The sequence below is a fragment of the Deinococcus radiotolerans genome (assembly GCF_014647435.1).
GTDB lineage: Bacteria > Deinococcota > Deinococci > Deinococcales > Deinococcaceae > Deinococcus > Deinococcus radiotolerans.
Map to the genome: position 1 here is coordinate 1 of NZ_BMPE01000016.1, position 55,774 is coordinate 55,774.

A 55,774-nucleotide genomic window follows, 5' to 3' on the forward strand; every position below is an offset into this window, starting at 1 on the left:
GGTCTACACTCACCTCATCGGCGAACGCTCGTAACGCCGCTTGAAGTCAAAACTGGAGCACTACCGGACCGCCGCTTCCACGAGTACAGCCCGGTCGAGAACACCGACTACCCGCAGGGCGGCGGGGGCGGCGCGGACGCCTACGTGGCGTTCCTGGCTGGCACGGTGAAACCTGCTGTGGACGCCGCGTTCCTCACGCGGCCCAGCGCGGACGACACGGTCTTGATCGGCTCCAGCATGGGCGGTGTGATCAGCCTGCACGCCTGGCTGACCCGGCCCGACGTGTTCGGGCACGCCGGCATCATGAGCCCCGCCTTCTGGACGAACGGTGGGTTCTCGCTGCGGCAGGCGCAGGAGGCACACCTTCCAGCCGGGCGCGTGTGGGTGGACATCGGCGGGCGGGAAAGCCCGGAATTCCCCGACCGGATGCGTGCCTACTGGGACGAGGCCCACGCCTTCGCGGACACCCTGAGTGCCCGGGGCCTGGGCGAGAGGCTGCGCTTCCAGGCCGACCCGGCCGCCCCGCACCACGAGAGCGCCTGGGCGGCCCGGCTGCCCGCCGCGCTGCGCTTCCTGCTGACCGGCCTGTAGGTCCGCATGACTTGCCCCGACTGCCCCTGATCTGGTACCCTTGCCTTTAGTGTCTCGCGCTTGGTAGGGCCGAGATGACCGGGAGGCACCCGGACACGCCAGCAGCCCTCTCCCCCGTCGGCCTGGACCGTGTCGCAGCCAAATCCCCTAACTTCGGAGTTTCACGGTGAAAACCTACATCCCCAAAAATGACGAGCAGAACTGGGTCGTCGTGGACGCCACGAACGTGCCCCTCGGCCGCCTCGCGACGCTGATCGCCAGCCGCATCCGTGGCAAGCACCGCCCCGACTTCACCCCCAACATGATCCAGGGTGACTTCGTGGTCGTCCTGAACGCCGCCCAGGTCGCCCTGACCGGCAACAAGCTGGACGGCAAGGTCTACACCCGCTACACCGGCTACCAGGGCGGCCTGAAGACGGAAACCGCCCGCGAGGCGCTCAAGAAGCACCCCGAGCGCGTCATTGAGCACGCCGTGTTCGGCATGCTGCCCAAGGGCCGCCAGGGCCGCGCCATGCACAGCCGCCTGAAGGTGTACGCCGGTGAGGCGCACCCCCACGCCGCTCAGAAACCCCAGACGCTCGAGGTCAAATAATGGCGATTCAGCAACCCGAACAGTTCTACGGCACCGGCCGCCGCAAGAGCGCCGTCGCCCGCGTGTTCCTCCGCCCTGGCGAAGGCAAGATCATCGTGAACGGCAAGGAATTCCAGACCTACTTCCGTGGTCTCCTGCGCGCCGTGCACGCCCTGCAGGCCTTCCGTGAAACCGGCACCGCCGGCCGTTACGACGCCGTGATCACGGTCGTCGGCGGCGGCCCCACCGGCCAGGCCGACGCGATCAAGCTGGGCATCTCCCGCGCCCTGCTGAAAGTGAACCCCGACTTCCGCGCGCAGCTCAAGCCCAAGGGCCTGCTGACCCGCGACCCCCGCGAAGTCGAGCGCAAGAAGTACGGCCTCAAGAAGGCCCGCCGCGCTCCCCAGTTCAGCAAGCGCTGATCCACGCGAAAAAAGCTCCCCGCACCTTCGGATGCGGGGGCTTTTTTGTTGATGGTTGATAGAGGATGGATTGCTCTCCTCTATCAACCATCAACTGTCTTCCATCAACGCCGCGTGTGCGCGGCGTAGCGTTGCAGGATGTCCCAGCCCTGCCCGCCGTGCATGACGCTGCGGGCCTGTTCGACGCCCTCGCGGATGCTCGCGGCGCGGCCCGCAGTGCGCAGGGCCGCCCCGGCGTTCAGGGCCACGATGTCCCGCTGGGCCGGGGTGCCACCGCCGGTGAGGAGCGCGCGGGTGATCTCGGCGTTCTCGGCGGGGCTGCCGCCCACGATCGCCTCGCGCGGGTGGACGCTCACGCCGGCTTCCTCGGGGTGAATGGTGCGGTCGATGATCTCACCGTCGCGCAGGCCGGAGACGGTGTTCACGCCGCTGACGGTGAACTCGTCCAGGCCGCTGCCGTTCACGACGGTCGCGCCGCGCGCGCCCAGCAGGCGCAGCACCTCCGCCAGGGTGCGGGTCAGTTCCGGTTTGAACACGCCCACGACGAGGTGCGTGGCGCCCGCCGGGTTGCTGAGCGGCCCCAGGATGTTGAACACGGTGCGGGCCGCCAGTTCCGAGCGGACGGGCGCGGCGTGCCGCAGCGCCGGGTGGTAGTTGCGGGCGAACATGAACCCGATGCCCAGGGTGTTCACGGCGTCCGCGACGACGTCCGGCGTGGCGTCCAGATTCACGCCCAGGGCTTCGAGCACGTCGGCGCTCCCGGCGCGGCTGCTCGCGGCGCGGTTGCCGTGCTTCGCGACCGGCACGCCCGCACCGGCCACCACGAACGCCGTCGTGGTGCTGATATTGAAGGTGTGCGCGCCGTCCCCACCGGTGCCCACCACGTCCAGCAGGACCTCGCGCGGCTGCACGTTCACGCGCACCGCGTGCTCGCGCATGGCCTGCGCGAAGCCCGCGATCTCCTCGGGCGTCTCGCCGCGCACCCGCAGGGCCGCCAGCGCCGCCGCGAGCCGCACGCCGCTCAGTTCGCCCTCCATGACCTCGCGCATGAAGGTCGCCGCCTCCGCCTGCGACAGCCGCTCCCCGTTCATCAACCTCGCGTGCATCACTTCGTTGCCTCCTGCCGCGCGCGGAATGCCTGCACCTCGGCCAGGAAGTTCCGCAGCATCTCCAGTCCGTCCTCCGTGGCAATGCTCTCCGGGTGGAACTGCACCCCGAACACCGGGAACTCCCGGTGGCGCAGCGCCATCACGACCTCCTCGCCCGGATCGGTCGTCCACGCGGTCGCCACCAACTCCGGCGGCAGGTCCCGCACCACCAGCGAGTGGTACCGCGTGACCGTCACGCCGTCCCGCAGGCCCGCGAACAGGCCCGAGCCGTCGTGCCGCACCGGGCTGGTCTTGCCGTGCACCGGCAGGAGCGCGCGGCCCACCTGCGCTCCGAACGCCTCCCCGATGCTCTGGTGACCCAGGCACACGCCCAGCACCGGCACGCTGGACCCCAGCGCGCGGATCACAGCGACACTCTGCCCCGCCTCGGTGGGCGTACACGGCCCCGGCGACACCACGATCGCGTCTGGATTCAGGGCCCGCACGTCATCCAGCGTGAACGCGTCGTTGCGCCACACCGTCAGTTCCGCGCCCAGTGCCCCGAAGTACTGCACCAGATTGAACGTGAACGAATCGTAGTTGTCGATCAGCAGGAGGCGGAGGGGGGCGGTGGCCTGGGTCATCGGTGAATCTCCTGGGGGGGTGACGGTCGGTCCGGGCGGCGTGACGGCCATCACAGCCCCCCTGCGGCGAGTTCGACGGCGCGCATGAGGGCGGCGGCCTTGTTGCGGGTTTCCTGTTCCTCGCTGGCGGGGTCGCTGTCGGCGACGACGCCCGCACCCGCCTGGATGTGCACGCGGCCATTCGTGATGACCATGGTGCGCAGGGTCAGGGCCATGTCCATGCTGCCGTTCAGGGCGATGTACCCGAAACTGCCACCGTACGGGCCGCGCCGGACGGGTTCGATTTTGTCGATGATCTGCATGGCCCGGATCTTGGGCGCGCCGCTGACGGTGCCCATAGGTTGCACGCTGGCCAGCGCGTGCAGGGGCGTCTGGTCCTCCCGCAGGGTGGCGGTGACGCTGGAGACGATGTGCATGACGTGGCTGTAGCGTTCGATGGTGAAGGCGTCGTGCACGCGGACGCTCCCGTACTCACTGACCCGGCCCACGTCGTTGCGGCCCAGGTCCACGAGCATGAGGTGCTCGGCGCGTTCCTTCTCGTCCGCGAGGAGTTCGTCCGCGAGGGCCTGATCGTGCTCGGGCGTGGCGCCGCGCGGGCGGGTGCCCGCGATGGGGCGAGTAGTGACCAGGTGACCGTCGCTGGCGAGGAGGCTCTCGGGACTGCTGGCGACCAGCGTGACCGGCCCGAGTTGCAGGTACCCGAGGTACGGGCTGGGGTTCACGCGGCGAAGCGCGCGGTACAGCGCGAAGGGGTGCAGGTCGCCCAGGTCAGCGCTGAAGCGCTGGCTGGGCACCACCTGGAAGATGTCCCCGGCGCGGATGTACTCCAGCGCGTCCCTGACGGCGGCCTGGAAGGTGTCCGGGGTGAAGTTGCTGGTGAACTCGGGCGGCGTGGTGGGCGTGCGGCCCGGCACGGCCGGCAGTGGCCCGCGCAGCCGCTGGGTGAGGCGCTGCACCTCTTCCTGCGCGGCTGCCTGGGTGTCGGCGGTGGCGACGGTGATCAGGCGGTGCTTGAGGTGGTCGAAGATGACCATGCCGCGCGGCGCGATGAAACACGCGTCCGGGACGTTCAGTTCGTCGGGGTTCGCGTCGGGCAGCCGCTCGTAGTTGCGGATCAGGTCGTATGCGGCGTACCCGATCGCGCCGCCGATCAGCGCGGGCAACCCGTCCGGGACGGACGTGGGGCGGACGGTCGCGTGGTACAGCCGCGCCAGGGGGTCGGCCTCCTGCCCGTCGAAGTCGCCGAAGGTGCCACTGCTCGTCACGTGCGCGCCACGCGCCTCGAAGCGGCCCTGCTCACCCACGCCAATGAACGAGTAGCGGCCCAGTTTCTCCCCGGCCTCCACGCTCTCGAGCAGGAAGGTGACGGTCTCGCCCTGCGCGACTTTCAGGTACGCGGTGACGGGCGTGTCGAGGTCGGCGTTGAGTTCCTGCACGGCGACGGCCAGAGGGGAGCGCGGATTCGGATGCGTCATGGGTCTCCTGAGGGTGAAGGGGGAACAAAAAAACGCCCGGGTGGGAATTCCACCTGGGCGCGTCTGTGCAGTGTCGGGGCGACAAGCGTGATCAGACCCAGGCGAGACTGGGCCACCACCACGCACTGTACACGGTCATGCGTGGCAGCATAGCGCGCGTCCCGCAGGGACAGGGGGCGTGTGTAGACAGGTCACCGCTCAGCTGGACGGGTCACCCGGGCGTGACGGTCACCGGCACCGTCTGCCCCTCCTCCAGCGCTTCGGCGCGGCGCACCGCGACCTTCACCGGCAGCAGGTACCCGCCATCCTTCGGGAAGATCGAGGTGCGAAACCGGGTCTCCCCCACCACCGCCTCGCAGGGAATCATGCCCCACCCGTACGTCACGAAGCGCGCCGCGTCCTTCAGGTCAGGGACCAGTTCCTCCGGTACCCGCAGGAAGTAATGCGGGGCGGGGCCACGCCAGTGGAACAGCTCAGCCGTGAAAGTCAGGGGCATACGGGCAGCGTAGCGGCTGGCGGGTCAGGGCGTATCGTTCAGGATGAACAGACTCCGGCCGATGATCTGGCCGTCCTTTCGGATGGTCAGATTCAGAGGCTGCCAGTCGGGGGACAGGGTCGCGTCGGCGTGGAAGGTCAGGGTGGTCTGCAGGGCCTGTGCCCCGAGGTTCTGTGTGGTCAGGCTGGGCAGGGTCAGCGTGGACGGACTGACCGTCACGCCCGGCACGTCCACTCCCAGCGTGATCGGGCCGCTGATCCCCCCGCCCTGGCGCAGGTCGAATGGGACGGTGGCGGATTGCCCCGGGGGGAGGTGGATGCTGCTGCCCTCCTGCGGCGCGGCCACGCTCACCCGGGGGCTGCCGAGCTGGAAGGTCAGGCGTGACCAGATGCCAGTCGGGATGGACGTGCGCTGGATGATGTAGCCCGTATCCGTGCTGCGGCCCTGCTGCTGGATGAGATTCCAGCCGCGTTTTAGGTCCAGCTGGTCCTGGTACGTGATCGTGCCGCCAGCTGCTAGGTCGTCACAGCGGCCCTGCACGCGGATGTCCCGGTCAACGTACAGGCGAGTCAGGCCGGCCGGGGTCAGGCTGGTAGTGAGGGCCCGGCCCAGCGGGTCGCCCTGCGTGCCGATCACCTGCAGGTTCGCCTGGACGGCCAGCGCGTCCGGCTGCGAACGGTCCCCGACGAAGTCCGAGCATTCGAACAGGCTGCTGAGCGCCCCGGCGGGCGGGGTGCTCAGCGTGAAAGCCACCTGCCCATCTGCCGCGAGGGGAACGTTCTGCGCGGTGACCCATTCGATGCGGTCGTAATCCAGGTACTGCTCCTCGACCCGTGCGCCCTGACCCAGCAGGGGGTGATGCAGGGTTCCGACCACCCGCGCCGGGTCGGTGGGGCCGCCCACCTCGCTGCCCGTTCGGTCCTGCGCGGACGTGAACAGCAGGCTGAAGCTGAACACCTGCGTCTCGGGGTGCTGGCGGTCCACCGGGAAGTCCACGGCGAAGGTCACGGGCACGCTGGCGCCTGGGGCTAGGGTGCCGGGCACCAGCCAGCCGCCACTCTGCGGGGTGACGCTCAGGCCGGCGGGTGGGGTGACCTGCAAGCCGCGCAGGTCGAGGTCCGTCAGGAAGGGCGTGCCCTGCGGGTGCGGGCGAGTCACGCCGGTCTGGAGGTCGAGGTCCTGCGCGCGGGTGACGCGCAGGTTCGGGGCCTGCGTGGCGGCGTCCTGCCCGCCGTACAGCCGGACGCTGCGAAACGGCGTGCCAGCCAGGGTGGGCGCGGTGGCGTTGTTGCTCGGGTCGCCGTCCGTGTCGGTCAGGGCGACGGGCAGCAGGACCAGGTTCGTGATGGGTTCACCCGTGGGGTTCGTGACCATGAAGGTGGTGTTCACGTGCCGGATGTCCTGCGCGCCGCGCCGGCTGACGAACGTGACACTGCTGACCGATTGTGCGCCCAGTTGCACGTCACCGGGCGTGGTTTCCAGCGCCTGTGAGGAGAGACCGGGGGTCCCTGCGGGGAGGGTATGCAGGCTCGCCTGAGCCACCTGGGCGCCGCTGACCTGAAGATCCAGGGCGTACACGGGGCCCCTGGAGGCCTCGGGGGTGGGCGGCGCATGTGGCGCCGGGGAGCAGGCGAGCAGCAGGGTGAGCGGCAGCGCGGTACTCAGGCGGCGCAGGGTGATCCTGGCGGGGACGGACATAGAGGCAGCGTATCCTCCAGCGCTGCCCAGCCCTGCCGCAGATGCCTCAAACCCCCCGTCGGGCGCCCCTGAACCTGCCCGCCTGATGGGGGCGGCGCGCCCTGATGGTGCGCGGTCAGCCTGTCTCCTCGACGCGTTCGCGGACGTTCTGGATGAGCGCCTCGTCGTACAGGCCCGCGTAGTGGTCGCCGAGGTTCACCAGGAACTGCATCTCCTCCTTGGTGGTGCGGGCGCTCAGGCGTGTCTCGAAACTCAGGAGGAGCGCCCCGTACGCGAGTGAGGCGGCGCCCGCGATGGCCAGCAGGACCGGGAGGGGCCCCGCCTGCTGGGCGAGCAGGGCGCTGCCGCCAATCAGGATGCTGGTCAGGACGAGCAGGGCCACCGCGAGGTACAGGGCGGTCATGGCCTGCACGATGATGCGGCTGCGCCGCGCCAGACGCGGGAGTTGCTTGACGATCATGCGTTTCTCGTCGCGGGCGAGCGGTTCGGCGCGGCCGTCCTCGGTCACGAGCACCTTGAAGCGGGCCGTGAGCTGCCGCACGCGGTCCGTGACGCGGCCCAGGCGGCTGCTGGTGCTCATGAGCAGGGTGCCGGCGCCGCTGATCAGTACGGCCGGGGTGATCATGGCGGTCAGGACCTGCAAGTTCGCGTCGGCCATGCCATGAAGCTACGCTAAAAGCTCACCAGGACGCCTTCGATAAATCTGCACATTCCCTGCGCAGGGCCTGCACGGGGCACCGTCATGCTGCGTGTCAGGAGAAGGGAAGGGGCCGAGCGGGCCGCACCCGGATCACAAGGAGAATCATCATGAAGAAACTGCTGCTGACTGTCGCTGCTGCCCTGAGCCTCGCCACCACCGCCACCGCCTTCGCTGCCAGCCCCATGAGCGTGTACGCCACGGACGGGAACGGCGGGCAGTTCGAGGGCCTGTACACCGAGTCCAACTGGATGGCCATCGAGGTGCCCCTGAACGCCCTGGGCGGCAGCGTGCCCAGCGACCTGAGCCTCGCCGTGAGCGGCCTGCCGGATGGAACGTACGTGACACTGGAGGGCGTCTCGACCCGCGGGGACAACGCGCTGCTGTACGTGTCGGTCAGCCGTGACAGCACCGATTCGTTCGTGAACAGCGTCGCGCAGATCAACGTGAATTCCGGCAGCACCACGCTGGCCACCGTGGAAATTCCCGTGTACGGCGCCGCCACCAGCGAGTAAGCGCTGCTGGTCTGGGGCGTGCCCACCTCTGCGGAGGTGGGCACGCCTCTGCCCGTGTGGGTGGGGCACGCGGATGCTCTAGGCTGCTTGGCATGTGGGGATCTCAGCGGGCGGCGGCGGTGCCGGGAAGCGTGTTCGCGCTGATGGACGCCGCCAAGGGGCGGGCGCGGGCGGCGGGGCTGGACATCATTGACCTGAGTATCGGGAGCAGTGACCTGCCGCCCCCGGAGCCGGTGCTGGAGGTGCTGCGCGCAGCGACCCGCGATGCGGAGACGTACCGGTACCCGCTGTTCAGTGATACCGCGCCCCTGCGGGAGGCGGCGGCCGGGTACCTGGCGCGGCGCTTCGGGGTGCAGCTGGACCCGCAGCGGGAGGTTCTGCCGCTGATTGGCGCTCAGGAGGGGCTGGCGCATCTGCTGCTGGCGGTGACGGACCCGGGGGATACGCTGCTGCTGCCGGATCCATGTTACCCGCCGTACCTGGGCGCGGCAGCGGTAGCGGGCCTGAAGGTGGTGACCGTGCCCCTGCGCCCGGAGGCGGGGTTCCTGCCGGATCTGGACGCCGTGCCGGAGGGGGTGCGGCCGCGTGTGCTGCTGCTGAACTACCCGAATAATCCGACGTCGGCGGTGGCGGACGCGGCGTTCTTCTGGCGGGCGGCGGCGTGGTGCGGCGCGCGGGGCACGCTCCTGGTTCATGATCATCCGTACGCGGAACTGACGTTCGGGGCGTACCGCGCGCCGAGTGCGCTGGAGGCGGGGGTGGACGGCGTGGTGGAACTGCACTCGCTGAGCAAGACGCACCACATGGGCGGCTTCCGCGTGGGGTTCGCGGCTGGGGACGCCGGGGCGCTGGCGGCGCTCTCGCGGGTGAAGGGTGCCATCGACTTTCACGCCTACCTGGGCATTCAGCGGGCGGCGGCGCACGCCCTGTCGCTGCCGGATGAGGTGGGCCGGGTGGGCGCGGCCGTGTTCGAGCAGCGGCGGGACGCGCTGGTCCCGGCGCTGCGGGCGCTGGGCTGGGAGGTGGCGCTCCCGCAGGCGAGCATGTACGCCTGGGCGCGCGTGCCTGGCGTGACGGACAGCGTGGCGTTCGCGGTGCGCGCCGCGGAGACGACGGGCGTGGCGGTCAGTCCCGGCGCGGCGTTCGGGGCGGGCGGGGAGGGGTTCGTGCGCTTTGCGCTGGTGCAGCCGCCTGAGGTGCTCCGGGGAGCCGCGCGGCAGCTGGGCACCGTCCCGACCGCCTGAAGGCAGGAGGCGGGGCGCGAGGTCACCGCTCGCGCCCCGCCTCCTGCGGCGCCTTTACTTGTCGAACTTGTCGTAACCGGCGGCGCTGCGGCGCTGGGCGCCACGGGCGTAGTCCATCTGCATCTCGACGGTCTCGTGCTTCCCTTCGGTGAAGGTGCTGTCGTGAATCCAGTAGTTCAGCCGGTCATCCCCGAGCTGCACCCAGAGTTTGTGCTGATCTTCGGGATCACGCCAGAAGACCACGTGCTCGAAGGCGTTGTGCTGCGCCCAGGTCTGGATGTCCGACAGGACGCGCGCGGCCTTGGGGTGGGTCATCTGGAATTCCTGACCGTCGGTTTCATTGCGGAACTTGATCTCGACCATGGTGGGTTCAGCGTAACAGACCGCCCGTGAACTGCGTGCAGACTTCGCCGAACGGTTCTTCATGTGTGCAGCAGGGCGTGGAAGCGGTACCGCCGCTGCTGCCTGCACCGGCCGGGCGCGCTAGGGTGGGCGGTGATGACGGACGTGCCTCTGAAGGTCACCACGCTGAATGTGAACGGGCTGCGCAGCGCGCTGCGCAAGGGCCTGCGCGACTGGGCGGCGCGCGAGCAGCCGGACGTGCTGCTCCTTCAGGAAGTCCGCGCTGATCCGATGCCGGACGCCCTGGCGGACCTGGGGTACGCGGGGGCGTGGTTCCCGGCGCAGAAGGCCGGGTACAGCGGCGTGGCCGTCCTGTCCCGTCAGCCCGTGACGGACGTGCGTGTGGGCATGCCGCACGCAGAGATGGACGCCGAGGGCCGCGTGCTGAGCGCCGTCGTGGGTGGCGTGCGGTTCGTGAGCGTGTACCTGCCGAGTGGCAGCAGCGGCCCTGAACGGCAGGGCTTCAAGGACCGCGTGCTGGGCGACTTTCAGGACTGGACGGCCACGCTGCTGGCCGAGGGCCTCCCGGTGGTGATCGGCGGGGATTACAACATCGCGCACCAGCAGGTGGACCTGAAGAACTGGCGCTCGAATCAGAAGAACAGCGGCTTTCTCCCGCACGAGCGCGAGTGGATGACGGCGCACCTCGCCTGCGGCCTGACCGACACGCACCGCGCCTGCCTGGGGGAGGCAGCGGAATACACATGGTGGAGTAACCGTGGGGGCGCCTACGCGAACAACGTCGGCTGGCGCATTGACTACCTGCTCGCGTCGGGCGTGGCCGTGCAGGGCGTGAGCGTGGACCGGGACGCGCGGCTGAGTGATCACGCGCCCCTGAGCGGCCTGATCCACAGGGAAGCGTAAAGTTCGCGTCAGATGAGCCTGGAAGGTGCGTGATATGCTGAGCGGGCTGCCGGGTTCAGGACAGCGCCCCCGTCCTCTCACCGTTCAGCGGCTGCTGACTGACGCTGGACGGAGGGCGCAACCCGAGGATAGCGAACACCTGCTGCCCGTGGGCGGGTCGCGCGCACGCCAGCGCCACAAGCCTGAGAAGCGCGTCTCACACGAGTTAACCCCCACGGGCGCGTCCTGAGTGACCAGGAACGTACATGCCGAAAACGAAGAAGACGGAAGCGGTGCCCGGCACCGAGAGGACCGGCACCGACATCACCAAGACGACCCCATCCAAGCGCGGCGCGAACAAGGCCGCCCAGACTGAACCTAAGGCCGCCCGCGCGGCCAAGGCGGCCGCCACGGCACCCGCCAGGAAAACCGCGCCCCGCGCGAAGAAAGCCCCGACCACCGACACTGAGCCAGCAGCGGACCTTCCGAGCCTGACCGAGGTGACGGCCGCCCCCGAACAGACGACGGAGCAGCTGGTCGCGGCGCCCGTGCAACCGGCCCTGAAACGCGGCGCGCGCAAGGCGGCCCCCCAGGCCGACGCCACGCCCGCTGAGGCCGCGCCTGTCGAACCGGCGGCACCGGCCTCCACCGAGCCGGCCCCCAGAACGCCCGCCCGCCGGGGCCGCCCGCCCAAGGCGAAACCCGACGTGACTCCAGAGCCTGAGGCTCAGGCTACGCCCGCAGTGGATGGGGTACGCCCGGTCCGTGGCCAGAAGGGTCGGCCGCGGCCCGCTGAACTGGCTGCACCTCAGCCTGAGGTCATCCCGACCACCGCCGCGCAGACCACTGAGGTTCCGGCAAGTGACCAGCCCGCGCCCAGGCGTGGGAGGCCCGGCCGCGGGGCGGCTCAGCAGGCCGCAGAGGCGCCTGCCACGGCCACGCCGTCATCCGAGGATGTCAGCACACCCGTGACTGAACCTGAAGTGGCCCAGCCCGCGACCATGCCCAAACGGAAGGCCGGACGCGGTCGCGCGCAGACCGACGCACCCCTCCCTGAAGCGGAGGTGCAGTCAGCGGTCCAGGCCGAACCGGACGCGCAGACCCCTGAGGTGGAGCCTCAGATGAACGCCCCCGAACCTGCCGTGAAGCCCGCGCGCCGGGGCCGTCCGCCCAAGGCGGCGCGCATCCAGGACAGCCCGGCCAGCGAGGCGGCGCCCGAGGCCCAGCCTCAGCCTGACGTGACGGCCGCCGTGGACGCTGAGCCGGTGATTCTGGAGGTGCCGCGCAAGCGGGGCCGCCGGAAGAACGCCCTGCCCGCTGAGCCGCTGGAGACGGTGCTCAGTGGAGTGGAGGCCATCGAGACCGACCCGGTGACGCACCCTGAGCCGGCCGCTCAGCCTGACGTCCATGCGGCCGCGCCTCAGCCCGTCGTGGCCGAGCCCAAGGTTCGCCGGGGCGGCCGCCGGAAGACCAAGGACACGACCCCAGCACCGGTAGACCAGCCGACGCCGGTCGTGGATGAACTCGCGGGCCAGCCCGACCCGGCAGCCGAGGTGAACGCCGCTGAACCGGAGGCCGACGAGGCGCTCCCGGATACCAATCCGCTGCGGGACATCGTGGTGGCGCAGCTGCGCAGGCTGGGCCGCCCGGTGCACGTGCGCGACCTAGAGCGGACGTTCACGCGGCAGACCATGAACCGCCTGGGCGGCTGGCGTGAACTGACCGACCTGCTGGACACGCTGGTCGAGGCCGGTGAGGTCATCCGCACCCGCAAGAAGACGTACGGTCTGCCCGAGGCGATGAGCCTCATTCGCGGGCGTTTCCAGGCGTCAGCGGCCGGCTTCGGCTTCGTGATTCCCGACAGTGGCGGCGAGGACTACTACATTCCGGCGGAGCAGACGCTGGAAGCCTGGAACGGCGACATCGTGCTGGTGCGCCAGGAGGGCCGCGGGGACAGCCGCGACGACCGGGGCCGCGGCGGGTCACGCCGTGGACAGCGGGGCGACGGCAACCCGCGCGCGAGCGTGGTGCGGATCGTTCAGCGCGCCTACCGGCAGCTGGTGGGCACCCTGGAATTCCATCATGGGCACCCGATCCTGAAACCGGACGATCACCGCGCCCGGCACCGCATTCTGGTGCTTCCGGACGGCCTGGAGGGCCTGAAGGCCGGAGCGCGCGTGGTGACCGAACTGTTCTGGCCCGAGCACACCGGCGAAGACGAGGTGTTCGGTCAGGTGTCGCGCGTGCTGGGCGAGCAGGACGACCCCGTGACCGAGACGGAGGCCGTGATCGTGAAGTTCGGCCTGCGCGGCGATTTCCCGGATGACGTGCTGGAGCAGGCGAACGCGATTCCCACTCAGATTCCCGCCGAGGCGCTGGTGGGCCGCCTGGACCTGCGCGGCTTCAACATCTTCACGGTGGACGGCCGGGACGCGAAGGACTTCGACGACGCGATTCACATCCAGCCGACGCCTGAGGGCACCTTCGTGGTGGGCGTGCACATCGCGGACGTGAGCCACTACGTGCAGGAGGGCTCGCCGCTGGACGAGGAGGCGTACGCGCGGGCGACCAGCGTGTACCTGCCGGGCCGGGTGCTGCCCATGCTGCCCGAGCACCTCAGCAACGGCGTGTGCAGCCTGGTGCCGTACGAGGACCGCCTGACCATGACGGCGCTGGTGGAACTGAGTGCCGAGGGCGAGATCCTGAAGGTGCAGCTGGCGCCCAGCGTGATCAACAGCAAGGCCCGCCTGACGTACGACGAGGTGCAGGCGTACAGCGAGGCGACCGCCACGCTGCCTGAACACGCCCGCCAGCTGGAAGGCGACCTGCACCTGCTGCTGAAGATCACCACGAAGCTGCGTCAGAAGCGGCTGCGTGAGGGTTCGCTGGATTTCAAGCTGCGCGAGGTGAAGGTGGACGTGGGCCCCGACGGGCGCATGGAACTCATCCCGATCCGCGAGGAGACGGCGCGCGGCATGATCGAGGACCTGATGCTGCTGGCGAACAAGGTCGTCGCGCACGAGCTGATCCAGCGCGAGATCCCCGCCCTGTTCCGCATTCACGAGGAACCCACCCTCCAGCGCTTCCAGGACGTCACAAACGCCATCGGTCGCCTGGGCCTGGCCTTCCCCGGCGGGGAACCCACCCCGCAGGCGTACCAGGCAGTGCTGAAGCAGGTGCGCGGCACGCCGCGCGAGAGTGTCGTGAACACGCTGCTGCTGCGCTCCATGCAGCAGGCGAAGTACGCCGGGGAGAACCTGGGGCACTTCGGGCTGGCGTTCGACGAGTACCTGCACTTCACCTCGCCGATCCGCCGCTACCCGGACCTGCTGGTGCACCGCGTGCTCAAGGGCATGCTGGGCGGCGAACTGAAGGCCGGGGGCCGCGCGGTGGCGCAGCTTCAGGCTCGCCTGCCCGGCATGGGCGAGCACACCAGTGAGCGCGAGCGCGCCGCGACGGAAGCGGAGCGGGACCTCACGAAGTACTACCAGGCGAAGTGGGCGCAGGAGCACCTCGGGGAGTCGTTCCCCGGCACGGTGTCCGGCGTGGTGGCCAGCGGGCTGTTCGTGGCGCTGGACAACGGCGTGGAAGGCAAGCTGCACATCTCCAACCTGGACGACGATTACTACGTGTTCATCGAGGACGCGCAGATCCTGCGTGGCCGCAGCCGCGGGCGGTCGTACCGCCTGGGTGACCCGGTGGACGTGACCATTCAGGCCGTGAACCCGCTGGCGCGCCAGACGGATTTCACGCTGGCCGACCCGACCGACCCGGAGTACCGTCCGGGCAACCTTCATCAGGAGACCGATATGGATTCACCCGTCAAACCCCGTGCCCGCCGCCGCGAGGACCGCGAGCAGGAGAAACGCGAGAAGTTGCAGAGCCTGCCCGTGAGCGAACCGAAGAAGTTCACGCTGGAGGACGCCAGTCGCCCCACGCTGTCCCCCTCGGCGGGTGGGCGTGGCGGGCGCGGGCGCGGCCAGGGGCAGGCGCCGCGCGAGGGCCGCAGTGAGGGCCGTGGCGAGACGCGCGGTGAGGGCCGCAGTGGTCAGGGCCGCACCTTCGGCGGGGTCAGCATGGGCCGCTCCCGGCGCGTGATCACGCTGGAACGCCCCCGCAACGAGCACCTGCGCCCGGTGAACATCACGGTGCAGCGCATGTACTTCGGCGACTGGACGCTGGAGAACATGCCGCCCGAGGACGGTCAGGGTGGCGGGCGCGGCGGGCGTCCCCCCATGCGCGAGCGCAGCGGCGGGGAGCGCGGGCGGGGCTTCACGCGCGGCGGGAATGACCGGGGCGCGGTGCAGCGCGTGAACGGCCGTCAGCAGGGGCAGACCCGCCCGCGTGAGACGGCGCCCGCGCAGCCTCAGGTGCAGCCCGCGGCGGCGCCCGCTGCGGACGTGGCCGGGGACGACGCCAAGCGCCGTCGCCGCCGCCGGGGCCGCCGTGGTGGCGGAAACGCCCCTCAGAGCTGAGTGAGTGGCGTGGGCGGGCTGGTCTTCCTGTGAAGATCAGCCCGCCTCCTTTATGGCTTTCTCATGCCCACGCGCCCGCGCTGCGTGGGGCTCTGCGGCTGTGCCGTTGCGGGGTCGCCTTAACGGATGGCCAGGAGAACTGCCCGCGACGGTGTGGGTAAGGAGGGGAACCCTTAGGGTTCCTTTCATCGGACGCAGCGCCCGGGGCGACTACGCTGGTCAGGACTGCCGTGCCTGTGGGCGCGGCCTGGAAAGGGAGGATGCATGACCAGTTCGGAACAGCCCGGGAATTCCCGTCAGCGCTCCCGCCTGGGGGCGCAGTTGCTGCCGGGTGGGCAGGAAACGCGTTTCCGGGCCTGGAGTACCCGCGCGCAGCAGATGTGCGTGTGTGTCAATGGAGAAGTGTTCAAGATGGAACCCCAGCCGGGCGGATATTTCGAGGCGGTGCTGCCGTTCGGAGCGGGCGCCCGCTACCGCTTCGAACTGGACGGCCAGACGCTGCCCGACCCGTACGCGCGCTTCATGCCGCACGGGGTGCACGGGGACGCGGAGGTCGTGAATTTCACGGACTTCACGTGGCAGCACCCGGACTGGACGGGCCGTCCGCTGGCGGAGTGCGTGTTCTACGAGCTGCACGTGGGGACGTTCACGCCCGAGGGCACGTACCGCGCGGCGATGGAGCGCCTGCCCCAGCTGGTGGAGCTGGGCGTCACGGCGATCCAGATGATGCCGGTCGCGGCGTTCCCGGGTGAGCGCGGCTGGGGGTACGACGGGGTGGCGATGTTCGCGCCGTTCGCGCCGTACGGCCGCCCGGAGGACCTGATGGCGTTCGTGGACGCCGCGCACAGCCTGGGCCTGTCCGTGTTCCTGGACGTCGTGTACAACCACTTCGGGCCGGACGGGAATTACCTAACGAGCTACAGTCCGTCGTACTTCACGGACCGCTTCCACACGGCGTGGGGACAGGGCCTCGATTACGCCGAGCCGCACATGCGCCGCTATATCACGGGCAACGCGCGCATGTGGCTCCAGGACTACCGCTTTGACGGCCTGCGCCTGGACGCGACCGCCAGCATGCAGGACGACAGCGAGGAGCACATCCTGCGTGAACTGGCGCGCGAGACGCACGCGCTGGGCAGCGGGCACATCCTGCTGGCCGAGGATCACCGCAACCTCCCGGAACTGGTCACGGAGACCGGCCTGGACGGCATCTGGGTGGATGACTTCCACCACGAGGTGCGCGTGACCCTGACCGAGGAGCAGGAGGGGTACTACGGCGGCTTCCGGGGCGGCGCGCGGGAACTGGCGCAGGTGATCAACCGGGGCTGGAAGTACGAGGGGCAGTTCTGGAACGTGACCGGCGAGGAACACAACCGCGGCAAGCCCGCCACGGATCTCGAAGCGCCAAGTTTCGTGTACTGCATCCAGAATCATGATCAGGTGGGGAACCGCGCGCTGGGCGACCGCCTGCATCATTTCGAGTCGGTGACGCTGGCCGAGTACCGGGGCGCCAGCACCCTGCTGCTGTCGCTGCCCATGACGCCGCTGCTGTTCCAGGGGCAGGAGTGGGCGGCCAGCACGCCCTTCCCGTTCTTCAGTGACCATGCGGGCGAGCTGGGGCAGATGGTCACGGAGGGCCGGCAGCGGGAATTCGCCTACTTCTCGGGTTTCAGCACGCTGAACGTACCCGACCCGCAGGCGGCGGGCACCTTCGAGAGCGCCAGGCTGAACTGGGCCGAGCGCGAGCAGGGTGAGCACGGCCGGACGCTGGCGCTGTACCGCCACCTGCTGCGCCTGCGCCGGGAGGATCCGGTGCTGCGCGAGCGGTCGCGCCGCTTCCTCCGCGCGGGCGCCGTGGACTCGGGGGCCGGGGAGGCGCTGTGGGTCCGCTGGGAGACGCCGCAGGGCGTACGTACCCTGCTGTGGAACCTGACGCACACGCCGCTGACGCCGGCCCTGCTGGCGCTGCCGTTCCCGCTGCCGCCGCAGGTGCTGATGCACTCGGAAGGTGAGCTGAACGCGCCCAGCCCGCTGGACGACCTGACCCTGCGCCCCGGTGAGGCGGCGCTGCTGGCCGGGCCGGTGGAGGCGTGAGCGGCGCCCCTCCGGCTGGCCCTCAGACGCACCTGCCGGGCGCCACGTACCGCCTCCAGCTGCACCGGGACTTCGATTTCGCCGCGGCGCGGCGGGCGCTGCCGTACCTGGCGCGGCTGGGCGTGACCGACGTCTACCTCTCCCCCATCTGGACGAGCACGCCAGGCAGCACGCACGGGTACGACGTGACGGATCACGCGCAGGTGAATCCGGAACTGGGCGGCCTGAGCGGCCTGAAACGGCTATCCACTCGGGCGCGGGAACTGGGGCTGGGACTCATCGTGGATTTCGTGCCGAACCACATGGGCATCCAGGGCGGGCACAACCCGTACTGGGAGGACGTCCTCCAGCACGGGCAGGCCAGCCGCTACGCGCATTTCTTTGACATCTCGTGGCATCCGCTCAAGCGGGCGCTGGACGGCAAGGTGCTGCTGCCCGTGCTGGGCGACCAGTACGGCCGGGTGCTGGAGCGCGGCGAGCTGCGCCTGGAGCGCGTGGGCGGCGCCTTCACGCTGCGCTACTGGGAGCGGCAGCTGCCGCTGTCCCCGCGCAGCGTGGCGCAGCTGCTGGTCTGGACGGCGGCCTCGCTGCCCGCCGGGACCGACACGGTCACGCAGGGCGAACTGGCCAGCATCCGCCGGTCGGTGGACACGCTGCCGCGCAGCACCTCCGCCGACCTGACCGACACGGACCGCGTGATCCGCGCGCAGGAGGTGCAGGTCATGACCCGCCGCCTGAGCGCGCTGCTGGAGGACTCGGGGCCCGTTCGCGCGGCGCTGGACGCCACGCTGGACGCCGTGAACGCCGACCCCGTCCGCCTGGACGCCGTGATCGGCGAGCAGAACTACCGCCTGGCGTTCTGGAAGGTCGCGGCCGAGGAGATCAACTACCGGCGATTTTTCGACATCAACGACCTCGCGGCGCTGCGCATGGAAGACCCCCGGGTGTTCCAGTGGGCGCACGCGACGCTGTTCGACCTGCTGCGCCAGGGGCTGGTGCAGGGCGTGCGGCTGGATCACACGGACGGGCTGTTCGACCCGGCCGGGTACTTCCAGGCCCTTCAGGAGGGCGCGGCGCAGGCGCTGGGCCGCGACCTGGGCGGCGGGCTGCCCCTGTACGTGGTGGCCGAGAAGATTCTGGAGCCCGGTGAGACGCTGCCCGAGGCGTGGGCGATTCACGGCACGACCGGCTACGACTTCCTGGCGCAGCTGAACGGCGTGTTCGTGGACCGCACGAACGAGGAGGAACTAAGCGCCGTGTACCGCCGCTTCACCGGGGACCGCCGCTCGTACGGGGAGCACCTGTACCGCGGCAAGCAACTGATCCAGCGGGTCAGCCTGCCCGGCGAGGTGAACGTCCTGGCCGAGCATCTGGAGCGCCTGGCGGAATCGGACCTGAACGCGCGGGACTTCACGCTGAGCACCATGCGCGCCGCGATCCGCGAGGTGATCGCGACCTTCCCCGTGTACCGCACGTACGTCCGGGAGGACGGCGCGCGCGAGCCGGGTGACGACGCGAAGATCGCGCGCGCCGTGCGGGACGCCAAGGCCCATAACCGCGAGGACGGCCTGCCGGTGGACCCCAGCGCCTTTGACTACCTGCACGCGGTGCTGACCCTGAACGCGCCGGACGCGGCGACAAGAGCGGCGTACGCGGAGTTCGCCCTGAAGTTCCAGCAGCTGACCGGGCCGGTCACGGCGAAGGGCGCGGAGGACACGGCCTTCTACCGGTACGCGCGGCTGCTGACCCTGAACGAGGTGGGTGGTGATCCGGCGCTGTTCGGCACGCCGCTGGCGACCTTCCACGCGGCCACACAGGCGCGCGCCTCGCGCTGGCCGCGCGCGATGCTGGCGGGCAGCACGCACGACACCAAGCGCGGCGAGGATACCCGCGCGCGCATCAGCGTGCTGTCCGAACTGCCGCAGGCGTGGTCAGCGTACCTGAGCCGCTGGTCCCCCATGATCCGCAGCCTGGAAACAGAGACGGATCTGGGCCGCGCGCCCACCCCCCTGGACGCGTACGTGCTGCTGCAGAACGCGCTGGGCGCGTACCCGCTGAGCGGGAAGCTGGACGGTTTCGCGGACCGCCTGAGCGCGTACATGCTCAAGGCGGCCCGGGAGGCGAAACTGCGGACCAGCTGGGCGGCCCCGGACGAGGAGTACGAGGCGGCGCTGGAGACCTTGGTGCGTGGCCTGCTGTCCAACGGGGACTTCCTGACGTCCCTGGGGGAACTGCACGCGCGGATCAGTCCGCACGGCGCGCAGAGTGGCCTGAGTGCCGCGCTGGTCCGCCTGACCGCGCCCGGCGTGCCGGACACGTACCAGGGCAGCGAGAGCTGGAATCAGAGCCTCGTGGACCCCGACAACCGCCGGCCCGTGGAGTACGCGGCGCTGAACCGGACGCTGGGCCGCCTGGAACGTGGCGAGGGCAGCCTGGCCCTGGCCCGGCGGCTGCTGGACTCCTTCGAGGACGGCAGCGTGAAGGTCCTGGTGACCCGCGCGGCCCTGGCGGCCCGCGCCGCGCACCCGGAGCTGCTCAGGGAAGGAACGTACCAGCCGCTGGACGGGGGGCGCCACGTGCTGGCCTTCGCGCGGCAGCGCGGCCACGAGCGGCTGGTGACGGTCGCGCCGCGCCTCACGTTCACCCTCACCCGGGAGCGCACGCCCTGGGCGACGGGTGAGGTGTGGGGCACGCGGCAGGTGACGCTGCCCGCCGGGACGTACACGAACCTCCTGACCGGGGAGCGGCTGCGCGCGCGGGGTAGCAGGACGCCGCTGGCGAAGGTGCTGGAGGACTTCCCGCTGGCGCTCCTGCGCCGCGACTAGGCGGCGGGGCCTGCCCCAGCCGCCCCCGCCGCGCCGGGGTGAACGCGCCTTCACCACCTGCGGGAACTTCCGCGCGCCGCACCCCGTACTCTGGGGTGTATGCAGACCTACCCCACCACTGCCCGTTCGGCTGATGTCGTGCGGACGTTCATGGCCCGCACCTATTCCTGGATGGCGGCGGGCCTCGCGCTGACCGCCGGGGTCGCCTACCTGACCTCCACCAATGACGCCCTGATGCTGCAGGTGATGCAGCTGCGCCTCCCGCTGATCCTGGCGCAGCTGGCGCTGGTGTTCGTCCTGAGCCTGTTCGCGCAGCGCCTGAACAGCGCCGTGGCGGGCGCGCTGTTCATCGCGTACGCCGCGCTGACCGGCCTGACCTTCTCCGCGCTGCTGCTGGTGTACTCGCAGAGTGCGGTGACGGCCGCGTTTGTCTCCACGGCAGGCACCTTCGCGCTGATGAGCGTGGCGGGCTTCGTGATCAAGCGGGACCTGAGCGCCATGGGCCGCTTCTTCATGTTCGCCCTGATCGGCCTGTTCGTCGCGATGATCGTGAACCTGTTCATCGCCAGCGGCCCGCTCACGCTCATCATCAGCGTGGTGGGCGTGCTGCTTTTCGCGGGCCTGACTGCCTACGACACGCAGATGCTGCGCAACCTCGCGCTGAGTGGCGTGCAGGGGGAGATGGCCGAGCGGGCCGCCATCAACGGCGCGCTGGCGCTGTACCTGGACTTCGTGAACATGTTCCTGTTCATCCTGCGCCTGTTCGGTGGCAGCCGCGACTGAACGCCCTTTGAGGACAGCGCCCCGACCGGAGCTCCGGTCGGGGCGTTTCCTGCCCTGCAGGTCTACTTCACGTACAGCGTCCTGACGTACGCGCTGGACAGGTTGGCGTCCCCGCGCAGCGCGGCGTACGGCAGGGTGACAGTTTCGGCGCAGGCCGCCACGACGTGCGGCAGGCCGGACGGGGTGAGGTTCAGGCCCTGCGCACTCAGGTGCGCCGTGAAGTCCAGCGTCGTCTCGCGCAGCACGGTCAGGCATTCGGCGTCCACGGCGCCCCTGGCGGCGTTCAGGTACAGCGTATTCTGCCGCGCGGCGCTGAGTTTTGGGAACAGCGTGGTCAGCGGCACCGCGCGGCCCGTGGCGCGGTCCAGGATGACACCCTGCGTCCAGTTGTCGGGGTGCGCGCCGCCGCAGTAGTAGTCCACGTCCTCGCGCAGGCTGAGGAGGCGCGCGTTCAGCAGCGTGACCTGCACGTTCGCGTTGTACCCCTCCTGCGGGTCGCGCTGGGCGTCCTCGGGCAGCGTGGCGCGGCAGTCCAGGGCGTCCGCGGCGTGCCGCAGCTGCCGGTCCTGCAAGGCGGCGTTCAGGGCGGCGCTGGCGCCGGGCACGCGCGGGTAGCGCACGCCGGACAACGGCTCGCGGACGCTGCGGCCGTCTGCGGCCGTCACCCAGGGCCGGTTCAGTTTCAGGAACGTCAGGGGGTGGTCGCGCCGCAGGACGCTCAGGCCCGGCGACAGCGGCAGCCGAAGGGGCAGGCGCGTGGCGTCCAGTGGGGTCAGGACCACCTCCTGCGGGCCCTGCGCGCCGGGCGCCTGCCAGGTGCCCTTCAGGCTGGTCCCGGAGGGCATCAGGGTAAAGCAGCCGGTCACGACCGGGTCGCTGCCCAGCGTGCGGCGCACGCTCTCCTGCAACACCAGCTGGTTCCCCGCGTGCCCCGCTTCGAGCAGCAGGTCCAGGCTGCGGCCCTCGTAGAAGTACAGGGACTCCCCTTTCGGGTCGAGGCTCAGGGCGACGGGCAAAGAACCCAGCGTGCCGCGGTACGTGCCGCCGCGCGCCCAGTCCGGCAGGCCCGGCGCGGCGCCGCAGCTGGCCGCCTGTGCGCCCGCGGAGAGAAGCATGCACGCCGCCGTGAGAAACCACTTCATGCGCGCAGCGTACACCGTCAGCCCTGCGGACCCTCCCACACGCCGTCTCCACGGGCGTCCATGGTGCCGGTGCGCAGCAGCTTCGCCTCGCCGTTCCCGAAGGGCGTGTGCGTGCAGGCCCAGGTGACGGCCGCCTCGACGTCGTACGCGGCGGCCTGGAAACTCACGTGCCAGTCGCGGCCCGCGCGGGTCAGCAGCGTCCAGCGGGCACGGGGATCGCCGTCCACCTGATCACTGACCGAGCCGGTATTCACGAGGAGGGTGTCGCCCACGCGGGTCATGCCGGCGCGGTGCGTGTGCCCGCACAGCACCACCTCCACCCCCAGCGGTTCAAGCGCGCTGCGCAGACTGCGGGGATCGCGGGCGCGGTAGTAGCCTGCGGGGTCCCACACCCACAGCAGGCTGTGCCAGGCGCTGTCCGGGGTGCCGTGGCACGCGAGGACCGCGCCGCCCAGCGCGCGCGCCGTCAGGGGCAGCGCCGCCACCCGCGCGAGCCGGGCGGGGTCGGTGTGGGCCGCCAGCCACGCGCCGTACTGCTGCGACAGCGGCGAGCGCCGCCCGCCGGGCCAGAGTTTCTCCTCGTTGTTGCCCCGGACTTCCACGGCGCCTTGCTCGGCCAGCTGCGCCTGGAGGTCCAGCGCGCGGGCGGGGTCGGCGCTGCCCTCGGCCTGATCGCCGAGGTTCACAATCAGGTCCGGCGCGGCGGCGCGGACTTCCCTGAGCACGGCGCTGAGCGCGAAGGCATTTCCGTGGACGTCACTGATCACCGCGACCCTCATCACTGCGCAGCGTACCGTCCCGCCGGGGTGAGGCGTGTCCGCGACGTTGCGCGGCCCTTCTGACATGATGATCCCATGCGACGACTCGTTCCGCTGGCCTGCGCCCTGCTCCTCGGTTCCGCGCTGGCGGACACGGCCGAAGGGACTTACGATGTGCGGCGCTACCTGCGGGACGGCCAGGTGGAAACCTCGACGCTGCGCGTGACCGTCAGCGGCAAGGGCCTGACCTTCGACTGGGACGGCGGCAAAGTCACCGGGCTGGGCCTGCGGGTGGGTGACGCCGTGGCCGTCGCGTACGGGAACCCCGACTGCGGGATCGCCCTGTACGAGCAACAAGGCAATGTGTTCAGCGGCGTCTGGACGTACAGTGGCCAGGCCACGGGAACCGAGACGTTCACCTGGGACGGCCTGAAGTCCGCGCGGGTGGCGGTCAGGGGTCAGAATCCGGACGGCAGCACGTACACCGGGGAACTCCTGCTGCCGCTGGATCAGGGCGCCAGTCTGCCCCGGTGGAAGATCGGGACGGAGGTGACGGACGGCGCGGGCCTGCTGGAGGACGGTCTGTTCGCCGTGGCGTTCGGCAGTGAGCGGTGCAACGTGGCCCTGTACAGCGTGATCGAACTCACCGGGCAGCTGCTCGGAACGTTCTTCCAGGTCACCGTCACGGACACGCTGCCCGAGCGGGTGGCGGAAATTGCCGTCCGCCGCTGACCTGGCCCGCGGCGCGCCGGTCGTGGTGCGCGCCCGCAGGCCCGCCGACCTGAGCACATTGGTGCAAGTGCTGCGGGACGTGCACGGCGCGGTGGGCTACCCGTCGGTGTGGCCGGACGATCCCGCCGCGTTCGTCGCCGGTCCAGGCGGGGAAACCGCCGAGGCGTGGGTGGCCGAGCGGGCAGGGCAGGTGGTGGGTCAGGTGCTGCTGGCCCCGCTGCCGGACCCCCACCCGGACTGGGCGGTGAGGGCGGATCTGCCGGCCGGGACGCTGGAGGTCAAGCGGCTGTTCGTCTACCCCGGTGCGCAGCGGAGTGGCGCGGCGCGCGCCCTGCTGACGCACGTGCTGCGCGAGGTGCAGGCGCGGGATGTGGGGGCGGCACTTCAGGTGAACGAGCACAGCGCTCCCGCCGTGCGCCTGTACGAACGCGGAGGCTGGCGGTTCCGGACGCGCACGCGGGCCGCCTGGACCGACCCGGACGGCACCCACCCCTGGGTGCGGGTGTACACCTCGCCGGGCACTTGAGGCCCTCTTCACAGATCAAGTTCCGTTCACGGCACCCGGCGGTTTCTCGTGCGGGCAGCTGGCACGCTGAAGCCATGCCGGACAAAGACGACAAGAACAGTGGGCACACCAGCCAGCCGCAGCAGTACGACCGCACCGAGAAGGAAGTGCAGGACATCGCGGACGGGCACGACGCGTCACTGAAGAGCGCCAATGACCGCGAGGCCAAGGCGCCGCGCAACACCCACGACGGGCTGAGCGACAAGGAACTTCAGGACCGCGAGGATGCCCGCAACGTTCCTGCCAGTCACGGCTGATCCTCAGCAGCACAACTGAACCCCAGGGGAGCCCCGCAGCGGCTCCCTTTTTTCCCGCCTGGCCCCGCAGGTCCGGCGTACCCTCTGCTGGTGGCTTCCTCTCCTGTTTCCTACCGGCCCGGCGTGGGCGCGCTGCTGCTCTCGGCACTGTTTGTCACGGCGGGAACGCTTCACTTCGTGACCCCCACTTTTTTTGACCGGATCGTGCCCCCGTGGGTGCCCATGACGCCCCGGCAGGCCACGGTGATCAGCGGCGCGGCCGAACTCCTCGGCGGCCTGGGGCTGCTGCACCCGGGGACCCGCCCGGCCGCGCATTGGGGCCTGATCGTCCTGCTGGTCGCGGTATTCCCGGCGAACCTCTGGATGGCGCAGGATCCGCCGCGCTTCCACGTGAGTCCGCTGGTGGCGTGGGGACGGCTGCCGCTGCAACCGCTGCTGATCTGGGCGGTGTGGCGCGCAGGCCGCCGCTCCCCCGGGTCCCGCTGAGCACGCACCCGCGGGGCCTGGGGGGGCAGGCTCCTGGGCTATGAGGCCCGGCCGCGCGGGACGCCGACGCGCGGCAGCACCCAGCGGTCCAGGCCCAGCCAGCCCGCCACCCGCCAGCCCAGCACCAGCCACGTGGCCAGGATGAACAGCAGCGGGTTGCTGCTGACCGCGCCCGCCAGCAGGAAGTTGGCGTTCAGGAACCCTCCCAGGAACGCCGCGGCGCCCGTGAACAGGCCCAGGATCAGGGCAGCCCCCACGGTCAGCTCCCCGAACGTCACGAGGTGCGAGAACAGCGCCGCGTTCGGCAGGGCCACCTGCTCAATGAACCACGCGTACCCGCGCGTCACGTCCGGGTGATCCCCGCCCGTCCTGGCCAGCGCGCCGTTCAGGAATCCGCTGACCGCGCCGCCCGCGTCCGCGCCGATCCAGCCGCCGCCCGTGACCTTGTGCCAGCCGGCCAGCCACCACTGGACGCCCACGTAGATGCGCAGCAGCGCCCACAGGGGGGTCAGGCGGGTGTCGGCGAACAGCAGGTGGGACAGGCGGCCTTCCGGGACGGTGTGTGCCGCGCTGGGCGTGGTGGGGGTGCTCAGGATGGTGCTCATCTCTGCCTCCCGGCGGTCCGGGAACGAGGGGACCGCGCGGCCCTCAGGGTGCGCGGCGGCCATTACCGGCGCATTACGTCAGGGGCGCGCGAACACCTGCGTCCAGTACCGCGTGAATTTCGTGCCTGGGCGGTTGACGTAGCTGAGCCCGACCAGCGTGAAGTCCCCCATGATGTTGCGGCAGTGGCCGGGGCTACGCAGCCAGGCGTCCACGACCTCCTTCGGGGTCTGCTGTCCGGCGGCGATGTTCTCGGCGACACTGCCGGGGTTCAGGCCGGCGGCCTGCACGCGGCGCATGGGGCTGCTGCCGTCCAGGGCGCTGGTGTGATCGAAGTAACCGTACAGGGCCATGCCGCTCGACTGGGCCTGCGCCGCCAGGTCGAGGGTCGGGTTGCCCTTCAGGGGGGGCAGGGCGGGCCCACCGGGGCGTTTGGCGTCGCAGTTCCAGCCCTGGGCGCGGGCCTGGTTGGTCAGGCGCAGCACCTCGCTGTCAAAGGCGGGGCTGGCGGTCAGGGCGGCGGCCGTCAGGGTCAGTTGGCGCTGCACCGTCTGCCCGGCGCTGGTGGTGCCCTGAGCGGTGACGGTGTTGCTGCCGCTGTTCAGGCGCTGCGGGCCGGTGACCTCGCGCCCGTTCAGCAGCAGGCGCACCGGGCCCGGGCGGTACAGGACGCTGCCCAGGCCACTCAGGCGGACGGTGCCGTCTGCGGCGTGCAGGACTGTGAGGTCGGCGTGTTCGGCGCCGCTGCTGCGGACACTCATGGAAATCTCGGTGCGGCTGACGGTCCGGCCCTGGCTGTCCAGCAGGGACACCTGAATCTGGTAGGTGCCGGGCCGGTAGTAGGTGTACGCGACCTGCTCGCCGGTGCTGGTGCCGCCGTCGCCGAAGGTCCAGGTGACGCTGTGCCCGGCGGGCGCGGCGGCGTTCAGCGTGATGGTCAGCGGGGCGAGGTGATCGCCGCTGACGCTGTACCCGACGCGGAAGAGGGTGCCGCTCTGGGCGGCCGCGGCCGACAGCGCCGCGGCGAGCAGGAGGGTCAGGGTGCGGCGAAGCGGCGCGGCAGACACACCCTGAGATTAAGGGATGCTTAACCCCTGGCGCTGTGAAGTCACCCCGAAGATCAGGTGCCCGTCAGGTTGCCCCGTGGGTCCGGGGCGGACACGTGCGGCGACGCCTGCCCGAAGGTCAGGGTGATCAGCAGGCCACCGCCGGGCGCGTGCGTGAGCATCACGTCTCCCCCGTGCGCGCGGGCGTAGCGGCGCACCAGCGGCAGCCCCAGGCCGCTGCCGGGGCCCAGGCTGCGCGGACCGCGCTCATAGGGCAGGAAGACCCGGCCCCGCACCTCGTCACTCATCCCGGGCCCGTGATCACGGACCTGCACGCGCGGCGGGCCGCCGGGGGCGTCCAGCGTGAGTTCCACCGTACCTTCGGTGTACTTCACGGCATTCTCCACGAGGTTCTCCAGCATCTGCCGCACGCGGTTGGGATCCACCGGCCACACCAGGGGCTGCGGGGGGGCCGTGACGTGCACCCGGCTGGAGGAAAAGCGGCGGACCAGGTCGCCCAGGTCCGTGGGTTGCACGCGCAGCGTCACGTCCAGGTACAGGTCGTTCAGGCGGGTCAGGTCGGCGCGGCTGGCGAGCTGCGCGGCACTGTCCTCGATCTGCGTGAGCAGGCGCTGCTGCGCCGCCGGGTTCTGCGCGGACCGCAGGGCGTCCGCGGCCAGCAGCAGCGCCTGGAGGGGCCGGCGCATCTCGTGGCTGGCGAGCTTCAGGGCGTCCCGCTGGCGTTCCTCGCGGGTGTGGGCGCGCAGCACGTCGGCGCGCCAGAGCAGCAGGGCGCGCAGCGTCAGGAGGAGGCTCAGCAGGCCGGCGAAGATCGCGCTGGCAATCAGCGCGCGCCGCAACTCCAGAAAGGCGAGCTGGTAGGCCTCGCCCTGCGCGGCTCCGTAGTCCCGGGCGATGTTGTTCAGGCCGAAGGCGTCCTGAATGGCGCGGCGCAGGCCCGCGCTGCTGCGCGCTTCCAGGCCGCGCTGCACGTTCAGCAGCCGGAAGTCATCCTGCGCCTCGATGTCATTCAGGTACGCGAACTGCGCGCGGTTGCGGGCACTGCCCAGCGCGCGCTCAAAGCTGGCTTCGCGCGCGGCGGCGTTCACGGCTGGGTCCAGCAGGTCCGCGCGGTACTGCAGGAGGTCCTGCACGAGGCCCTGGTAGGCGTAGGGTCGCACGCCTAGGCCGTTGCGCAGCAGGGCGCGGTAGGCGGGCTGCGTGGCCAGGGCCAGGAGGGTCACGGTGGCCAGCAGGGGCAGCAGCGCCAGCAGGAGTTCGCGCATCAGGGTGCGCCGCTGGACGCGGGTGGGAACCGTCATTTCACCGGGGTGATGCGCTCGGCGAACCACACCCAGGCGGCGCTGTACGCGGCGCTGTGGTAGCGGGCAGGCTGCGGGGGCAGCACGACGGTCAGCGGCCCTTTCGCCTCGGGCGAGATGGGCCGGTTGTCGGCGCTGTAGGCCAGCATGATGGGGTCATTCATGTAATCCCGCGCCAGGACGGTCGTGAAGTACCCGTTCGAGGCGTACACGCGCAGGTCACGTCCGGCGAACCCCCCACGGACAGCCAGGTCGCGCAGCGTGACCCCCTGGTACGTGAAGGTCCGCTGCAGCTGGCGGTGCAGGGTGGCGTAGCGCACGGCGGGCAGCGCCTGAAGCTGTTTCAGGGTCAGCCGGATGGGCCCGGCCGGACCGGCAAGCTCCAGCAGGGTCGCCTCGCCTGGCGCGCGGGGCGGCGCAGGACGCGGGCCGTGCGCGTACGTGAAGGCCGGCCAGCTGGCCGGGGCGCCCTGACCGGGCTGCGCCAGGCCCAGGAGCAGCAGGACGCTCAGGGTGGCCTTGAGGGCAGGGGCGCGCCGGGTCACGCCGTGATTGTAGGCGGGGATGCGCCCGCGCTCAAGGAAGGCAGCGCCGGCATGTGAAGGGTCTGAGAGGAGCCGCGTGAACCCGTGGGCCGGGCGTCAGGCTCAGGTCACGCTCGGGGGGCACAGTGGTCTTCATGAAGACAAAACTGTTCCTGACTGTGCTGAGCGCCACGCTGGGTCTGGGTGGTCCGGCCCTGGCCGCCCCGACCCTGAGTGCGCAGAGCATCATCGTCAATCCGGTCGCCACTGACCTGAGCGTGAAGGTCTGGACGGACCGTGACAGCAGTGGTGCGGGCACGCCGTCCTACCGCCCGGGCGACAAGATCAGGCTGTTCACCAGCGTGAATCAGGACGCGTACGTGTATCTGTTCAACGTGGACCCGCAGGGACAGGTGGACCTAATCCTGCCCAACCGGTTCCAGGGGGGCGCGAACTTCCTGAAGGCGAACACGGTCAAGGCGTTCCCCAGTGCCGGTGATCCGTTCACGTTCGACATTGCCGCGCCGTACGGGGTGAACAAGGTGCTGGCCCTGGCCAGCCGCACGCCGCTGAATCTGGATCAGATCGCGTCGTTCAAGTCGCAGAACAGTTTCGCGAGTGTGACCGTGAGTGGTCAGGCGGGGCTGGCGCAGGCGCTGAGCATCGTGGTGACGCCGGTGCCGCAGAACAGCTGGGTGACGGACACGGCGTTCTACGCGGTGGCCGCGCCCACGGCCACGGCGGCCCCGCTGCGCACGGCCCCGGCTGCCGCACCCACGGCGGCGCAGCCTGCCCCGCGGACCGCGCAGGCCCTGTCGGTCACGGTGCAGCCTGCAAGCCCCTGGGGCAACGCGCGGGAGTGGAGCACGACCGTGGCGAACCAGGCGGATCTGCGCGCCCTGCATGACCGGTATGCTGCGTTCCTGCGTGCCGAGGGGTACACCCTGACCGAGCTGAAGAGCAAGCCCAGTGAGGTGCACAGTGAGTACCGCCGGGCCAACGGTGGTAAGGCGGAACTGACCGTGAAGCGCAAGGGCAACCGGGTGGAGATCAAGGTGGAGCGCCGCTGAGGCTGACAGCGGGCGGCACGTAAGAGCGCGGCACCGCTGGCAGGCTACAAGCAGCGGGAACAGCGGAGTGAGAGAAAGTCTCACTCCGCTGCTTTCTGTCATCGGCAGCGTCGGAGGAGCTGGAGTGTCGGGTGAGGCGGTCGTCCGGGCAGAGCAAGCCAATGTGGACAGGTTGTCTAGGTTTTTGTCCGGTCAGGTGGCCGGTACCCCTTGCGGGGGCTGGTGTACGGTCGTTTATGATTGGCAGGCACCAAAAATCTTGAAACCGGTTCCACGCCGTTGTGGAACCAGTCCCGGGGGTTTCGTATGAAACGTTCTGTCCTGGCCCGCGCTGGCGCGGGTGCGCTTTCGGCTGCTCTTCTTCTTTCCGCCTGCTCCTCCGCTCCGACGCCTGCCCAGGCTGGAACCGTTTCCAATGCGGGAACCGTCACGTCCCAGGCCATCAGTGGCACGAACATCGACGCCTGGCGGCAGCAGGTGATCTACCTCGTCATGCCCGACCGTTTCTCGAATGGAACTACTTCCAACGACGGGCTCGGCCAGCCCAACTGCCTCGACACCGCCAACGCCACCAAATTCCACGGCGGCGACCTCCAGGGCCTGCGCAACAAGCTGAGCTACATCCGCGACCTGGGCGCCACCACCCTCTGGACCACCCCCGTGTACAAGCAGGTGCCCATCGTCAACGGTAGCCAGTGCGGCTACCACGGCTACTGGCCCGACTACACCAACCCCAACGACACCGCCATCGAACCCAAACTGGGCACCAGCACCGACCTCAGCGGCCTGATCAGCGACCTGCACGCGGGCGGCCAGAAGTACATGATGGACATGGTCGTCAACCACGCCGGGTACGGCGCGCGCATCGTCAGCCAGAACCCCTCCTGGTTCCACAGCAACTGCACTGGCGACGAGGTGAACTGCCCACTGGCGGGCCTCCCCGACTTCCGGCAGGAAGACAGCACCGTCGCCACGTACCTGACCAACCTGTCCAAGACCTGGACCAGCACGTACGCCATCGACGGCATCCGCATGGACACCGTCAAGCACGCCCCCACCAGCTACTGGCAGAGCTCCTGGGTGCCCGGCGTGCTCGCCGCGCGGCCCAACACCTTCCTGCTGGGCGAGGTCTTCGATTCCGGCGACCTGAACAAGCTCAAGACCTACCTCGACGCGGGCTTCGACTCCACCTTCAACTTCCCGCTGCGTCAGGCCATGGTGGACTCGGTCGGCAAGGGCGGCAGCCTGGACACCCTGGCGACCCGCATGCAGTCCACGCTGACCACCTTCGGCCTGGACCGCACGCTGCTGCAGGTGAACCTGCTCGACAACCACGACGTGCCGCGCTTCGTGAACGAACCCGGCAGCGCCGTCGCCGAGGCCGAGATCCGCGCCCGCTACAGCAACGCGCTGGGCCTGCTGATGACCATGCCCGGCATCCCGCAGCTGTACTACGGCAACGAACTGGGTATGTACGGCGGCTCCGACCCCGACAACCGCCGCGACATGCCGGGCTGGGCCTGGACGGACACCGGCCGCAACGCCACGCAGGCGAACTTCGTGGCCGGCGGCGCGACCCCCAAGGTCACGTACGACCTCACCAAGAAACTCATCGCGGTCCGCAAGGGCAACGAGTCCCTCTGGAAGGGCAGCTACGCCGAGATGTGGCGCCCCAACGGCGGGCAGAACGTGTACGCCTTCTACCGCGGCAGCGGCGCCAACCGCGTCATCGTGCTCGTGAACACCTCGGCCAGCGCCGCCAGCGTGAACCTGGACATCCAGGGCAACACCGGCATCAGCGCGGCCGACAAGAGCGCCCTGACGAACGGCACGGTCTTCAACGACCTGCTCGCCGAGGGGGCGCCCAGCAGCGCGACCGTCACCAACGGCAAGCTGCCCGTCACGATCGGCGCGGGCAAGATGGGCATCTACCGCGCCGGGGCGACCGGCACCGGCGGGACCGGCGGCACGGCCGTGAGCGTCACCTTCCAGGTCAGCGCCAGCACGTACTTCGGGCAGGACGTGTACCTCGTGGGCGACCGCGCCGAGCTGGGCGCCTGGAACACCGCCTCCGCGCTGGCCATGACGCCCAGCGGCTGCTCGGGCAGCACCTGCACCTGGAAGACCACCGTCAGCCTGCCGCCCAGCGTGGCCGCGCAGTTCAAGTTCATCAAGAAACCCGGCGACAGCGGCGCCAGCGTCACCTGGGAAGGCGGCAGCAACCGCACCCTGACCACGCCCGCCTCGGGCAGCACCACATACAACGGCGGCACCTGGCAGTAAGCCCCACCCACGCAGCGAGAAGGCACCATGGGACGTTCCCGGGTGCCTTCTGCCTTACGTCAGCGCGCCTGGAATTCCCAGGTGTCCTCGGCCGTCTTCAGGATCAGCGTGCCGCCCTGCACGCTCAGGGTGGGGCGCTGATCGAACAGGGTCTGGAAGTCCACGCCGGGCTGGTCCGTGCAGGCCATCTTCGTGCCCACCAGTCCCCCGGTGAGTTCCACGCGGCCCGCCTGGACCGTGTACGCGCCGCCCACGGAGTTGCAGCCGTCACTGCCACCCAGTCGGCCGTCCTTGAAGCTCAGCGTGACGGGCCGCAGGGTGGGGCGCGGCGGCTGGCCGTTCAGCCGGGTCAGGGTGTACGTGGCCGCCGGGTCGGGCAGGGCGCTGCTGGGGGCGGCTGGGGCGGGCGTGCGGGTCAGGGTCAGCTGGCCGGTCTGGCCGCGCAGCACCAGCGCCGCGCCCTGGCGCTCGATGGTCAGCGGGGCGCGCAGCAGGGCCAGCAGGCGGTTTTCCGCTGCGCCGACCGTACCCGGGCACAGTCTGCGGGTGGAGGCCACCGTCCCGAATACCACCTGCTGCCCGACCAAGGCGCCCGAACCGGTCACGGTGTTGCAGCCGGCCAGTCCGGCGACCGTGACCTTTGCGCCGCTGAACGTGACGCGCAGGAGCGCCTGCCCCCGCTCGGGGCCCACTGGCCCCGGGGTCACGCGGGTCTGCCAGGTGCCGTCCAGGTCACTGTTGGGCGTCGCGGTGGGGCTGCTGGTCATGGGGCCTCCGGCGCGGGTGAAGGTCAGGCGGCCCGCCCCGCCGGTGAGCGTGAGGGTGTTCCCACTGACGTCCAGGCGGGTGGTGGTGCGCAGGAAGCGCAGGTAATCCTCGCGCAGGCTCAGGGCGGCGTCGGTGCAGCGCTCACTGCTGCCGCCCTGCACGCCGCGCAGCACGAGCGCCTGCCCCTTCACGGCGCCCTGACCCGTCAGGGGGCTGCACCCGGTACTGCCCGACACCGTCAGCGCGGCGCCACTGCCCGTCAGGCGCAGGGTCGGGCGGGTCAGGGCCGCGCCCGGCGTGATGACGGCCTGACCGGTGGGTTGCAGGTTGCGCAGCGTCCACGTGACGCTCTCTGCGGTGACCGGCGCGGCGCCCGGGGCCGAGGAGGGGGCAGCGGCCAGGGCCGCGAGGGTCAGGGTGGTCAGCAGGGCGCTCATGTTCCGGTTGTACCCCGCGCAGCTGACCGGCGGGTGATGATGGGGAGGCCGGACGGCCGCGCCGGGCAGCGCGTAGAATGCCCCAAACGCCCGTTAGGTTCGCTGCGGCTCTGCCGCGCAGGCCCTGGCGGGCACCGGAGGAATCATGGAAGACCGCCGAATTCGAGTGCTGATCGCCAAACCCGGCATGGACGGCCATGACCGGGGCGCGAAGGTCGTGGCGCGCGCCCTGCGCGACGCGGGCATGGAAGTCATCTACACCGGCCTGCGCCAGACGGCCGAGATGATCGTGAACGCCGCCGTGCAGGAGGACGTGGATGCCATCGGCCTGAGTGTCCTGTCCGGCGCGCACATGCATTACTTCCGCGAGGTGATGGGCCTGCTGCGCGCCCGTGGTGCCGAGGACATCATCGTGTTCGGGGGAGGCATCATCCCCGATCAGGACCTGCCCATCCTGAAGGACCTGGGCGTGGGCCGCGTGTTCACGCCGGGCGCCAGCACCGAGGACGCCGCCACGTACCTGCGCGGCGCCGTGCAGGCCCGCTGGCAGGCGCAGGGCGAGGCGTGACCCCAGCCGGTTGCCGTGCGTGACGTCGCCCGCCCCGCCGCGCTGAGCGGGGCCGCGCGACTGGCCCCGCTGTACGCGGCGCAGGCGCTGGCGACCGGCGCGACGACCGTCAGCACGGTGCTGGCCAGCCTGATCATGTCGGGTCTGGGCAGCGAGGCCCTGTCGGGGCTGCCCAGCACGCTGATTCAGGCGTCGGCGGCCACCTCGGCGGGGCTGTTCGGGGCGCTGATGCTGCGCCGGGGCCGCCGCCCGGGCCTGAGCCTGGCGTTCGCGCTGGGCACGGTGGGATCCCTGGTGGGTTTCCTGGGCGCCCGCGCGGGCCTCACGCCGCTGTTCCTGCTGGGTGCCATGCTGATGGGCGCCGCGCAGGGCGGCTACCAGCAGGCCCGTTACGCCGCGGCCGAGAGCGTCCCCGACGCGCGGCGCGGCACGGCGCTGGGCGCGCTGATGCTCATGAGCGTGCTGGGCTCGTTCGTGATGACGGGCTTCGCGCACCCCATCGAGTGGCTCGGGGCCGCGCTGGGCGCCACGCCGGAAGTCACGGGGTGGCTGGTGGGCGGCGCGCTGCTGGGCGTGGCCGCGCTGCTGATCCTGTCCTGGCAGCCCCTGACCGGTCCCGCCCAGGTCCGCCGTGAGCGCCTACCCCTGGCGGCCGCGTTCCAGATTCCTGGCGTGAAATCCACGGCGCTGGCGGTGGCGACCGCGCAGGGCCTGATGGTCACGCTGATGAGTCTCACGCCACTGCGCGCGCATCACATGGGCCTGGATCACGCCTCGATTGCCGCGCTGATCAGCGGGCACATTCTGGGCATGTTCGGGTTCGGCTGGCTGACCGGCCCGCTGATCGACCGGCTGGGCCTGCGCTTCGGCTACGTGAGCGGCGCGCTGCTCCTCGCGGCCGCGGCCCTAACGGCGCCCCTGACCGGTGAGGGGTGGCTGGCCGTCAGCATGTTCCTGCTGGGCCTGGGCTGGAATCTGGTGTTCGTGTCGGGCAGCAAGGCCCTGACCCGCTTCCCGGCGGCGCAGGGCGTGACGGACAGCCTGGGGTACGTCGCGGCGGGCCTGGGGACCCTGCTGGGCGGCGCGGTGATCGCGCGCGCGGGCTTCCCACCGCTGGCGATTACCTGCGCGGTGCTGGCGGCGCTGCCGCTGGTCAGCGCGTGGCGCGCCCGGCCCAGCCCGGCGTAACGCGGGGCAGAGGGGGCACCGGGGTTGACTTCCCTGGTGCCCCCTCCCCTTTCCCGGTTCAGGGGTTCGCGGCGCTGACGAAGGTGTCGTCGCCCGGCGTGGTGCTGCTCCGCCCGCCGTTCTGGTCGTAGCGCACACCGCTGTTCATGACGGTGCTCGCTCCGCTCAGTGTGTTGGCGGCGCTCACGGCCCCGGCGGGCGCGAAGGACTTGCTCCACAGGTACCAGCGGGGCGCGACGCTGTGCTTGCGGGCTACGCCGCTGGCGGGGTTCAGGTCGAACACGTACTCGGGGAAGATCTCGGTGCGGCTGATGAATTTCGCCATGGCCGTGTTGTTGTCGCCGCCCAGGTCGTTCACGTGGCTGGATTTGATCCACTCGACGGCCACGCCCTGCCCCTTGAGGCTCTGCGCGATGCGGGCGCTGCGCGCGGCGGGGTTCACGTCGGGGCTCAGGAACGCGTAGCTGTGCCCGTACCCGGCGCTGGCGGGCGTCCAGTACGGGTCGGCCAGCACCACGCGCTTTGGGCGCTTGGCGCTGCTCAGGCCCGTGTCGGCGTAGGCCTTGTCGGTCATGGCCAGAGCCATCTGCGCGCCCAGCGAGTGGCCCATGACGCGCACGCCCTCGGTTCCGGCGTACGTCCACTGGCTCAGGGCGCTTTTATAGGCCGTGTAGAACAGCTGCCCGGCACTGGCGGTGGGCATCCCAGCAGTCGAGTACGTGCCGCCCGGCGTGCGGTAGCGCATGTTGATGCTCTGGGTGCGGCCGTAGGTGTCCTGATACGTGTAGGTGGGCGTCCAGATCTTCGCCTGCGAGTGGTACGGCGCGCCCGCCGTGCCCTCGTCATCGGCGAGCTGAGTCCACTGGTACAGGGCGACGTTCCACCCGGCGTCGATCCAGGCGTCGGCGACGTTGCGGCTGGCCTCGCTGAAGTAGAAGTTGTCGCGCACGCCCGCGACGGTGCTGCCGTTCTGCCATCCGTGCACGAAGACCAGCACGGGCTTGGCGGGGTCGTAGTAGCCGGTCATGGCGGCGCCGTCACTGCGGGCCTTGCAGCCCACCCCGCCGAGGGAACCGGTTTCTCCCTTGCTGTACCAGTACAGGCCGGTGTCCAGTCCGCTCTGCCCGTACGGGAGGGCCAGCTGGGTGGGGCAGCTGGCCGCCTGGGCGCGCAGCGTGCCGGAGGTGCCTCCCTTGGCCGCCTCGGCGACGAGGGCCTCACTGAACCCGTCGGGCAGACCGGGCTGGGCCGCGCCAGGGCTGGTGGTGGGGACGGTAGGGGTGCCGCAGGCGGCCAGCAAGGCGGGGAGCAGGACAGGCAGGGCAGCAGAACGTCGGATCATGATGGGCCTCCGGGCAGGAAAGAATGCCGGAAACCGGTTTCCGGCTGGGCTGAGTTGTTGGTGCGACGACCACCGTACCCTCCCACTCCGGCGAAAAAAAGTCCTCCCGGTTCAAAAATTGACCGAGTCTAATATCTTGCTCAGGCTTCGCCTCATCCAGACCCCGGAGCAGCCGCGTTCAGTTCCCCACAGACACGCATCTGCCGGAAAAAGCAACGCCGGGACTCCAGTTCAGGAGTCCCGGCGCATCTGGCGGAACGGGAGGGATTCGAACCCTCGATAAGCTTGCACCTATACACGCTTTCCAGGCGTGCTCCTTCAACCACTCGGACACCGTTCCAGCGCACAGCAGAGTAGCGGCTTCGCGGGGGAAGTGCAAGCCGAGCCTCCACACCCCCCAAAGTAAACCCGGTGTAAGGCCACTGACCTATCATGCAAACGTGACCCTTTCTGCCGTGCTGACGGTTTTGTGTTCCTACCTGTTCGGGGCCATCCCCGCCGCCGCGTGGCTGGCCCGTACCCGCGGCGTGGACATCCGCACGGTCGGCAGCGGCAACAGCGGTGCCACCAATATCCAGCGGTCCCTGGGCAACGGCCCCGCCCTGGTCGTCGCCGCCTTCGACATCCTGAAAGGCGCCCTGGCCGTCCTGGCCGCCTACCAGCTGGACCTGGGCCTGGCCGTCATGGCCGCGTGCGGCGTGGCCGCCGTGCTGGGCCACAACTTCAGTCCGTTCCTGCGCTTCCGGGGCGGCAAGGGCGTCGCCACCACCTTCGGCGCGGTCGCCGCGCTGCTGCCCGTGGCAGGCGTGGCCTTCGCCCTGCTGTTCATCGCGACCGTGTGGCTGACCCGCTTCGTGTCGGCCGGCAGCATCCTGGCGTCCATCGCGGCGGCCTTCACGGCGTTCCTGGTCGGCCCCGAGTGGCTGGGCGCGGTCGTGACGGCCCTGGCGGCGCTGTTGACCTGGCAGCACCGGGACAACGTGGGCCGCCTGACCGCCGGGAATGAACGCCGCTTCGGCCAGAAAGCCTGACCCGAACCCCGACGCAGAGGGCAGACGCCGCAGCGTGCGGCGTCTGCCCTCTGCATTTGCGTGACCCGTACGCTATGCTGTCCGCGTCCCACAACCCATCCCCTCCTTCAGCCCGCGCGGGCGGGCACCCCCGAGGAACGCATGACGGCCAGGATTCGCGTGTACGGCAAGGAAGCCACCTTCACCCAGGGCCACTGGGCCTGCGACGACGAGAGCCTCCAGGCGATGCTCCAAGCGCTGGCCGACCCCCGCGCCGTCACCGAGGAACAGGAACGCACGCACGCCCTGTACGCCGCCGGACGCCTGGGCGGCCTGATCGCCACCGACTACGGCTGGGAAGCCGCGCCGCACCCCGAAGCGGAGATCAAGATGGAAGACTTCGCCCCCGCCCGGCAGCCGGAACGCGCCGGATGGCTGGGCTTTCTGCGCCGCCGCAAGTAACGCACCTGCGGCAATCCCGGCGTGCCCGCGCCCGTACCGTGAGGCCATGACCCGCTTGCTGCTTCTGACGGCCCTCCTGACCGTGCCAACCGCTCAGGCCCAGGCCGCTCCCACGCGCATCAGCCCGGCAGGCACGGCCCCGATCACGCTGGCGCATGTGGCGGTGACCGGCGCGGTCATCCAGAAGACCGGACACGACGGGTTCATGCTGAGCAGCCTGACCGATCCGGACTTCGTTTTCGCGTTCGTCACGAGCGCCGCGCCGAATCAGCCCATCCGCGACCTGAAGATCGTGGTGCCCCAGCAGGCCTTCAACGAGCCGCACCTGAGCCTGATGCAGGACCTGCTGGGCCGCGCCGGGCGCACCTGCCTGAACCTCAGCGGCGCGCAGGTCCGCGACCTGACGGGTTGGCTCGCCACGCAGGACCTTCAGCTCCGCACGTTCGGCACGCTGAGCGTCCGGCGAGACGGGGCGCTCAACATGAACTCGTTCACCTCCATGACGAGCATCACCCTGACCGTTCCCACCGCCGGACCCTGCGTCCATCAGGGCGTGGGCGGCGCCCCCGGGCGCGTCTGATTCCACGTCCGCCCGTTCCCCACGGTCCCTTCACGCTAGGCAGGTCACCTTGACCCCCATGCGGGCAGCCCCTACGCTGGGGCGCATGACCGTCATGACCACCATTACCCCGTGAGGGCGGTGTCGATTGACAGCCGCCCCGCGAGACACGCCGGGCGGTTTTTTCATTCAAGGAGACGAGCATGCGCGTAGCGATTGTCGGAGCGACCGGAGCGGTGGGCCACGAACTTCTCAAGGTGCTGGAAAGCAGCAGTCTCCAGTTCGACGAACTGCTCCTCTATGCCAGCCCGCGCAGCGCGGGCACGCAGCTGACCTTCAAGGGTCAGCCCCTGACCGTGCAGGTCACGCCCGAGGGCGCCATCGACGCGGACGTGATCCTCGCGTCGGCGGGCGGCAGCATCAGCAAAGCCCTGGCGCCCAAATGGGTGGAGGGCGGCGCGGTCGTGATCGACAACAGCAGCGCCTTCCGCTACGACGCCGACGTGCCGCTGGTCGTGCCCGAGGTGAACGGGGACACCGCGCTGGCCCACAAGGGCATCATCGCGAACCCGAACTGCACGACCGCGATTGCCGTGGTCGCCGTGGCGCCCATTCACCGCGCGTACGGCGTGAAACGCATGATCGTCAGCACGTACCAGGCGACCAGCGGCGCGGGTGCCAAGGGCATGGAGGAACTGCTCGAGCAGACTCGCGCGGAACTGAACGGTGAGCAGGCGCAGGCCAGTGTGTTCGCGCACCCCATCCCGTTCAACGTCATCCCGCACATCGATTCCTTCCAGGACAACGGGTACACCAAGGAGGAAATGAAGGTCGCGTGGGAGACCCGCAAGATCATCGGGGACGACAGCCTGAAGATCAGCTGCACCGCCGTGCGCATCCCCACCCTGCGCACCCACAGCGAGGCGATTACCCTGGAACTCGAACGCCACGCCACGCCCGACGCCGTGCGTGACCTGCTATCCGGGGCCGCCGGGGTCGAGGTGCGCGACAACCCTGAGGGCAAGATTTACCCGATGCCCCTGACCGCCAGCGGCAAGTACGACGTCGAGGTGGGCCGCATCCGCGAGTCCCTGGTGTTCGACGGCGGCATCGACCTGTTCGTCGCGGGCGACCAGCTCCTGAAAGGCGCAGCGCTGAACGCCGTGCAGATCGCCGAGTACCTCCAGCAGAAAGGCGCGCTGAAGGCCAAACAGCGGGCGTAACCGGATCATGGGAGGTGGGGTGTGAGCTGTGGGCCTGCACCCCGCCCTTTTTCGTGCGCCCTCCCCACATCCCACGACCGACAACCCACCACTGGCAGGTCTGCTTGACCACCCCCGGCCTCGCGTCTAGTCTGGGCGGCATGAGCGTGCAGATCTCCCCCACCATCCGGATCGGTGCGGGCCTGCCCGTGCTCCCGCCACCCTCCGGGGTGTGACGCTGCCACTTCTGGTTGTTGCCGCCCGGCCCTGAGCTGGGCGCGCCGTCACATCGCATCAGTCCGACCTCGCCTGCTGTCGCGCGGCGCGGGTCGTGATTCACCCCTAGGGGGGGCACCACATGAAATTGAGTGAGAGTCTGTTCCGCACGTGGCGTGAAACACCGGAGGGCGCCGAGACGCGCGGGATTCAGCACCTGCTGCGCGCCGGGTACGTGCGCCGGGTGGGGAGTGGCCTATACGCGCACCTGCCGCTGATGACCCGCGTGATGCAGAGGCTGGAGGCCCTGATCCGTGAGGAGTTGGAGGGCGTGTCGCAGGAGGTGAGCTTCCCGGTACTCCAGCCGCGGGCGCTGTGGGAGGCGTCCGGGCGCTGGGAGGCGCTCGCGGTGGCGGAGGGGATCATGTTCACGGTGACGGACCGCTCGGGGCGGGCGCACGCGCTGGGCCCGACGCATGAGGAGGTCGCGCTGGACGTGGTGGGCGGGCTGGTGCGCAGTTACCGGGATCTGCCGGTCAGCGTGTACCAGTTCGGGCGGAAGTTCCGGGATGAGTTGCGCCCACGTTTTGGGCTGCTGCGGACGCGGGAGTTCGTGATGAAGGACGCGTACTCCTTCCACGCGGACGGCGCGAGCCTGGAGGAACACTTCGAGGCGATGAGCGGCGTGTACGGGCGGGTGCTGTCGCGGCTGGGCGTGGCGTGGCGGGCGGTGCAGGCGGACAGCGGGAACATCGGCGGGGCCGAAAGCCGCGAGTTCATGGTCCTGAGTGACGTGGGTGAGGACGAGGTGCTGTTCACCCCGGACGGGCAGTACGCGGCGAACGCCGAGCGGGCGGCGTCGCGGGCCTCGGTGGCGCCCCCGAGTCCGTTCACGGGCCTCGCGCGGCAGCGCACGCCGGGCACGGCGACGGTCGCCGGGGCGTGCGCGGCACTGGGCTGCGACGCGGCGCACATGCTGAAGAACGTCCTGTACGACGCCGTGTTCCTGCGGGCGGGGCGGCGGGTGCTGCGGCCGGTGCTGGTCAGTCTGCGCGGGGATCACAGCGTGAACCCGGTGAAGCTGTGGAACGCCGTGCAGGCCCGCGTGGACGGGGAACTGGTGGGGTTGGAGGTCGCGCAGCCGGACGCCTGGGCGGCGGGGGCGCTGCCGCTGGGGTACCTCGCGCCGGACCTGCCGGACAGCGCGATTGCGGCGCGGGAGGACGTGGTGGGATCGTTCCTGCGGCTGTGCGACCCGGCGGGCGCGGCGCTGCGGGACTTCACGACCGGCGCAAACGAGACTGACTGGCACGTCACGGGCGCCAACTGGGGTACGCAGTACGCCCTACCGGAAGAGGTGGACGTGCGGCAAGCCCGCGCGGGCGAGGCCGCGCTGCACGACGACACGCAGATCCTCGGGTCGGCGCGGGGGATCGAGGTGGGGCACGTGTTCCAGCTGGGCACCCGGTACTCGGCGGCGATGAACGCGACGTTCACCGCAGCGGACGGCAGCGAACGGCCGTTCCAGATGGGCTGCTACGGGATTGGCGTGTCGCGGCTGGCGCAGGCCGTCGCCGAGCAGTTGTCCGACGAGCGGGGGCTGGTCTGGCCGGACGCCATCACGCCGTTTCACGCGCACCTGATCGTGGTGGACGTCCGGAATGAGGGGCAGCAGGTGGCGGCCCGGAGCGTGTACGCTGCGATTCGTGCCGTGGGGTTGACCGCCCTGCTCGACGACCGGGACGAACGCGCCGGAGCGAAGTTCGCGGACGCGGACCTGCTGGGCGTCCCGTACCGCGTGACGCTGGGCCGCACCCTCGAACGCGGCGAGGTGGAGGTGAAGGATCGCCGCAGCGGCGAGACGGTCACCCTCCCGCTGGCTGAGGTGGCGGGCTGGCTGCGCGCCCGCTTCCGTTAACGGGCTGGTCCGGCAGTCGGTCCGCAGCGTCCAGCTTTGCGGAGGGGCCGATCTCACGCGCCTCCACTCTGCTTCCCTCTGCGGTCCGGTGGCGGTCTCTCGCTCCGCTCGGTTCAGGAAGACTGAGCGTCAGTCTCCCGGAACACCGCTGGGAGGACGTCCCGCAGGTCGCGGAGCGTGGCGTCCGGCACCTCGCCGCGCAGGGGGTGGGTGGTGGGCAACCACGCGGCGCGCAGTCCGACCGCCTGCGGTCCGGCGATGTCGTTGCGGGGCGAGTCGCCCACGAACCACGCCTGATCCGCGCGGACACCCAGGCGGTCCAGCGCCAGCCGGTAGATGGCCGGGTCGGGTTTGCTCAGGCCCACGGCCTTGCTGATCATAAGGTCGTCGATCAGGCCGGTCAGGCCGCACACGTCCACGCAGGTGCGCTGGAGGTTCTCCCAGCCGTTCGTGACGACCCCCACCCGCACCCCACGCGCACGCAGTTCGCGCAGGACGGCGTGCGCGTGGGCCATCGGCACGGCGTGCTGGACGTGGCCCGCGTAAGTGCCCAGCAGGGTGCGCGGGTCATGCGGCAGCGCGAACTCTTGCACGAGCTGCAGGATGACCTCCGCCTTCGGGCGGTAGCCGTGATCCTCCAACGCCAGGAAGCGCTCGGCGTACCCGTCCGGGAGCCCGAACTGCCGGACGTGCCCGGCCAGCCACGCGCGCAGCGTGACGGCCCGGTCGTGTAAGGTGCCGTCCAGATCGAACAGCACCGCCCGCAGCCTCACCCGCGCACCTTACTCGTCGTGCGGTTCAGGATCACGGGCCACCTCTTCCCCGTCCTCGGGGCTCTTGTGGAACGCCGCGCCCAGGGCATGCACCGCCGCGTGGATGAGGCGCGTGTTGATCACCTGCGCCGCGTGCATGCCTGCCGCCGCCGCCTGCACCACGTACTGCGGCGCGCCCGTCATGTCCCCAATGGCGAACACGCCCGGGAGGCTGGTTTCCTGATTGCCGTCCACGGTCACGCGGCCCTTCCCGTCCAGCGTGCAGCCCAGCGCGGCGGGCAGGTGGCTGCCGCCCTGCTGCTCGGGCGCGAGGAACACCGCGTCCACTTGAAGGGGCGGGGCACCCACGAACGACACGCACACCGGGGCGTCCTCCAGAGGGCCGCCACTCACGCGGCGCACCGGCTGCGTGCGGACGGTGACCCCTACCCGTTCCAGGTCGAGCGCCTGCTCGGGCGTCAGGCAAGGCTCGCCGTCGCACAGCAGGGTCACGCGGTCCGACCAGGCCCGCACCGTCAGAGCGAGGTGATGCGCCGACTGCCCCGACCCGTACACCGCCAGGGCGCGGCCCTCGTGCTCCCAGCCGTCGCAGTACGGGCAGTGAAATACGCCCTGCCCCCAGCGTTCCCGCAGGCCCGGTACCGGCGGCAGGATGTCCCGCACGCCCGTCGCGAACACCAGCACGCGCGTGCGCTGCCACGCGTCCCCCACGCGCACGTCGAAACACTCGCCCACGCGGCGGACCTCACGCGCGTGATCCTCACGGACCGTCACGTCGTACGGTTCCAGATCCGCCAGGGCCGCCGCCTTCAGTTCCTGGGGGCTGATCCCGTCGCGGGTCAGGAGGCCGTGCCCCGCCGACACGCTCGCGTTACGGGGCGGCCCGCCGTCCAGCAGCAGCACCCGCCGCCGCGAGCGACCCAGCGTCAGCGCCGCACTCAGACCCGCCGGGCCCGCGCCCACGATCAGCACGTCCCACAGGCCCGGCACGACCTCCCCGGCATGCGGCGCCGGGACATCCACGGCGCTCACTGCGGGCCGGGGCGGACGCTCAGGTCCGGCAGCAGCGCGTCCCGGGGCGCGTTCAGCGCGAACGCGATCAGGGCCGCCACCGACTCCGGCTGCACGAACGCCTCCGGGGTGTACGGCGCGCCCTCCTGCGACCGCACCTTCTCCTGCATGGGCGTCGCTGTGCGGCCCGGGTACACGCTCGTGACCCGCACCCCATGCGCGGCCTCCTCCTCACGCAGCGCGTCCGCCAGGGCCTTCAGGGCGAACTTGCTTGCCGCGTAACTGCCCCAGCCCGCGTTCGCGCGCAGGCCCGCACCGCTGTTCACGAACACCACCGTGCCCCGCTCTGCGCGCACGCGCGGCAGCAGCAGGCGCGTCAGTTCCGCCGGGGCGACCACGTTCACCGCCAGCGTGTGCGACCACACCGCGTGATCCTGCTCCACCACCGCGCCCAGCTCCACCACCCCGGCGTTGTGCACCACGTTCGACACGCGCCCCAGCCCCACCAGCGCCGCCTCGAAGGACTCGGGTCGGGTCAGGTCCAGCACCAGCGGCGTGCCCCCCACCTCCGCGCACAGGGCCTCCAGCGCCCCCACGTTCCGGCCCGACAGGATCAGGTCATGCCCCGGCGCCAGCTCCCGCGCCAGCGCCGCCCCAATCCCACCCGCCGCACCCGTCACCACCGTCACCGGACGAACACTCATGGCCCGACGGTAGCAGGGCCGCAGGACGTGAGGTGGGGGTCGCAGGAAACGGTGAAGAGGCGCCGCCTCTATCCCAGCTGCGGGTACACCGTGGCGCGCTTGACGCGGCCGTACGCGAAGCTGGTGTCGATGGAGGCGATGCCGGGCACGGCGTGCAGTTCGCGCCGCACGAACGCCTCGTACGCCTTCAGGTCAGGGACGAGGACGCGCAGGAGGTAGTCGGCTTCGCCGGTCATGACGTAACAGTCGAGCACGGCGTCCATGCGGGCAATGGCGTCCTCGAACGCGCGGATGCTGGCGGTCGTGTGCAGCTGGAGCCGCACCCGCACGAACGCCGTGACGGTCAGCCCGTACGCCTCCTCGTCCACCAGGGCGGTGTAGCCCTGGATGACGCCGGAGTCCTCCAGCTGCCGCACGCGCCGCAGGCACGGCGACGGAGAAAGGTGCACCTGATCCGCGAGATCCTGGTTGCTGATCCGCCCGTTCGCCTGCAAAGCAGCGAGGATGCGGCGATCACGGTCGTCCATGGGCGGATTGTGGCAGATTCTGCCCCTGATCCAGCCCAGCACGGCAGGTTTTGGCAGCTTCTGACCATTCCAGGGCGGCACCCGCCTGCGGCCTGAGGATGCAGGGGTGAGTCAACCGAACCCCACGTTCCTGCGGGCCGCCGGGCGCGCCCGGCCCGCCCCGGCCCTGCTCGGCTGGACCGCCCTGGCCGTCACGGTGCTCATCTGGGCGGCGTTCGCGCTGACCATCCGCGCCATCGGGCACTCGCCCCTGACGCCGGGTGATGTGGCCCTGATCCGCTTCCTGATTCCCGCCGCGCTGCTGCTGCCGCTGCTGCCCTCGCGCCTGCCCGCGCTACGGCGCGTTCCCCCCCACGCGGCGCTGATGATCACGGCCGGGGCGGGCCTGCCGTTCTTCCTGATCGCCGCCGCCGGGGGCGCCAGCACCTCCGCCGCGCACGTCAGCGCCCTGGTCGCGGGCACCACCCCACTGTCCGTCGTACTGGTCGGCGCCCTGCTGTTCCGCGACCGCGTGACCACCGCGCAGTGGCCCGGACTGGGCCTGATCCTCCTCGGCGTTGTCCTGCTGGTCGCCGGGCTGGGCACGGTCGGCGCCTCTCCCCTCACCGGGATCGCGCTGCTGCTGAGCGCCAGCCTGCTGTGGGGCGGGTACACCCTCGGCATGCGCCGCGCCGGACTCGATCCCCTCGCGGTCGCCATGCTCGTCACGTACCCCTCGCTGCTGCTGCTGACACCGCTGCTGCTGACCGGTACGCTGCCCAGCCACCTCATGCAGGTGCCCTGGCAGGGCCTGCTGCCCTTCATCGCCGTGCAGGGCATCGGGGTCGGCGTCGTCGCGTCCCTGACCTACCCCTACGCGCTGAAACACCTGGGCACGCTGCGCTGCGCCACCGTCGGCGCCCTCGCCCCTGTCCTCGCCACCCTGCTCGCCCTGCCCCTGCTCGGCGAGCGGCCCAGCGTCGCGTCCGCTATCGGCGTCGCCATCGTTACCACCGGTGTTCTGGTCTTCAACCTCATGCCTAGCCGTAAAGGAGCTGCCCATGTTCAGTGACCTGCGCCCCCTCCCCCTCGACCCCCTCTGGGCTCTGCAGAACGCCCACCGCGACGACCCCCGCCCCCACAAACTCAACCTCGGCATCGGCATCTACCGCGACGCGCACGGCCACACGCCCGTCTTGAACGCCGTCCAGCACGCCGAACGAGCCCTCGCCGACGCGGCCCCCAGCAAGGTCTACCGGCCCCTGAGCGGCAACGCCGACCTCAACGCCGCCATGACCCGCCTGCTCCTCGGCAACCACACCCCCACGCTGGAGCGCGCCGTCACCGTGCAGACCGTCGGCGGCACCGGCGCCCTGCGCACCCTCGCCGACCTGATCGCCAGCGCGAACCCCGAAGCGACCATCTGGACGTCCAACCCCGGCTACGCCAACCACCACCCCCTCATGCGCGCCGCCGGACTCCTCACCGCCGAATACCCCTGGCAGGACGACGGCACCGGCCAAACCGACCTCCAGCCGATCCTGGGCGCCCTCGGGCACGCGCAGCCCGGCGACATCCTCCTCGTGCAGGGCTGCTGCCACAACCCCACCGGCATCGACCTCAGCCAGGAAAGCTGGCACGCCCTCGCCAGGTACTGCCACGAGCACGGCCTCATCCCCCTGATCGACATGGCCTACCAAGGCCTCGGTCAAGGCCTCACCGAGGACGCCCAGGGCCTGCGCATCATGACCCGGCACCTCGGCACCGTCCTCATCGCCGCCAGCTGCTCCAAAAACATGGGCCTCTACTGCGAACGCACCGGGACCGCCACCGTCCTCACCCCCCACCCCGCCGAGCTGCCCGACGTCCTCAGTGTCCTTGAAGGCATCGCCCGCCGCACCTACTCCATGCCCCCCGAACACGGCGCCGCCATCGCCACCAACCTCCTCAACAACCCCGCACCCTGGCACCACGAACTCACCGCCATGCGCGACCGCATCCGCACCGTCCGCGCCGCGCTCGGCGCCGCCCTGCGCGCCGCAAACGCACCCCAGGACCTCCTCAGCATCGAGCAGCACCAGGGCATGTTCAGCCTCCTGCCCCTCACGCCAGACCAGATGGACACCCTCCAACGCGACCACGCCATCTACGGTACGCGCGAAGGCCGCATCAACATCGCCGGGATTCCCGACGACGCGATCACGCGACTTGCACAGGCGCTGGTCGCGGTGTACGGGCGAGAGGTTGTCGCGCAGTAACAGGTAGAAGGTCTGCGCCTGCGGCGGGCTGCCCCACCCCCCAGCCCCCTCCCCCAGAGGGGCAGGGGGGGCTTACGTTGCACTGGGCAGGTATTTCGCTGAGGTGGTCAGCGGGCATGCGGCGGGGACGGCCACAGATGGGGCTGCATGCCTCCGATTACGCCGCGTTCGCCCCGCGCGCCCCGCGCGCTGCGCGCACGACGGGCTCGGCTGCTCCGACGCTGGGTTGGCCCCACAACCTGGTGCGTGCGGGAAGGTTCTACTTTTTCTTGCTTTCGCACCAGCCGTCTTTTCAAAGTCGATCAGCGGCGCTAAACGTTCCGCGCATCACCTGACCGCAGACGGCCACCGGCCGTCGTGCGCGCAGCGCGCGGGCCTGCGAGGGGAGCGGAGGATGGCGTCGAAGCCGGACACGTCACCGCCCAACACACCTACGCCCCGCCAGTAAAAACTCTTGCCCAGTGCCAACGTCAGCTCCCCCTGCCCCTCTGGGGTAGGGGGTTGGGGGGTGGGGCAGCCCGCCGCCAGGCGCCCCCTTACCGAGCCTTGAAGCCGTCCGCCGCGAGCCGCACACCTACCGCCCCGCCAGCCCGGCGTAGTACGCGATCACTCCGTCCGCGATGGCTTGCGCGATGCGCCGTTGCCCGGCTGGGCTGTTGAGGATGCGGAGGTTGCCGGGGTCGGTGAGGTAGGCAGTTTCGATGAGGAGGCTGGGTTGGGTGGTGGGGCGGGTGAGGGCGAGGTCCGCGTCGGGTTTGAGGCCAGTGCCGGGGCCGAGGTCGGGGAGTTGGGTGCGGATGGCGGTGAGGATGGCCTGCGCGGGTCCTTTGGCTTGTTGGTGGGTGTAGTAGATCTCGGGGCCGCGGGTGCCGCGGGGGTCGCGGCCGTCGGGGAGGGCGTTGGCGTGGATACTGATGAGGAGGTCGCTGCCGCTCTGCTCGGCGATGAGGCCGCGGTCGTAGAGGCCGAGGGTGGTGTCGGTGTTGCGGGTGAGGGTGATGGTGGCGCCCTGGGCTTCGAGGAGCTGGGCGGTGAGGAGGGTGATGGGGAGGGTGAGGTTTTTTTCGGGGGTGCCGAGGCTGCCGGCGCCGCCGTTCTGGGTGCCGCCGTGGCCGGCGTCGAGGGTGATGGTTCGGCCCTGGAGGGGTCTTGTGGGGTTGAGTGTGGGGGGGTGGCGGGTGGTGAGGGTGAGGCCGTCACGGTCGTGGTCGGCGGTGAAGCCCCAGAGGGGGTGGGTGAGGGTGAGGTCGAGCTGGGTGACGCCGGGGGTGGGGGTACTCAGGTCAAGGCGGGTGAGGCGGGGGTCGTTCTGCTCGGGTGGGGTGAGGGGTTGGGTGGGGGTGGCGTAGAGGGTGAGGCGCAGGGTGCGCTCGCCGGTCTGGGTGAGTGTGAAGGGGGGCTGGGCGGCCCCGAGGGGCAGGTGGAGGGTCAGCTGGTCGGGGTTGCCGTCCACGGTGATGGGCCCGCCGTCGGGGGCGGGTGGGGGCGTGAAGCCTGATGGCGTGGTCTGATTGGCGGTGATGAGGGCGCTGGTGCCGGGGGCGAGGCGGACGCGCAGGTCGTTGCCGACGCGGCCGACGGCGCGGTACGTGGTGCCGTCGCGGGGGTAGAGCAGGGGCGCGCCCTGGGTGGTGGTGAGGCGGGTGCTGCTGGCGTTCAGGCCGGGGCCGGGAACGGTGCCGGGTGGGGTGGTGATGGTGCGGGCGGTGCCGGGGGTGCTGGTGACGCGGCCCTGGGCGGTGGCGGTGGTGGTGCGGCCGTCGCGTCCGGTGAGGGTGACGGTGATGGGGGCGCTGCTGAGGCGGGCGGTGGGGGGCACGTCGAGGGCGCCGGTGTACGTGCCGGCGGGGCCTTCGCGTAGGGGTTGGGCGGGCAGTGCGGTGATGCGGGCGCTGGCGCGTGCGCCGGGGCTGCCCTGGAATCGGACGGGAATCTGCCGTTCCTGGGGGGTGTCGCCAGCCGCGTCCCACAGTTCGGTGGGCTGGGTGGGGGCGAGGCTGTCGCGGTTGATGGTGGTGGGCGTGGCGGGCAGGGCGCGGGGGACGGTGCGGGTGACGCGCAGGATGCGGGTGGCGCTGCGGGCGGGCTGGCCGGGGCGGGCGGGGGTGCGGGCGATCAGGCGCAGGTCGTTCACGCCGGGCTTGAGCGGAAACCAGCTGATGTACAGCCCATCGGGGCCGGTAGGGACGGGGGTGCCACTGACGGTGAGGGTCGCGCCGGGCGTAACCATGCCTTCCAGGATCACGTGGTCGAAGGCCACGCGGTAGTCGGCGGGCGGGTAGGCGACCAGGATGTTCGGGGTGCCGGGGGCGCTGGGGGTGGCGGCGGGGGCGGCGCCGAGGGTCAGCAGAGCGGCGCTGAGGAGCGAGACCGGCAGCGCGGTGGGCAGGGCGGGGCGGCGCATGTCTGGGGATAGCACGCGCGCCGTGGGGGCGGGTGTGGAGGGTGCGCGGCGCGTGGTGGGCGTGCGGGCTTAAGCTGTGGGGACATGACAGGCCGGTTACTCCAGGCGTACGAGGACGGGTGCGAGACCTTTGAGGGCTTGCGGGACGCGGCGGTGGCGCACGTCACGCGGCTGATCGCCGGGGCGGGCCTGAACATTCATCACGTGACGGGCCGCGTGAAGAAACGCGCGAGTCTGGAGGACAAGCTGCGCCGCAAGCCGGGCCGGTACGGGTCGCTGGCGGACGTGACGGATCTGGTGGCGGTGCGCGTGATCACGTACTTCGAGTCGGACGTGAGTGTGGTGTCGCGCCTGCTGGAGGAGCATCACGCGATTGACTGGGAGAACTCGATTGACAAGAGCAAGATGCACGACCCGGACCGGTTCGGGTACATGGGCGTGCATTACGTGGTGCAGGTCACGCCGGACTCGCCGGACCTGTCGGGGTTTGCGGGCCTGAAGTTCGAGGTGCAGATCCGCTCGATCCTCCAGCACGCGTGGGCGGAGATCGAGCATGACCTGGGGTACAAGAACCGCGAGGCGATTCCGCGGGAGGTGCAGCGCCGTTTCTACCGGCTGGCGGGGCTGCTGGAAATGGCGGACGAGGAATTCATGACGCTGCACCGCCTGTCGCAGCAGTACACGGCGACGCTGCCCACGCGGGTGCAGGAGGCGCCGGACGCGGTGTTCATTGACGCGCCCAGCATGAAGCACCTGCTGGACGTGCCGCCCGTGCGGGACCTGGATCAGCAGGTGGCGGGGGCGCTGAACGTGCTGCTCCTGACGGACTGGCCGGACCCGGAGCGGCCGCAGCGGCTGGCGAGCCTGCTGCATTACGTGGGCGTGCACTCGGTGGGGGCGTTGCAGAAGGAGTTGCGGCGGCATGAGGCGGAGGTGGTGCGCTTCGCGTCGCTGCTGCTGCCGCGCCTGCGTGAGGCGTGGACGCCGGCGGGCGGGGCGCGGCCGGGCACGAGCGTGGTGCATTACGCGCTGCTGCGCGCGTGCGCGAATCCGCTGCTGGACCCGCATGAGATTGTCAGCATGCTGGACATGCGCGGCGTCCTGAGTGGTGAGCAGCTGGTGGCGGCGGTGCGGGAGGCGTACACGCAGGCGACGTCCGGCACGGACCGGCAGGTGGGCTGACATTCGCCTGACGGGACCCGCGCACCCTGACCTTGACGGGATCACCAGCGTGGAGGCCGTCCTGGCCGACCCCAAGGGCGTATCCCGTCAGGGAGTGGCCATGAATGAAGCCCGCATGGACGGTCAGCCCAGCGTCAACCCGAACCTCCCGGCCCTGCCCCAGCTGTGGGATGACCTGCGCACGTACGCCCTGCCGGACGGACTGCTGACCCGCCTGGGCCGCGAGCAGCGCTGGACGCCCGCCTTCACGCAGCGCGCCGCGCAGGAGTACCGCCGCTTCCTGCTGCTGTCCACGCTGGGCGCGCCGGTCACGCCCTCGGCGGTGGTGGATGAGGTCTGGCACCTGCACCTGCTGTTCACCCGCGATTACTGGGCGTGCCTGACGCCTCTGCTGCCCGCGCCGCTGCACCACGAGCCGGGCAGTGGACAGCCGGGTGAGGGGGGCCGGTTCCGCGCGCAGTACGAGGCGACGCTGGACGCCTACGCGCGCACGTTCGGGGAGCGCCCGCCGGCGGACATCTGGCCAGACCCGCGGCGCACGCCGCGCCGCCACAGGCACGTGCAGGGCAGCGCGCGCCGTTCGGGCCTGTGGCTGGCGTTGGGGGCCGCGCTGATCGCGGGCCTGACGTTCGCCTGGAGTCATTACGCGCTGCTGGTGGCCTTCGTGGTGGGGCTGACGGTGCTGTTCGTCAGCTGGCTGTCCGGGTTGCCCAGCCGTCCGGCGCGGCGCGGTGAGGGCACCTCGGACGGGTGGTTCCCGCTGTACGTCTCCTCGGAGTCCACCTCGGGCACGTCCGGCAGTTGTGACCCTGCGGGCTCGTCCGGCAGTGACAGCAGCTGCTCGGACGGGGGCGGCAGCAGCTGCGGGTCGAGCTGCGGCGGCGGGTGCAGCAGCTGAGCGTGTCCGCTGGGGCGCGGGGGCCTCGGCCAGTCGGCGGATGCCGCGCGGGGCCGCTCCCGGGTACGGTGGCGTATGCGAGTCGAGATTCCCGGTCTGCACACAGGGCCCACGGACACGGACCTGGCTCGGCTGTCCCGCCACGAGCTGGTCGTGCAGCACGGGGCCGCGGAGGATGAGTTGAGCGCAGCGCGGCTGGGCCTGACGGCCGAGCAGTTCCGGGCGTTTCAGGCGTCCCTCGCGGCCCTGCGGCGTTAGAGGTCACGGGCGCGCAGCTGGCTGAACACGTCTTTCAGGAGTCGGGCGGCCTCGTGGGCGCGGAGACCGGGCGTGACCTGCGGCGCGTGCCCCCAGTGCGCGGCCAGCAGGTCGGTGACGCCGCCCAGCGCGCCCGCCTTGGGGTTCGCGGCGCCGTACGCGATGTGCCCAATGCGGGCTTCGAGGGCCGCGCCGAGGCACATGGGGCAGGGTTCCAGCGTGACGACCAGCGTGCAGTGGGTCAGGTACGGCGTGCCCAGGGTGCGGGCGGCGTCCCGGAGCGCCTGGAGTTCGGCGTGGCGGGTCATGTCGCCGTGCTCGCGGCTGGTGTTGCGGCCCCGCCCGATCACCTGACCGTCCGGGCCGAGGACGACCGCGCCCACCGGGACTTCCTGCGCAGCGGCGGCCTGCTGCGCCTGTGCAAGGGCCTCACCCATGGCGGCGTGCAGTGGGTCGGGCGGCTGGGCGGCATGCTCGCGCGCGCCAGCGGCCCAGATGCGCGGCTGGAGGCCGATCCACTGCACGCCCGCGTCACTGACGAGCAGCGGCACGTGGTCGCGGTCGGCGCGGGGCACGTGCCGGTCGGTGAACACGTCACTGAGTTTGCGGGTGCCGCCGGGCAGGTGAATGCGGTCACCGGATTGCCGGGTGCGCCGCGTCCAGCCTTCCGGCAGAGGAAAATCAGGCTCGGCGTACGTGTGGGGCGTCAGGTGCAGCTGCCCGCCAGTCACGGTGACGGGGTGCGCGCCGGGCAGGTCAACGTGGGTGGTGCGGCCTTCCCTCAGGGCGCCGGACAGCGTGTCGAGGTGCGTGGCATGCGCGTCCAGGCCCGCATTCTGCAGTTGGGCGCGCAGCCAGCGGCGCAGCACGGCACCCGGCACGGCGCGCAGCGGGGCGTGCGCCGTGACCCGCCGCGCCTGGGCGGTCAGGGCGTCGTCGTCCTGCGCCTGCCAGCGGGCCACGCGGGCCAGGGTGGCTTCCAGCGCGGGGTAGCGGGCGGTCAGGACGGGCATGACCTCGCGGCGCAGCCACGCGCGGGTGTAGGCGGGATCGTGGTTGGTGGGGTCCTCACGCCAGTCCTGGCCCTGCGCGTGCAGGAACGCTTCCAGGTCGGCGCGGGGCACGTCCAGCCAGGGCCGCCTCACCCGCCCGCGCTCGGCGGGCATGCCGTACAGGACGGCCTCGCCGCGCAGCAGGGCGGTCAGGACCGTCTCGGCCTGATCGCGGAGGGTGTGGGCGGTCAGGATGACGGGCGCGCCGTGCGCTTTCGCGGTGCGGGCCAGGAAGTCGTAGCGCAGGCGGCGGGCGGCGTCCTCGACGTTCCAGCCGCGCCGCGTGGCGACCGCGCCCACGTCCACGCGCGAGTGGGCGAAGGGCACGTTCAGCCGCGCGGCCAGGGCCGCCACCCACGCGGCGTCCGCGGCAGAATCGGGCCGCAGGGCGTGATCCAGGTGCGCCGCGACCGGCCGCGCCCCGGCCTGGATCAGCGCCAGCAGCAGCGCCACGCTGTCCGCGCCGCCGGAGACGCCCGTCACCACGACCTGACCCGCGTAGGGACGCAGGGGGCGCAGCAGGGACTCGGCGGGGTCGGGCACGGGCGCATTCTACGGGCCGCCCGTAGAATCGGGCGCATGAGTGTCACGCCCGGACAGGCCTCCCCTGACTTCACGCGCCGCAGTGATGACGGCCGCACCGTCAGCCTCGCGCAGCTGCGGGGCCGCTGGGTGGTCCTGTACTTCTACCCGCGCGCCAGCAGCGCCGGGTGCAGTATTGAAGCGCAGCGGTTCGAGGCGGCCCTGCCGGAATTTGAGCGGCTGGGCGCGCAGGTGATCGGCGTGAGCACCGACACGGAGGCGCGGCAGGCGGCCTTCCGGGACCGCTGCACCCTGAGTTACCCCCTGCTGTCTGATGGGGATCACAGCCTGAGCCGAGCGTATGGCGTGCTGGGCACGCTGGGCGGTCTGCTGAACATGGCGTCCCGCGTGACGTTCCTGATTGATCCGGACGGCGCGGTGGCGTGGGTGCACCGCAGCGGCAACCCGCTGACGCACGTGAGCAGCACCCTGGCCGAGCTAGAGCGGCGCGCGGCGTCTGCGGCCGGACGGACGGGTCCAGCCGTGCAGGACGCGGCGGACCGCGCGGGCCACTGACCGGGCGCCCGCTGCGACTGGACACCCGGCGGGGTCCGTCAGGTGCGGGTCACCCGGTTGGCTTACGCTGGTCTTATGAAGCGTGGCGTATCGGGTGTAACGGGGTTGATGCTGGCGGGGCTGCTGAGCGGGTGCGTGCCCTCGCCGCTCAGGGCGCAGCCGGGCGCGCAGCTGCGTCTGTCGGTCACGCCCGGATCGCAGGCGGTCGCGCCCGTCACGGGTGAGGACGCGCTGTACCGCGCGCCCGGCCCGGGCAGCCTGCGCCTGAGCACGGACCGCGTGGCGTTCGTGACGTCAGTGGTGCTCCCCGAGACGGGCGGGGCGCTGGTCCTGCCAACCGTGCAGACCCGCCCGGGCGAGGTGGTGTCGGCGCCCCTGCCCGCCACGCAGGGGTTCACGCAGGTGTTCACGGTCGCCAGCCTGCAGCCCATGCCGCTGGACGCGGCGGCGGGCGCCCGCAGCGTGTCGGACGTGTCACGCGCGGTGGAGTCCGCAGCGCGCGCCCTGCCCGCCGGGGCATACACGGTGGGCACAACCGTGTACCGCGTGGTGCGGTTCGGGACGCTGGACGTCACCTCGAATCTCCCGGACGCGCTGGTGCGCGTGAACGGCCGGGCGGTCGGGACCACGCCGCTGTCCGTTCCGGACCTGCCGGAGGGGCAGGTGTCGGTGGAGGTGTCGCGCAGCGGGTACAAGACCGTGACGCAGCGCGTGAACATCGACGGGAACGCCGTGAACCGCGTCAGCGCCACGCTGCGCCCGATCACGGGGACGCTGTCGGTCCGCAGTGACGTGCTGGCGGACCTGTTCATTGACCGCCGCTTGGTGGACACGGTGCGGCCGGGCGTGGGCCTGGACCTGCCGCTGCGGCCCGGCGTGGTGACGCTGAACGTGGTGCCACGCAACCAGCAGTACGCAGCGCAGAACCTGCTGGTGCGCGTCACGGCGGACCGGGTCAGCCCGGTGATCTGCGCGGTGACGGGCGGCACGTACACCTGTAAACTGCCGTAATCCCAGTCGAAGGCCGTGAAGCGGGAGGCGGTGCGGCCTCCCCTTTTTTCGTGTTCCTGACGCGGTGGCGGGCGCGGCGGGAGTGTGGTGATACGCTCGCGGAATGACCGACGCGCCGCTCCTCACGCCCGTGCTGGGCTCCCTGCACGCCCTTCAGGTGCCCATCCCGTACCCCATGAAGTACGTGACGGTGCTGCTGGACCGCCCGGCGGGTGGGCCGGTCACCATGATTGACTGCGCGCTCGACACGCCCGAGGCGCGCGCGGCGCTGGAGGCGGGGCTCTCGGCGCTGGGTCTGCACTGGCCGGACGTGGACCGGTTGATCATCACGCATCACCACCCGGATCACTACGGGCTGGCGGGCGTGGTTGAGGAACGCAGCGGCGCGCAGGTGCAGATGCTGGACGTCGAGATCGGGCGCGGCGAACGCTACTGGCACCTGTGGGAGGAGTGGCTGCCCGGCCACCTGAAACACATGCGCGATCACGGCCTGCCGCCCGAGTCCCTGGACAGCATGGGTGCCGATAACCGCCGGGGCCGCGAGCGGGTGCACCCGGCGTCGCGTGTGCAGCCACTGCGCGAGGGCCAGCACGTCGAGCTGTCCGGCCAACCGTGGGAGGTGCTGTGGCTGCCCGGTCACGCGGACGGGCACCTGGGCCTCTGGAATGAAGCCGAGGGGACCCTGATCGCCGGGGACGCGATCCTGCCGCGCATCAGCCCGAACGTGGGCCTGTACGCCTACACCCGCCCCGACCCGCTGGGTGACTACCTGCAGACCCTGGGGAAACTGGAGGCGCTGAATCCGGCGCGGGCGGTGGTGGGCCACCACGGGCCCGTCATGACCGGTGTGCAGGCCCGCGCGCGTGAACTGCGCGACCATCACCACGAGCGGCTGGATTTCATGAAGGCCGAAGCGGCCCGCGAGCCCCGCAGCGCGTACGAGCTGTCCCTGGCGATGTTCCCGCGTGACCTGAACATCTCGGGGCGGCGGTTCGCGCTGGCTGAAACGCTCGCGCACGTGGAGCACCTGCGCCTGCTGGGGCAGCTGTACCGCACGTGGAACGAGGCGCGTGAGGTGTGGCTGTACCACGCCTGAGCCCCGGGCCGGACCGTGGACGCCGTGACCGTCCGGGGCAGGCATGGGCTCTATACTCCGGCGCATGACAGCATCCCAGTCGGAACTGCAGCGGATCATGGCGGCGCTGCAACAGAGCGGCCTGACTGTCGAGGCGGTCGAGGACGGCGCGCTGATCCAGGACGGTGAGACGCGCGTGGCGATGTTCGCCGAGGCCGATCCG

At 70.9% G+C, this 55,774-nt stretch carries 53 protein-coding genes and 1 tRNA gene (1 of these 54 cut by a window edge); 32 read left to right on the forward strand and 22 right to left on the reverse strand.

Annotated elements, in window-relative coordinates; translation table 11 throughout:
- The 3 genes from IEY63_RS17420 to rpsI form a co-directional block, all read left to right on the forward strand.
- Positions 1 to 591: alpha/beta hydrolase (locus tag IEY63_RS17420; RefSeq protein WP_189070271.1), on the forward strand; the 591-nt coding region annotated here is incomplete at its 5' end.
- A 166-nt stretch (positions 592 to 757) separates the two neighbouring features.
- Positions 758 to 1,183: a 50S ribosomal protein L13 gene (gene rplM, locus IEY63_RS17425; protein WP_189070272.1), complete on the forward strand. Its 426-nt coding sequence runs from the start codon at positions 758 to 760 to the stop codon at positions 1,181 to 1,183.
- Complete coding sequence (gene rpsI, locus IEY63_RS17430) at positions 1,183 to 1,584, forward strand: 30S ribosomal protein S9 (protein ID WP_046843115.1); 402 nt, start codon at positions 1,183 to 1,185, stop codon at positions 1,582 to 1,584. Before rplM ends, rpsI begins: the two co-directional genes overlap by 1 nt.
- Positions 1,585 to 1,688: 104 nt before the next feature.
- Here the strand turns inward: rpsI and trpD are convergent, their stop codons facing one another.
- The 6 genes from trpD to IEY63_RS17460 all read right to left on the reverse strand — a co-directional run bounded on the left by trpD (position 1,689) and on the right by IEY63_RS17460 (position 7,643).
- Positions 1,689 to 2,690, reverse strand: coding sequence for an anthranilate phosphoribosyltransferase (trpD, locus tag IEY63_RS17435; RefSeq protein WP_229784786.1), 1,002 nt, complete (start codon positions 2,688 to 2,690; stop codon positions 1,689 to 1,691).
- A complete protein-coding gene (locus IEY63_RS17440; protein WP_189070273.1) occupies positions 2,690 to 3,316 on the reverse strand; it encodes an anthranilate synthase component II in 627 nt (208 codons plus the stop codon). The genes trpD and IEY63_RS17440 overlap by 1 nt, the downstream gene beginning before the upstream one ends.
- Positions 3,317 to 3,366: 50 nt before the next feature.
- Positions 3,367 to 4,791, reverse strand: coding sequence for an anthranilate synthase component I (trpE, locus tag IEY63_RS17445; protein ID WP_189070274.1), 1,425 nt, complete (start codon positions 4,789 to 4,791; stop codon positions 3,367 to 3,369).
- Between the two features lie 211 nt (positions 4,792 to 5,002).
- Positions 5,003 to 5,287, reverse strand: coding sequence for a DUF1905 domain-containing protein (locus IEY63_RS17450; RefSeq protein WP_189070275.1), 285 nt, complete (start codon positions 5,285 to 5,287; stop codon positions 5,003 to 5,005).
- 24 nt (positions 5,288 to 5,311) lie between these two features.
- Positions 5,312 to 6,985 carry a hypothetical protein gene (locus IEY63_RS17455; RefSeq protein ID WP_189070276.1) on the reverse strand — a complete coding sequence of 558 codons (1,674 nt, stop codon included), beginning with the start codon at positions 6,983 to 6,985 and terminating at the stop codon, positions 5,312 to 5,314.
- A gap of 115 nt (positions 6,986 to 7,100) precedes the next feature.
- Positions 7,101 to 7,643 (reverse strand): DUF2721 domain-containing protein, encoded by a 543-nt coding sequence (locus IEY63_RS17460; RefSeq protein ID WP_189070277.1) that lies wholly within the window; start codon positions 7,641 to 7,643, stop codon positions 7,101 to 7,103.
- 149 nt (positions 7,644 to 7,792) lie between these two features.
- Here IEY63_RS17460 and IEY63_RS17465 point away from each other — a divergent pair, with 149 nt between their 5' ends.
- Complete coding sequence (locus IEY63_RS17465; protein ID WP_189070278.1) at positions 7,793 to 8,197, forward strand: hypothetical protein; 405 nt, start codon at positions 7,793 to 7,795, stop codon at positions 8,195 to 8,197.
- 92 nt (positions 8,198 to 8,289) lie between these two features.
- Positions 8,290 to 9,441, forward strand: coding sequence for an aminotransferase class I/II-fold pyridoxal phosphate-dependent enzyme (locus IEY63_RS17470; protein ID WP_189070279.1), 1,152 nt, complete (start codon positions 8,290 to 8,292; stop codon positions 9,439 to 9,441).
- 54 nt (positions 9,442 to 9,495) lie between these two features.
- On the opposite strand, the gene IEY63_RS17475 is transcribed toward IEY63_RS17470, so the two are convergent.
- On the reverse strand, positions 9,496 to 9,804 hold the full coding sequence (locus IEY63_RS17475) for a hypothetical protein (RefSeq protein WP_189070280.1): 309 nt from the start codon (positions 9,802 to 9,804) through the stop codon (positions 9,496 to 9,498).
- 135 nt (positions 9,805 to 9,939) lie between these two features.
- On the opposite strand from IEY63_RS17475, the gene IEY63_RS17480 reads away from it, so the two are divergent.
- The 5 genes from IEY63_RS17480 (at position 9,940) to IEY63_RS17500 (ending at position 20,863) form a co-directional block, all read left to right on the forward strand.
- The gene (locus IEY63_RS17480; protein ID WP_189070281.1) at positions 9,940 to 10,707 is read left to right on the forward strand and encodes an exodeoxyribonuclease III; all 768 of its coding nucleotides are present in this window, start codon (positions 9,940 to 9,942) and stop codon (positions 10,705 to 10,707) included.
- Between the two features lie 245 nt (positions 10,708 to 10,952).
- On the forward strand, positions 10,953 to 15,161 hold the full coding sequence (gene rnr / locus IEY63_RS17485; RefSeq protein WP_189070282.1) for a ribonuclease R: 4,209 nt from the start codon (positions 10,953 to 10,955) through the stop codon (positions 15,159 to 15,161).
- Between the two features lie 264 nt (positions 15,162 to 15,425).
- Positions 15,426 to 17,255, forward strand: a complete 1,830-nt coding sequence (gene treZ, locus IEY63_RS17490; protein ID WP_189070283.1) for a malto-oligosyltrehalose trehalohydrolase — start codon at positions 15,426 to 15,428, stop codon at positions 17,253 to 17,255.
- Positions 17,252 to 20,080: a malto-oligosyltrehalose synthase gene (gene treY, locus IEY63_RS17495; RefSeq protein WP_189070284.1), complete on the forward strand. Its 2,829-nt coding sequence runs from the start codon at positions 17,252 to 17,254 to the stop codon at positions 20,078 to 20,080. The genes treZ and treY overlap by 4 nt, the downstream gene beginning before the upstream one ends.
- A 99-nt stretch (positions 20,081 to 20,179) precedes the next feature.
- Entirely contained in the window at positions 20,180 to 20,863 is a 684-nt protein-coding gene (locus IEY63_RS17500) for a Bax inhibitor-1/YccA family protein (protein WP_189070285.1), read from the forward strand.
- Positions 20,864 to 20,925: 62 nt separating this feature from the next.
- On the opposite strand, the gene IEY63_RS17505 is transcribed toward IEY63_RS17500, so the two are convergent.
- Both IEY63_RS17505 and IEY63_RS17510 read right to left on the reverse strand, forming a co-directional pair.
- On the reverse strand, positions 20,926 to 22,005 hold the full coding sequence (locus IEY63_RS17505; RefSeq protein WP_229784787.1) for a hypothetical protein: 1,080 nt from the start codon (positions 22,003 to 22,005) through the stop codon (positions 20,926 to 20,928).
- A gap of 17 nt (positions 22,006 to 22,022) precedes the next feature.
- Positions 22,023 to 22,784, reverse strand: a complete 762-nt coding sequence (locus tag IEY63_RS17510; protein ID WP_189070286.1) for a metallophosphoesterase family protein — start codon at positions 22,782 to 22,784, stop codon at positions 22,023 to 22,025.
- 75 nt (positions 22,785 to 22,859) lie between these two features.
- Between IEY63_RS17510 and IEY63_RS17515 the strand changes: the two genes are divergently transcribed.
- The 4 genes from IEY63_RS17515 (at position 22,860) to IEY63_RS17530 (ending at position 24,803) form a co-directional block, all read left to right on the forward strand.
- Positions 22,860 to 23,495 carry a hypothetical protein gene (locus IEY63_RS17515; RefSeq protein ID WP_189070287.1) on the forward strand — a complete coding sequence of 212 codons (636 nt, stop codon included), beginning with the start codon at positions 22,860 to 22,862 and terminating at the stop codon, positions 23,493 to 23,495.
- On the forward strand, positions 23,479 to 24,021 hold the full coding sequence (locus IEY63_RS17520; RefSeq protein ID WP_229784788.1) for a GNAT family N-acetyltransferase: 543 nt from the start codon (positions 23,479 to 23,481) through the stop codon (positions 24,019 to 24,021). The genes IEY63_RS17515 and IEY63_RS17520 overlap by 17 nt, the downstream gene beginning before the upstream one ends.
- 74 nt (positions 24,022 to 24,095) lie before the next feature.
- Complete coding sequence (locus tag IEY63_RS17525; RefSeq protein ID WP_189070288.1) at positions 24,096 to 24,317, forward strand: hypothetical protein; 222 nt, start codon at positions 24,096 to 24,098, stop codon at positions 24,315 to 24,317.
- Between the two features lie 90 nt (positions 24,318 to 24,407).
- Positions 24,408 to 24,803 carry a DoxX family protein gene (locus tag IEY63_RS17530; protein WP_229784789.1) on the forward strand — a complete coding sequence of 132 codons (396 nt, stop codon included), beginning with the start codon at positions 24,408 to 24,410 and terminating at the stop codon, positions 24,801 to 24,803.
- A gap of 38 nt (positions 24,804 to 24,841) precedes the next feature.
- Here the strand turns inward: IEY63_RS17530 and IEY63_RS17535 are convergent, their stop codons facing one another.
- The 4 genes from IEY63_RS17535 to IEY63_RS17550 form a co-directional block, all read right to left on the reverse strand.
- Positions 24,842 to 25,408, reverse strand: a complete 567-nt coding sequence (locus IEY63_RS17535; protein ID WP_189070289.1) for a DoxX family membrane protein — start codon at positions 25,406 to 25,408, stop codon at positions 24,842 to 24,844.
- 78 nt (positions 25,409 to 25,486) lie between these two features.
- Positions 25,487 to 26,473, reverse strand: coding sequence for a CAP domain-containing protein (locus tag IEY63_RS17540; protein WP_189070290.1), 987 nt, complete (start codon positions 26,471 to 26,473; stop codon positions 25,487 to 25,489).
- A gap of 53 nt (positions 26,474 to 26,526) precedes the next feature.
- Positions 26,527 to 27,774 carry a sensor histidine kinase gene (locus IEY63_RS17545; RefSeq protein ID WP_189070291.1) on the reverse strand — a complete coding sequence of 416 codons (1,248 nt, stop codon included), beginning with the start codon at positions 27,772 to 27,774 and terminating at the stop codon, positions 26,527 to 26,529.
- Positions 27,771 to 28,319 carry a molybdopterin-binding protein gene (locus tag IEY63_RS17550; RefSeq protein ID WP_229784790.1) on the reverse strand — a complete coding sequence of 183 codons (549 nt, stop codon included), beginning with the start codon at positions 28,317 to 28,319 and terminating at the stop codon, positions 27,771 to 27,773. Before IEY63_RS17550 ends, IEY63_RS17545 begins: the two co-directional genes overlap by 4 nt.
- A 134-nt stretch (positions 28,320 to 28,453) precedes the next feature.
- Between IEY63_RS17550 and IEY63_RS17555 the strand changes: the two genes are divergently transcribed.
- Together IEY63_RS17555 and IEY63_RS17560 are read left to right on the forward strand one after the other, a co-directional pair.
- Complete coding sequence (locus IEY63_RS17555; protein WP_189070292.1) at positions 28,454 to 29,368, forward strand: DUF4384 domain-containing protein; 915 nt, start codon at positions 28,454 to 28,456, stop codon at positions 29,366 to 29,368.
- 306 nt (positions 29,369 to 29,674) lie between these two features.
- Positions 29,675 to 31,651, forward strand: coding sequence for an alpha-amylase family glycosyl hydrolase (locus IEY63_RS17560; protein ID WP_189070293.1), 1,977 nt, complete (start codon positions 29,675 to 29,677; stop codon positions 31,649 to 31,651).
- A gap of 59 nt (positions 31,652 to 31,710) precedes the next feature.
- Here IEY63_RS17560 and IEY63_RS17565 read toward each other — a convergent pair whose 3' ends face one another.
- Positions 31,711 to 32,856 (reverse strand): META domain-containing protein, encoded by a 1,146-nt coding sequence (locus IEY63_RS17565; protein WP_189070294.1) that lies wholly within the window; start codon positions 32,854 to 32,856, stop codon positions 31,711 to 31,713.
- Between the two features lie 145 nt (positions 32,857 to 33,001).
- Between IEY63_RS17565 and IEY63_RS17570 the strand changes: the two genes are divergently transcribed.
- Entirely contained in the window at positions 33,002 to 33,424 is a 423-nt protein-coding gene (locus IEY63_RS17570) for a cobalamin B12-binding domain-containing protein (protein WP_189070295.1), read from the forward strand.
- A 15-nt stretch (positions 33,425 to 33,439) separates the two neighbouring features.
- Complete coding sequence (locus IEY63_RS17575) at positions 33,440 to 34,612, forward strand: MFS transporter (protein ID WP_189070296.1); 1,173 nt, start codon at positions 33,440 to 33,442, stop codon at positions 34,610 to 34,612.
- 58 nt (positions 34,613 to 34,670) lie between these two features.
- On the opposite strand, the gene IEY63_RS17580 is transcribed toward IEY63_RS17575, so the two are convergent.
- Positions 34,671 to 35,954, reverse strand: a complete 1,284-nt coding sequence (locus tag IEY63_RS17580; RefSeq protein ID WP_189070297.1) for a hypothetical protein — start codon at positions 35,952 to 35,954, stop codon at positions 34,671 to 34,673.
- Between the two features lie 250 nt (positions 35,955 to 36,204).
- Positions 36,205 to 36,294 (reverse strand) — tRNA-Ser (locus IEY63_RS17585).
- 100 nt (positions 36,295 to 36,394) lie between these two features.
- Between IEY63_RS17585 and plsY the strand changes: the two genes are divergently transcribed.
- The 5 genes from plsY (at position 36,395) to IEY63_RS17610 (ending at position 41,321) form a co-directional block, all read left to right on the forward strand.
- Entirely contained in the window at positions 36,395 to 36,985 is a 591-nt protein-coding gene (gene plsY, locus IEY63_RS17590) for a glycerol-3-phosphate 1-O-acyltransferase PlsY (RefSeq protein ID WP_189070298.1), read from the forward strand.
- A 141-nt stretch (positions 36,986 to 37,126) separates the two neighbouring features.
- The gene (locus IEY63_RS17595; RefSeq protein WP_189070299.1) at positions 37,127 to 37,426 is read left to right on the forward strand and encodes a hypothetical protein; all 300 of its coding nucleotides are present in this window, start codon (positions 37,127 to 37,129) and stop codon (positions 37,424 to 37,426) included.
- 46 nt (positions 37,427 to 37,472) lie between these two features.
- Positions 37,473 to 38,006 carry a hypothetical protein gene (locus IEY63_RS17600; protein WP_189070300.1) on the forward strand — a complete coding sequence of 178 codons (534 nt, stop codon included), beginning with the start codon at positions 37,473 to 37,475 and terminating at the stop codon, positions 38,004 to 38,006.
- A gap of 182 nt (positions 38,007 to 38,188) precedes the next feature.
- Positions 38,189 to 39,208 (forward strand): aspartate-semialdehyde dehydrogenase, encoded by a 1,020-nt coding sequence (locus tag IEY63_RS17605; RefSeq protein WP_189070301.1) that lies wholly within the window; start codon positions 38,189 to 38,191, stop codon positions 39,206 to 39,208.
- A 337-nt stretch (positions 39,209 to 39,545) separates the two neighbouring features.
- A complete protein-coding gene (locus IEY63_RS17610) occupies positions 39,546 to 41,321 on the forward strand; it encodes a proline--tRNA ligase (protein ID WP_189070302.1) in 1,776 nt (591 codons plus the stop codon).
- Between the two features lie 113 nt (positions 41,322 to 41,434).
- Here the strand turns inward: IEY63_RS17610 and IEY63_RS17615 are convergent, their stop codons facing one another.
- From IEY63_RS17615 to IEY63_RS17630, 4 genes are all read right to left on the reverse strand, one after another.
- On the reverse strand, positions 41,435 to 42,094 hold the full coding sequence (locus IEY63_RS17615) for an HAD family hydrolase (protein ID WP_229784791.1): 660 nt from the start codon (positions 42,092 to 42,094) through the stop codon (positions 41,435 to 41,437).
- 9 nt (positions 42,095 to 42,103) lie between these two features.
- The gene (locus IEY63_RS17620; RefSeq protein WP_229784792.1) at positions 42,104 to 43,117 is read right to left on the reverse strand and encodes an NAD(P)/FAD-dependent oxidoreductase; all 1,014 of its coding nucleotides are present in this window, start codon (positions 43,115 to 43,117) and stop codon (positions 42,104 to 42,106) included.
- Between the two features lie 5 nt (positions 43,118 to 43,122).
- On the reverse strand, positions 43,123 to 43,809 hold the full coding sequence (locus IEY63_RS17625; RefSeq protein ID WP_189070303.1) for an SDR family oxidoreductase: 687 nt from the start codon (positions 43,807 to 43,809) through the stop codon (positions 43,123 to 43,125).
- Positions 43,810 to 43,877: 68 nt separating this feature from the next.
- On the reverse strand, positions 43,878 to 44,336 hold the full coding sequence (locus IEY63_RS17630; protein WP_189070304.1) for an Lrp/AsnC family transcriptional regulator: 459 nt from the start codon (positions 44,334 to 44,336) through the stop codon (positions 43,878 to 43,880).
- Between the two features lie 106 nt (positions 44,337 to 44,442).
- On the opposite strand from IEY63_RS17630, the gene IEY63_RS17635 reads away from it, so the two are divergent.
- Entirely contained in the window at positions 44,443 to 45,387 is a 945-nt protein-coding gene (locus IEY63_RS17635; protein ID WP_229784793.1) for an EamA family transporter, read from the forward strand.
- Positions 45,377 to 46,573, forward strand: coding sequence for an amino acid aminotransferase (locus IEY63_RS17640; RefSeq protein ID WP_189070305.1), 1,197 nt, complete (start codon positions 45,377 to 45,379; stop codon positions 46,571 to 46,573). The genes IEY63_RS17635 and IEY63_RS17640 overlap by 11 nt, the downstream gene beginning before the upstream one ends.
- Positions 46,574 to 47,147: 574 nt before the next feature.
- On the opposite strand, the gene IEY63_RS22520 is transcribed toward IEY63_RS17640, so the two are convergent.
- Entirely contained in the window at positions 47,148 to 48,977 is a 1,830-nt protein-coding gene (locus tag IEY63_RS22520; protein ID WP_268239675.1) for an N-acetylmuramoyl-L-alanine amidase family protein, read from the reverse strand.
- 84 nt (positions 48,978 to 49,061) lie between these two features.
- Here IEY63_RS22520 and IEY63_RS17650 point away from each other — a divergent pair, with 84 nt between their 5' ends.
- The 3 genes from IEY63_RS17650 (at position 49,062) to IEY63_RS17660 (ending at position 51,315) form a co-directional block, all read left to right on the forward strand.
- Positions 49,062 to 50,159, forward strand: coding sequence for a GTP pyrophosphokinase (locus tag IEY63_RS17650; protein WP_189070306.1), 1,098 nt, complete (start codon positions 49,062 to 49,064; stop codon positions 50,157 to 50,159).
- A gap of 100 nt (positions 50,160 to 50,259) precedes the next feature.
- Positions 50,260 to 51,057 (forward strand): glycine-rich domain-containing protein, encoded by a 798-nt coding sequence (locus IEY63_RS17655; RefSeq protein WP_189070307.1) that lies wholly within the window; start codon positions 50,260 to 50,262, stop codon positions 51,055 to 51,057.
- Between the two features lie 75 nt (positions 51,058 to 51,132).
- A complete protein-coding gene (locus IEY63_RS17660; protein WP_189070308.1) occupies positions 51,133 to 51,315 on the forward strand; it encodes a hypothetical protein in 183 nt (60 codons plus the stop codon).
- On the opposite strand, the gene tilS is transcribed toward IEY63_RS17660, so the two are convergent.
- Complete coding sequence (gene tilS, locus IEY63_RS17665; RefSeq protein WP_229784794.1) at positions 51,312 to 52,910, reverse strand: tRNA lysidine(34) synthetase TilS; 1,599 nt, start codon at positions 52,908 to 52,910, stop codon at positions 51,312 to 51,314. The genes IEY63_RS17660 and tilS overlap by 4 nt on opposite strands.
- Positions 52,911 to 52,946: 36 nt before the next feature.
- Here tilS and IEY63_RS17670 point away from each other — a divergent pair, with 36 nt between their 5' ends.
- From IEY63_RS17670 to IEY63_RS17685, 4 genes are all read left to right on the forward strand, one after another.
- Complete coding sequence (locus IEY63_RS17670; RefSeq protein ID WP_189070309.1) at positions 52,947 to 53,465, forward strand: peroxiredoxin; 519 nt, start codon at positions 52,947 to 52,949, stop codon at positions 53,463 to 53,465.
- Positions 53,466 to 53,540: 75 nt separating this feature from the next.
- The gene (locus tag IEY63_RS17675) at positions 53,541 to 54,476 is read left to right on the forward strand and encodes a PEGA domain-containing protein (protein WP_189070310.1); all 936 of its coding nucleotides are present in this window, start codon (positions 53,541 to 53,543) and stop codon (positions 54,474 to 54,476) included.
- Positions 54,477 to 54,579: 103 nt separating this feature from the next.
- Positions 54,580 to 55,572, forward strand: a complete 993-nt coding sequence (locus IEY63_RS17680; RefSeq protein WP_189070311.1) for an MBL fold metallo-hydrolase — start codon at positions 54,580 to 54,582, stop codon at positions 55,570 to 55,572.
- Positions 55,573 to 55,636: 64 nt separating this feature from the next.
- A protein-coding gene (locus IEY63_RS17685; protein ID WP_189070312.1) for a hypothetical protein crosses the window boundary here: on the forward strand, positions 55,637 to 55,774 show its 5' portion. 324 nt of this gene lie beyond the right edge of the window; the window shows 138 of its 462 coding nt (coding positions 1-138); the start codon lies at positions 55,637 to 55,639; its stop codon lies beyond the right edge, outside the window.

Excerpts from the sequence above, each read along its gene's own strand:
- IEY63_RS17560 (WP_189070293.1), top strand. The coding sequence starts at position 29,675 with ATGAAACGTTCTGTCCTGGCCCGCGCTGGCGCGGGTGCGCTTTCGGCT.
- IEY63_RS17570 (WP_189070295.1), top strand. The coding sequence starts at position 33,002 with ATGGAAGACCGCCGAATTCGAGTGCTGATCGCCAAACCCGGCATGGAC.
- IEY63_RS17600 (WP_189070300.1), top strand. The coding sequence starts at position 37,473 with ATGACCCGCTTGCTGCTTCTGACGGCCCTCCTGACCGTGCCAACCGCT.
- IEY63_RS17500 (WP_189070285.1), top strand. The coding sequence starts at position 20,180 with ATGCAGACCTACCCCACCACTGCCCGTTCGGCTGATGTCGTGCGGACG.
- IEY63_RS17630 (WP_189070304.1), bottom strand. The coding sequence starts at position 44,336 with ATGGACGACCGTGATCGCCGCATCCTCGCTGCTTTGCAGGCGAACGGG.
- IEY63_RS17455 (WP_189070276.1), bottom strand. The coding sequence starts at position 6,985 with ATGTCCGTCCCCGCCAGGATCACCCTGCGCCGCCTGAGTACCGCGCTG.
- IEY63_RS22520 (WP_268239675.1), bottom strand. The coding sequence starts at position 48,977 with ATGCGCCGCCCCGCCCTGCCCACCGCGCTGCCGGTCTCGCTCCTCAGC.
- IEY63_RS17510 (WP_189070286.1), bottom strand. The coding sequence starts at position 22,784 with ATGAGGGTCGCGGTGATCAGTGACGTCCACGGAAATGCCTTCGCGCTC.
- IEY63_RS17535 (WP_189070289.1), bottom strand. The coding sequence starts at position 25,408 with ATGAGCACCATCCTGAGCACCCCCACCACGCCCAGCGCGGCACACACC.
- IEY63_RS17610 (WP_189070302.1), top strand. The coding sequence starts at position 39,546 with ATGAAATTGAGTGAGAGTCTGTTCCGCACGTGGCGTGAAACACCGGAG.
- IEY63_RS17505 (WP_229784787.1), bottom strand. The coding sequence starts at position 22,005 with ATGAAGTGGTTTCTCACGGCGGCGTGCATGCTTCTCTCCGCGGGCGCA.
- IEY63_RS17465 (WP_189070278.1), top strand. The coding sequence starts at position 7,793 with ATGAAGAAACTGCTGCTGACTGTCGCTGCTGCCCTGAGCCTCGCCACC.
- IEY63_RS17580 (WP_189070297.1), bottom strand. The coding sequence starts at position 35,954 with ATGATCCGACGTTCTGCTGCCCTGCCTGTCCTGCTCCCCGCCTTGCTG.
- IEY63_RS17525 (WP_189070288.1), top strand. The coding sequence starts at position 24,096 with ATGCCGGACAAAGACGACAAGAACAGTGGGCACACCAGCCAGCCGCAG.
- IEY63_RS17595 (WP_189070299.1), top strand. The coding sequence starts at position 37,127 with ATGACGGCCAGGATTCGCGTGTACGGCAAGGAAGCCACCTTCACCCAG.
- rnr (WP_189070282.1), top strand. The coding sequence starts at position 10,953 with ATGCCGAAAACGAAGAAGACGGAAGCGGTGCCCGGCACCGAGAGGACC.
- IEY63_RS17650 (WP_189070306.1), top strand. The coding sequence starts at position 49,062 with ATGACAGGCCGGTTACTCCAGGCGTACGAGGACGGGTGCGAGACCTTT.
- IEY63_RS17460 (WP_189070277.1), bottom strand. The coding sequence starts at position 7,643 with ATGGCCGACGCGAACTTGCAGGTCCTGACCGCCATGATCACCCCGGCC.
- IEY63_RS17515 (WP_189070287.1), top strand. The coding sequence starts at position 22,860 with ATGCGACGACTCGTTCCGCTGGCCTGCGCCCTGCTCCTCGGTTCCGCG.
- IEY63_RS17480 (WP_189070281.1), top strand. The coding sequence starts at position 9,940 with ATGACGGACGTGCCTCTGAAGGTCACCACGCTGAATGTGAACGGGCTG.
- treZ (WP_189070283.1), top strand. The coding sequence starts at position 15,426 with ATGACCAGTTCGGAACAGCCCGGGAATTCCCGTCAGCGCTCCCGCCTG.
- IEY63_RS17680 (WP_189070311.1), top strand. The coding sequence starts at position 54,580 with ATGACCGACGCGCCGCTCCTCACGCCCGTGCTGGGCTCCCTGCACGCC.
- IEY63_RS17660 (WP_189070308.1), top strand. The coding sequence starts at position 51,133 with ATGCGAGTCGAGATTCCCGGTCTGCACACAGGGCCCACGGACACGGAC.
- trpE (WP_189070274.1), bottom strand. The coding sequence starts at position 4,791 with ATGACGCATCCGAATCCGCGCTCCCCTCTGGCCGTCGCCGTGCAGGAA.
- IEY63_RS17605 (WP_189070301.1), top strand. The coding sequence starts at position 38,189 with ATGCGCGTAGCGATTGTCGGAGCGACCGGAGCGGTGGGCCACGAACTT.
- IEY63_RS17475 (WP_189070280.1), bottom strand. The coding sequence starts at position 9,804 with ATGGTCGAGATCAAGTTCCGCAATGAAACCGACGGTCAGGAATTCCAG.
- rpsI (WP_046843115.1), top strand. The coding sequence starts at position 1,183 with ATGGCGATTCAGCAACCCGAACAGTTCTACGGCACCGGCCGCCGCAAG.
- IEY63_RS17655 (WP_189070307.1), top strand. The coding sequence starts at position 50,260 with ATGAATGAAGCCCGCATGGACGGTCAGCCCAGCGTCAACCCGAACCTC.
- IEY63_RS17555 (WP_189070292.1), top strand. The coding sequence starts at position 28,454 with ATGAAGACAAAACTGTTCCTGACTGTGCTGAGCGCCACGCTGGGTCTG.
- IEY63_RS17450 (WP_189070275.1), bottom strand. The coding sequence starts at position 5,287 with ATGCCCCTGACTTTCACGGCTGAGCTGTTCCACTGGCGTGGCCCCGCC.
- IEY63_RS17545 (WP_189070291.1), bottom strand. The coding sequence starts at position 27,774 with ATGACGGTTCCCACCCGCGTCCAGCGGCGCACCCTGATGCGCGAACTC.
- IEY63_RS17670 (WP_189070309.1), top strand. The coding sequence starts at position 52,947 with ATGAGTGTCACGCCCGGACAGGCCTCCCCTGACTTCACGCGCCGCAGT.
- IEY63_RS17625 (WP_189070303.1), bottom strand. The coding sequence starts at position 43,809 with ATGAGTGTTCGTCCGGTGACGGTGGTGACGGGTGCGGCGGGTGGGATT.
- IEY63_RS17470 (WP_189070279.1), top strand. The coding sequence starts at position 8,290 with ATGTGGGGATCTCAGCGGGCGGCGGCGGTGCCGGGAAGCGTGTTCGCG.
- trpD (WP_229784786.1), bottom strand. The coding sequence starts at position 2,690 with ATGCACGCGAGGTTGATGAACGGGGAGCGGCTGTCGCAGGCGGAGGCG.
- IEY63_RS17675 (WP_189070310.1), top strand. The coding sequence starts at position 53,541 with ATGAAGCGTGGCGTATCGGGTGTAACGGGGTTGATGCTGGCGGGGCTG.
- IEY63_RS17440 (WP_189070273.1), bottom strand. The coding sequence starts at position 3,316 with ATGACCCAGGCCACCGCCCCCCTCCGCCTCCTGCTGATCGACAACTAC.
- IEY63_RS17565 (WP_189070294.1), bottom strand. The coding sequence starts at position 32,856 with ATGAGCGCCCTGCTGACCACCCTGACCCTCGCGGCCCTGGCCGCTGCC.
- IEY63_RS17640 (WP_189070305.1), top strand. The coding sequence starts at position 45,377 with ATGTTCAGTGACCTGCGCCCCCTCCCCCTCGACCCCCTCTGGGCTCTG.